We start from the raw sequence: 57,671 nt of genomic DNA on the forward strand, positions 1-57,671 counted from the left end.
CCATCAACATAAATGGTCCCTTTGTCCGTTACAATTTTCATTGCCGCATCACCCCAAATTGGATAATTATCTGGTCGATTCCAAGATGTATCGAGACTCATAAAGACCCCGTTAGTAAAATGAATATGCAGTAGTGCAGAATCTTCAATGTCATCATAGTTATGTGAGTTTGTTCGAGCGTAAATCGACTCAATTTCAAAATCAAAAAGCCATTTTGAAAGGTCGACTAAATGGATTGTATGATCGAGTAGGGCCCCTCCACCAGAAAGTTCTTTATCGATAAACCAACCACCCGGATTTTTTCCGTGATTGGTGGCAACAATCGCCAATATTTCGCCTAATTCTCCTGCCTCATAAATTCTTTTTAAATCTTGAATGGTTTGGGCATAACGAACGGGATGGGCTACGAATAATTTCACACCATTTTCTTCACACGTTAAAATCATACGTTTAGCATCTTCAGCTTTTAAAGCGAGTGGATTTTCAACAATGACGTGTCTTTTATGATAGGCACAAGCTAAAGTATAGTCATAGTGTAGACTGTTTTCTGAACAAATCAGGGCGGTATCCATCGGTGAAGTTAAAATTTTTTCTAAACTAGGGAAAAAAGGGATACCAAGTTCTTTTGCAAATGTTGTAATGTTTTAAAATCAATATTATCAAAATCTCGCCGTGCTTTCAGTGAATGCTGTGAATGACTTATCGACTTTGATTGATTAACGAATGAATCAATATATAAATAATCGTAATCACTAAAAAACCAACTTGTTTCTGTTAAAGAAGCGAGTTGGTTTTTGGTTTAGCGGTATTTTTGACGGAACTGATGGGGCGTAATTTGCTCCAATTTTCGGAAAGTAGTGATAAAGTAATTCACATTATGAAAGCCAACTTGTTGAGCAACTTCAGCTAAAGGCAACTGACGGTTTTGTAAGAGTAAGACTTTGGCTTGGCGGATACGATAATTGGTTAAATATTGACTAGGTGTCATTTGTAAAGCTTGTTTGAAGATTCGGGTAATATATTGTGTGGAGTAACCGAGACTTTCAGAAAAATCGGCATCATTTAACGGCTGGGTAAAATTTTCTTCAATATAGCGTTGTAGCGGTGCAACGATTGTTTGATAAATTAAGTCATCGTTTGTTTGACTTAATGTATTTTTTTTGAGTAGCATCAGGAATTGGTAAATCGTACCCGAAACGTCGTATTGATAACCAGGTGTTGCTCGGATAATTTGTTCTGAAAGGGAAAGGATAAAGGCATCGATTTCTGCGATGTTTTCGGTCACTAAAAGAATTGAATCAAGTTGTAAAAGGGTTAAAATCTCTTGTGCTAAAACACCACCAAAAGTAAAGTATGCGGTGTGCCATGTTGGAAGTGTTTGTTGGTATTGATGGGTAATTTGCTGATTCATAAATAAGCCCGTTCCAGTCGGTAGTAGAATTTTTTGACCGTCGAGTGTGATTTCACCTGCACCGGATTTGGTGTGGATCCAGTGAATGTATGGATAGCCTTCCGGACGTACAATATCTTCTTGTTCGCAATCGTAACCGATGCTATCAACAAATAATGGTAATCGTTTATCAGGATGGTCGAATAAATAGCGCATCAGAAAACCTCGTTTCAAATCGTATAATTTTTCGCTCAAATAATGAGATTGTTCTTTTAGTATAGGGCGTCTTATAATAGATGTAAAGATAAAATAATGAAGGAAAAGGGGACTTTTACTCATGGAAAATAGAAAAAGGATCAATGATCAGTGGTTTTTTCATTCGTCATATGAGAAGAATTTAGAAGCGAGTACCGATTTTTCAAATTTTGAAGCGATTCAGTTACCACACAATACGGTGAATTTACCGTACCAGTATTTTGACGAGAAAAGTTATCAAAAAGAAACGTGTTATTTTAGAAAAATTACGATTGATCCAATGGTGCGAAACTTCCTCCGTTTTGAAGGAGTAATGGCGGTTGCTGAAGTTTATTTGAATGGTGAACATGTCTTTACGCACAAAGGCGGCTATACACCGTTTGAAGTTGAACTGCCAAATACGCAAGAAGAGCATCTTTTATCTGTTGTCGTTGATGGTTCTGAACGAGAGGATGTACCACCTTTTGGAGGAGCAATTGATTACTTAACATACAGTGGAATTTATCGTGATGTTTTTTTAATTGAACGTCATGGCATGTTTATTGAAGAGCCCTTCTTTAAAATTCAAAATCAAAAAGAAAATATTTATACAGCAGAATTGGCTTTTAATGTTCAAGAATCAGGAACACTGCAAATCTTATTAACCGGCGAAGATTTGGCGATTGAAGGGATACTTGAAGCAACCATGGGTGCCAATACGTTTATTTTCCCTGAAATGACCGTTAATGAATGGTCACCAGAAAAACCTAATTTGTATGATTTAGTCATTTTAGAAGAGGAAGATATTTTGTATCAACAAAAAGTCGGCTTCCGTCGTGCTGAATTTACGAAAGACGGGTTTTATTTGAATGGTGAAAATTATCCGATTATTGGACTGAATCGCCATCAAGATTACCCTTATGTCGGTTATGCAATGCCTGAGGAATGGCAAGTTGAAGATGTGAATGTTTTGAAGTATCAGTTGGGGTTAAATCTGGTACGGACTTCTCATTACCCACAAAGTCCAGCCTTTATTGCAGCCTGTGATGAAATCGGCTTGTTGGTTTTTGAAGAAATTCCTGGTTGGCAACACATTGGCGAAGGGGAATGGCAAGATGTCTTATTACAAAACGTCCGCGAAATGATTGTCCGTGATCGGAATCATCCAAGTGTTATTTTATGGGGTGTACGTGTCAATGAATCTGATGACCACCATGAGCTTTATACAAAAACGAATGCTTTATGTCGCGAACTTGATCCGACTCGTCAAACCGGTGGCGTGCGTTATTTAGAACGTAGTGAATTTTTAGAAGATGTGTATACCATGAATGATTTTTCATACGATGGCGGTGATATGGAGCGTTTAAAACGCGAAATTGAAGTTGAAACGTATGACGATGTACAAGTTGAGCGTAAAGGTTTACGAACGGTCGAACAAGTCGCTGGCGAACAAGTGCCTTATTTAGTTACCGAATATGCCGGTCATATGTATCCAACTAAACGTTTTGATCAAGAAGAACGTCTAGTCGAGCATGCGATGCGTCATGCGGTAGTTCTAAACGCAGCTTATGAAAATCCAAATATTAGCGGTGCGATTGGTTGGTGTGCGTTTGATTACCATACGCATGAAAACTTTGGTAGTGGCGATCGGATTTGTTACCATGGTGTGATGGATAATTTCCGCGAGAGTAAATTTGCGGCTAGTGTTTACGCGAGTCAACAAAGCCCAGAACAAAATCCAATTATGGTGCCACTAACCAATTGGACACGTGGGGATCGAGGCATGGCACAAAGTATGCCAATTTATGTGTTTACGAACTGTGATGAAATTGAAGTTCGCTATAATGGCAAATCACGTGGGTTTTATCAAAGAGAAGAAGATGGAAAGTTCAGTCATCTACCTTACCCACCAATTGTTTTAAGAGAATTTAACTTCTTATGGGGTGAACCTTTTGGACCATTGGATGTGATTGGTTATTTAAATGGCGAAGCCGTTGTAACGAAAGAATACACGAATGAGCCGGTAATCCATGATTTAGTCGTTGAAACAAGTCATGAGACATTAATTAAATCGGATCGTTGGGCAGCAGCTAAAATTACGATGAAAATCGTTGATCAAAAAGGTAACTTACTGCCATTCCTAATGGGTAGTGTTCGTTTAGAAAATGAAGGCGGCGAAATCTTAGGAGGCAATGACGTCCCTGTGATTGGGGGCTCCGCTGTTTGTTGGGTACGTACTTTACCAGAGACAAATGAAATTAAATTAGTCGCAACATACGGGCAATTTAAAAAAGAAGTAATGATTCAAGTCGAAGGTTAGGAAAAGAGAATAAAAAGAGCGCAATCCAACGCTGTCCTTGATTAGACGAGTGCTGGATTGTGCTTTTTGTTTAATTGACGGAGTCCTCAATTTGTTGCTTTAAATCTTTGAGAATCAATTTTTTATGATCGGTTAGTTCAAAAATGTCGATATTCGAATAAGTATCAGGTAGGTGCTGAATCAAAGGTTGAATAGCCCAAAGACCAGCGTCATACTTCGAAAGAATTTTTGATTCACTTAAATATGCTAGAACACGAAAACTATTGAGGACGCTATAGATAGGATCTTCTTCAAAGTGGGCGATACAATCGTGATAATCAGCTAAGATTGCACTTAGATAATCTTCTTTAGCAATTGGATGAAAAAGCGTTTTAACAGGTGGTCCATCAAAGCAAATCCCTGCGTGATAAATAATCGTTAGGTGTGCAGCCAAGTCGATATCGGTTTGACCTAGGCGGGATAACCATTTAGTCGGTTCATTCGTGTAGCGGGAACGCCAAAATTCACTGTAATGAAATTCAAAAGGATAGGGATGCTGCTGCTCATTTAGTTGATTGGTTGTTAAGATGCTTAACTCAATCGGAAAAGGCGCATTTGAGCATTGCAGTAATAGTTTGCTTAAGGCGATTTTTTTCTCAAATTGAAGGGAGTCCTTTATCAAAATCAAAAGATCGATATCACTTTTTTGAGGATTGAAGCCCCAAGAGCAAGCGATCCATGAAGATAGCAGCCTAAATAAGACTCACTTAAAAGTATTTTGATGTCATGATTGAGTGTAGCAAGAACCTTTCGTACAGGTAATGGCAATTTTTGAAATTTTTCATCCATATCAGGTGGCTCCTTTCATTGACTTGTCACCACTTTTTGCTTACTATCAATTTATCTGTAAACGGTAACGAAATCAATGATAAAAGAGGTGTCGCGATGCTTATCCGAGAAATACAAATAAAAGATAACGAAGCAATCAAAAAAATTATCCAAAATTCATTAGAATCATTAGGCTTAGCCATCCCGGGTTCGGCTTATTTTGATCCACAGTTGTCACATCTCCAGCAGTACTATTCTGGCTTAGCACAGGCTAATTATTGGATTGTGGAACACGAAGGCCAAGTTGTTGGAGGCGTAGGGATCGCGCCTTTCAATGAGCAAGCCAAAATTTGTGAGTTACAAAAATTGTATTTAAGTCCGCAAGCTCAAGGTTTAGGCTTAGCTAATCAATTAATGGAAACGGCACTCGCTTTTGCTCAAAAGCATTATAATTACTGTTATTTAGAAACGATGCATGAATTAGTGGCCGCTTGTCGACTATATGAAAAATTTGATTTTACTTTGTTAGCAGAGCCACTCGAAGGTTCAGAACATTCCGCGATGGATGCTTGGTACTTAAAGCACTTAAATAACTGAAGAATAACTGTCATGTTAAAAAGTAGACGGCTGTTGATTCCTCTCAATAGTCATGGATGAGGCTATATTTATTGGGTTATCAAAAGAGTCACCACAATTAGTGATTTTAGGACCGTTATTTTTCCACTAATCCTAAAAGGGTGTCAGCGTTTTTGATTTCAAACTCATTTTTTTATGGCTTCAAAGGTGAAAATCGAATGATTCGTTGAAGGTTTCTGGTTATATTGATAATCTGGAGAACAAGTAATGGCGGTAAAACCAATTTTTTCGAGCAAATTTTTGAATTCTGATAAACCGTACCATCGCATACAAAACTTTTGTAATTCACTTGCAACTAATTTGCCATCACGCCATTTTTCATACGTTAAATAAGACAAAGTTGTTTGTTTGACCCAATCAATTGCAATGGATTTACTTTCAAGTAAAATTCCTTCATTCGCTGATATTGAAAAAGTAGAGGTATCGACTGTTCCAGCTTGCCAATCTATTGGCAATGCAAGGTCGACGATTAATCGCCCTCCTTTTTCAAGATGATGATAAAAATTCAATAGGGTTTGTTGGGCGTCATCCAAAGATTCTATTAGACAAAACGAACCTGTGGGAACGACAATCGCTTCATAAGTTTGGTTGAATGAAAAATTCACAAAGTCAGCCTTATAGAGTTGAGGTGTTAAGTGACGTTCCTGACAGTGTTTTTGACAAGAATCGAGCATTGCAGAAGAAGCATCGAAACCATCCACATCGAACCCTTGTTCAAGTAAGGGGATTAGAAAACGTCCAGATCCGACTGCGGCTTCTAGTATTTTTCCTTTCGTGTGAGACAACCGTTCGAGATAATATTCGATGTCTCCGTTAATGGAGTATCCAATAGGTTTCGTAAAATCATAAACCTCGGTACACAAGGGACCATAAGAATCAAACATTTTTTTCCTCCAGTTATTTTATTTGTGAGTGTTATTCTTATGTTTTTTTAATCGGAATATAAATATCCATTACTAATTGTGCTGAGCCATGGCAACGTTCATCGTAAAATTCAAAATTAAGCTTATTTTCATCAAATAGATATCCACTTTTTGGAAACCATTCTAAAAAAATATAACGCCACGTTTCTTTAACCATTTCCGCCAAGGGATCTTCCTGATAAGAAGTGGCAGTTTCGGTGTTGTCGATTGGTGGGGTGGTAAAAATGACATATTCCGCAGAGGGAATGTTGCAAGTCATCATTTCTTTTGTAGTTTTGGAATAATCTGGAACAATAACACCAAATAAATAAGTAACCGTTTTACTTTTTGGTGTAGCAATGCAAATTCCAACCTCTCCGTGCGTAGGAGGGTCAAGTAAATCATACATTTTTTGTTCTAAATTTTCTCCAGTATATGTTTCCCAATAGGCAGCAATATCTTTGGTAGACGCACGAGAACTAGCTGTTTCAATCCCAAAACCAGCAACTAAAAAGGAAGATTTATAACGAAAATCGATCTTCACTTCTTCTGGGTTAAAACGAACGAAGTCGCAATAGTCTTCAGATTCAAGCGCGGTGTAACGATTTAAATAGATTGAAGGACTGTAACCAAAAGTTTTACGAAAAGCTTTTGAGAAACCACTCGCTGTTTGAAAGCCGTAGTCTAAAGCGACATCGATGATTTTTTCGCGATGTAGCAAATCTTGTCTAGCAGCTACTAAGCGCATCATTCGGACATAATCCATCAACGGTGTTTTTTGATAATGACTAAAAATTCTGCAAAAATGTGAAGTTGAATATCCAAGGTAATCTGCAATTTGTTGCGCAGCCAAATTGGATTTTAAATGTTGTTTGATAAAATCAATGCTACGCAAAATATTTGCTTGATGTTCCAAAGAGCAACCTCCTTAGTCAACTATTTTCTTTTTATTATAACAAGTTTTTGTCAAAGAGCTGTTCCAATTTCATCAAGCTTTCGTATACGAATGCTTGGATTCTACTTGCTAGTTAAAAAATAGCCGATATGCTAAGAAAGCATACGGCTATTTTTTCAGTTATTCAACAGTCACGGATTTTGCTAAATTCCGTGGTTTATCAACGTCGTATCCGCGCTCAAAGCTAGCATAGTATGCAAGCAATTGGAGCGGGAGAATTGCGATGAGGCTCATTAAATAATCGGGTGCATCCGGTAAGATGAATCGATCAGTCGTTTGAGCGAGTGACTTCTTAGTCAAGACAATTGTTTTGGCACCACGGCTGCGGACTTCTTCTAAGTTTCCGCGGGTATGCGAGGCAGTGGCATCATCGGTGATTAAGCCAATAACTGGTGTTCCTGTTTCAATTAAAGCAATCGTGCCATGCTTTAATTCACCAGCGGCAAAGCCTTCTGCTTGGATATAAGAGATTTCTTTTAATTTTAAAGCAGCTTCTAAAGCAACGGCGTAATCAATTCCACGACCGATGAAAAAAGCATTGCGTGTCGTCGGTAAGAAATCATTGACGATTTGATGTATGATTTCTTTTTCTTCGACAATTTGAGTCATTTGTTCTTCAACTAGACTGAGGGCTTGCGAGAGATTTTTAGGAAGTTGTTCGACGAGTCCTTTTTGTCGCGCAACAGCATCGGCCAAAATCGTTAATAATGTAATTTGGGCAGTGTAAGCTTTAGTAGAAGCAACTGCAATTTCCGGTCCAGCCTCTAACAGTAGCGCATCATTCGCTTCGCGTGCCAAGGTCGATCCTGGGACATTGGTAATTGTCAAAGAGGGCAAGTTTTGTTGATTGATTTTCACTAAAACTTGGCGACTATCGGCGGTTTCGCCACTTTGACTCAAGAAAATAAAGAACGGTTTAGCAGTCAGTAAAGGCATATGGTAGCCAAACTCACTAGCAACATGAACTTCTACTGGAATATTTGTCCATCTTTCAAGCGTTGTTTTGGCAGCGAGCCCCGCGTGATAGCTCGTGCCACAAGCCACAATATATAAACGATCGCTTGCTGCAATTTTTTGAATTAACGTATCAGAAATTAAACTTTCACCTGATGGCGCCAAGTATTTTTGTTGCAAGCGACGCATAACAAGTGGTTGTTCTTCAATTTCTTTTAACATGTAAAAGGGATAAGTCCCTTTATCAATGCTGTCGTTATCAATTTGGGCACGAAACGGCGCACGTTGAATGGTCTTTCCATCAAGCGTTTCGATTTGAATAGAATCAGTGGTTAAAGTGACGAATTCACCGTCTTGTAATTCAATCAATTCGTTCGTCTGATGAATCATTGCTAAAGCATCACTACCAACTAAATGAAAGTTTGTACCACAACCAATTAGCAAGGGGCTTTTATGTTTCGCCGCATAAAAGTGTGTAGGGTCAGTAGGATCAATTAAAGCAAAGGCATAGGATCCTTTAATTTCTGTTAAAACTTTTTTGAAAGCAGCCTTGACATCCAATCCTTCTGTCTCGATAAAGTGCTCAATAACATTGACGATGACTTCGGTATCGGTTTCCCCAATTAGTTTGGTCTCTTTGAGGTAGGTAGCTTTTAATTCTTGATAATTCTCAATCACGCCATTATGAACAAGCACCACTTTTCCGTGTTCAGAACGGTGAGGGTGCGCATTGGCTTCGCTAGGGATTCCATGAGTCGCCCAACGCGTATGCCCAATCCCCACAGTGCCATTCATCGTAGGCGTTATTTTTTGTGTTAACGTCTTAATCGGACCTTGGGCTTTGACTAAGCTCCTTTCTTCTTGATTGGCGAGATAGATTCCAGCTGAATCGTATCCACGGTATTCTAACCGTTCTAAGCCTTTCAAAAGTACTTCGCAAACATTCTCATTTGCAATCATTCCGACAATTCCACACATAATTTGTCTTCCTACTTTCTTATTCAATTTTTTAAGTTTAAGTAGGTTTCTATCTGCTGATAAAAGCTTTGTGTCCCTTTTGCAAGGGGGCTTTGTCTTTTATCTATAGAGTGCAGTCCCTGAAGCCACCCGCCGAATATTTCGATAAGCTTCTTCCTCGTCCTCTGTTTTTACAGAGCTGGCGCTATTCCTTTTTTGTACTGATTTTTCCTTTCGTCATTTTAGTAGAAACCTAAAAAAAAGCATAACTTTTCAAACAAAATTTGTCAATTATTTTTTTGTAAAAAAAATTAAATTAACAGATGTTATTTATAGAAGAGGGGTGTGACTTAAGTCACACCCCCTCTAAGTTTATCTAATTTAATCTCCCATCATTTGACGGTGTTGACCACGCATTTGTCTCATGGGCATGTTTGTGTTGTTTCCATGACAAGAGGTGCGTCCATCATTCATCCATTGACGCATATCATCGGCTTCTTCTTGTGTTAAGTCACCTTGCTGGACGTATTCATTTAAACGCTCATCGTGTCTTTGTTCCCATCTTGTATGATTGTCATAAGTTGCCGTCGTATCGGATGCAGCAAAAACAGAAGCTGACGTAAAACCAGCGGCTAAGACAATAACAGTTGCTAGTGCGATTTTAAATTTTTTGTTCATAATAAAACACTCCTTATTTTTTATAAAGAAGTTTCCTTCTTTGATTATCTTTATTATAGATAAGAAGTGTGGCAAAGATGTGTCAAAAATTTTCTAATGTTGTGACATCGAGTCGCTCGAGTTTTGAAAAATCAAAAATAAAACGAGCACCGGCTGTCGGAGTGTTTTTGACAGTTGCTAAAATAGCGTGTCGTTGGGCAATTTGACGAGCAATGGCTAGTCCAAGACCAGTACCAGTCTTATTTTTTTCGCCATAGGTTTTATGGAAGCGATCAAAAATATAAGGTAAGTCTTCCTCTTTTATGCCAGGTCCTTGATCGGTAATTGTTAGTTTATTTGCGGATAATTTGACTGTGATGGCGCTGCGGGTTGGTGAAAATTTAATCGCATTATCTAAAACAATTAAGAACATTTGTCTCAAGCGACCATAGTCTCCTAAGAAAAGTAGGGGAGTATTATCGATGTTGACTTTGAAAGTAAGTTGTTTTTCTTTGGCCAATTGTCGGCCACTTCTTAGCGTGTCATTTAAAATATCTTGTAATGAAATCGGAACTTTTTCAATTTTGAAATCAAGGTTTTGTAAACGCGAGAGTTCAAGTAAATCATCAACCAAACGCTCTAAAAACAGTGATTCTAGGAACATTTGATGATGGTATTCTTTGATTTTTTTGGGGTCAGTGATTACGCCATCGTTTAGCGCTTCTAAAGAACCACGTAAGACTGTTACTGGTGTCCGTAATTCATGAGAAATATTTGCAACATAATCTTGTCGCATTTGTTCGAGTTTCTGGCTTTCCTGACTAGCAAACTCAAGTCTATTCGCTAGTGTATCAAGCGTGTTGGCAAGTTCACCAATCTCATCTTTTTGTTTAATCTGTGTTTGTGCCGTGTAATCACCTTGAATGAGTTTTAAAGCAGTCGTCTTCATTTGTGCTAACGGTTTTGTAAATGAATAGGACAAAAAGAAGGCGAAAAGTAAGGCGATTAACAGTGCGATGAGTAGGCTAATGAAAAAAATATTAAAACCTTGTTGAACGGCATCATTGAAACCACTAATGGGAGCTTGTAATAAGATGCTCGCCCAAATGTTTTGTTGGTCATCGGTGATAGGCACCCCAATAGTTAAGGTTTGCTGATCAAGCGTGTGATCAAAGCCTTCTTGTGAAATCGTCTCACCTTTAAAAACCAAGGGTAAAACTTCTGAAGCTAGTTCAGGTAGAGGAGAAGGACTGGGTATCATCGAATTGTCATTCATGTGATTCATCGCTCCTCGACGGTTACCGGTAGCGAGAATCTGTTCGTCGGAATTAACTAACCAAACGTGGTTACCACCGACTTCTTCAATGAAGCGTAAATAGGCATTACTATTATTCATCATTTGTTGATGATGGGATTGATCTTCTTGTTCGGAAAAAGTTGCAGCTAATGCTTGAGCTTCTCGCATTCGTTCTTCACGTTGAACATCAATCGTATAATTTTTAAAAAGAAAGAAAAAAACAGAACCAATGACTAAAGCAAATAAGAGCAGTGAACTGACGAAATAACTTGCGAGTTTGAGAGAAATACGATTAATTTTCATCGTCAAGGACCTCGAACTTGTAACCAACGCCCCAAATCGTTTTAATTTCCCATGTTGGATGAGGAACTTGATTCAACTTACTACGCAAGCGTTTGATATGACTATCGACGGTCCGTGTATCACCAAAATAATCGAATCCCCATAATAAGTTGAGGAGCTCATCGCGTGAGTAAGCTTTCTGTCGATTGCTAGCTAATGTCCAAAGTAAATCGATTTCTTTTTTGGTTAATAAAATCGGCTCGTTCGCAATGGCGACCGTGTAATTTTCTAAATTAATCGTTAAATCATTAAAGGTTAATTGCTGTTGATTCATTGGATCTTGTTGGACACGACGCATAACGGCTTTGATACGTGCCATGACTTCTCCGGGGGAAAAAGGTTTGACAATATAATCATCGGCGCCAATTTCGAGACCCATAATTCGTTCAAAATCTTCTCCGCGTGCGGTAATCATTAGAATTGGGACGTTTGATGTTTGACGTATTTCACGGCAGACGGCAAAACCATCTTTTTTTGGCATCATGACGTCGAGTAAAATGATATCGGGCTGTGCTGTTTGAAAAAGTTCGAGCGCCGCTTCACCATCATAAGCGATTAACACGTCATAGTGATTCTTTTTTGCATAATCGGCTAAGATCGAAGTGATTTGCTGATTATCATCAACAATTAATAATTTGGACATTCAATCCCTCCTTAAGGAAATAATAGCAAAATTTCGTGTCTTTTTGATGGCAATATCAAGATAGTCTATAAAGAAGCGTAAGAAAGTTCACGATTTTTAACATTTAGTTTGCTAAGATAACGTCATAAGTGAAAACGTTTTATTTTGATGTAGAAGCCACTTCAAAATCTGCGAATTCACTAAATTGTTTTTGCATGAAACGCGCGCTATCTAGTTTTGGATAAATCATTTGTTGCTCACCGGATTGCGGACCGGTGGAGAGTATCGGATCAATTTTTTGTTGTTTCCGATAATCTTTGGGCGATAAGTGGTAGGTTGCTTTGAAGGCTTTATTTAAATAACGCACATCGGAAAAACCAGTCATTTCACTAATGGCTAAAATACTGTGTTCGGTATTGTTCAGCAAGTAGTAGGCTTTTTCGCTGCGAATCAAATTTAAATAATTTTGGAAAGATAAACCGAAATTTTGTTGAAAAAAATGCGATAAATAATTAACGGATAGCTCTTCTTGTTCAGCGATATCGTTTAATAGTAGTTTTTCATGATAGTGCTGATAGATGTATTGGCTAATCCGACGAATGCGTTCTTGTCGCACAAGATGAGCGCTTTGTTTATTTTCCGGAATCAGTTCAAAATTAGCACATTGCATAACTTCTGCTAAGGCTAGCGAAGCGTAACCGTGACATTGCAAGGCGAAGTAGGTTTGTTCCTCAAAAAAAGCCTGACACGTTTTGAAAAAATAAAAACGTAGCGCAGAAAAATGTGGATTTTCCGTTTGAGAAAGGACTTTTTGAGCGAAAGAGAGTTCATTTATTTGCGGGAAAAAAGCATCAAATTCTTTCGTGTTTAATTGTAAAATCAGTAATTTGGCCGTCTCTTTAGCTATTAGTTCATGGAGTTGACAAGAGTTGATTAAAATCAACTGATCTTTTTCAACTTTCAACTGTTCGTTGTCAATCGTCAAAATTAGTTGACCCTCAATAACGTAAATCCATTCCAAATCGGTATGGAGATGGGGGCGACGATAGTTCATATCAATTAAAAAGGCATGCACGCCTCTTGCTTGATTGTGTTCAATTAATTCAAATTCATTCGACATCAAAAACGCTCCTTTCCACATCAATATAACGAATGTTGAAGGAGTTATCAAATAAAAAATAGGAGGAAACAAAAATGGCATATTTTGAAAATGTAGGAAAAATTAATTATGAAGGGGTAAAATCAGACAATCCGTTTGCTTTTCGTCATTACAACGCCGAAGAAATCGTGTTAGGCAAAACAATGAAAGAGCATCTACGCTTTGCAGTCGCATATTGGCACACAATGACACAAGACGGTTCTGATCCATTTGGAAAAGCGACCAATATTCGTAATTGGTGGGGAGAAACACCAATGGAAACAGCTAAGAACCGTGTCGAAGCCTTCTTTGAAATTTTAGAAAAATTAGGCGTTGAATATTTCTGTTTCCATGATATTGATATTGCTCCCGAAGGCGATTCATTAGAAGAGTTTTTCCAAAATATCGATGAAATTACGGATTTAATTAAAGAAAAAATGGATGAAACAGGAATTAAATTGCTTTGGAACACAGCAAACATGTTCTCACATCCGCGTTTTGTCAATGGTGCAGCTTCTTCAAACAATGCTGATGTTTTTGCGTATTCGGCAGCCCAAGTTAAAAAAGGTTTAGATGTCAGCAAAAAACTTGGTGGCGAAAACTATGTATTCTGGGGTGGTCGTGAAGGCTACGAGTCATTATTAAATACAGATATGGCCTTCGAACAAGACAATATCGCGCGCTTATTTAAAATGGCAATTGCTTATGGTGAAAAAATTGGTCACAAACCACAATTTTTAATTGAACCAAAACCAAAAGAACCATCAACTCACCAATATGATTTTGATGCCGCAACTTCAATGGCCTTTATTCAAAAATATGGCTTAGAAGGCGACTTTAAATTGAACTTAGAAGCCAACCATGCAACGCTTGCTGGTCATACATTTGAACATGAATTAAATGTGGCCCGTTCATATGATGCGTTAGGCTCAATCGATGCCAACCAAGGCGATCCATTATTAGGCTGGGATACCGATGAATTCCCGACAAATGTTCTTGATACAACATTAGCGATGTACGAAATTTTAGAAAATGGTGGTATTGCACCTGGTGGTATCAACTTTGACTCAAAAGTTCGTCGTTCATCATTTGAAATGGATGATTTATTCTTAGCTCATATAGCAGGAATGGACACTTATGCACGTGGCCTAAAAGCTGCAGCAGCTTTAAAAGAAGACCGTTTCTTTGATGAATTAAAAGAAAAACGCTATGCAAGTTATCAAGAAGGCATTGGTGCGAAGATTGTAGCAGGAGAAGAAGACTTAGAAAGTTTAACAGCATACGCACTTGAAAATGATGACATTACATTAGAATCAAGTCATTTAGAATTTGTAAAATCTCGTTTAAATGACTACTTATTCTAAAGATAAGGAGTAAGAAAATGGCATATGTTTTAGGACTTGATTTAGGAACAAGTGCATTAAAAGGCTTATTAATCGACGAGAAAGGGACAATAATCGGCAGTGCAACTGCCGATTACCCTTTAATTCATCCGGCATCTGGCTATAGTGAGCAAGACCCCAACGAATGGTTAAAGGCTTGCGAGCAAGTTTTTGAAAGCTTACAGACGACGGTCGCAGATTTTGGTGAGCAATTGGCAGGAATTAGTTTTTCTGGCCAAATGCATAGTCTTGTTGTCTTGGATGAAGAGCAACGAGTATTACGGAATGCGATTTTATGGAATGACGTGCGGACAACCACGCAATGTGAAACGATTATGGCTGACTTTGGCGAGGAATTATTAGCAATTACTAAAAATATTGCGCTTGAAGGATTTACCTTACCAAAAATCTTGTGGATTCAAGAAAACGAACCCGAGCTTTGGGGAAAAGTTCGTCATATTTTATTACCGAAAGACTACTTAGGTTACTGGCTAACCGGTACAATGCATATGGATTATTCGGATGCAGCGGGTACCTTGATGTTAGATGTGGCGGAGAAACAATGGTCACAAGCGGTATTAGAACAATTTGCGATTCCAAGTAACTATTTACCAAAATTAATTGATTCAAGTGGCCAAACAGGGATTTTACAACCCAATTTAGCTGAAAAGTATGGTATACAGCAAGAAGTCAAAATCTTTGCTGGTGGAGCAGATAATGCTTGTGCCGCAATTGGTGCTGGAATTTTAAGTGTAGAAACCGGAATGGTCAGCATTGGAACCTCGGGGGTCTTTTTATCTTATGAAGATCAACAATTGCCAACGTATCAAGGGAAACTTCATTTGTTTAACCATGGGATTAAAGATCGTTACTATTCAATGGGTGTGACGTTGGCGGCTGGTCATAGTTTAAGTTGGTTTAAAGATACTTTTGCTGCAGACTTAAGTTTTGAGGAACTTTTGGCTGGAATTGATGCGATTGAACCAGGCGCAGAAAGACTATTGTTTACGCCGTACATTGTTGGCGAGCGGACTCCACATGTTGATAGTCAAATTCGTGGTAGCTTTATTGGGATCGACACGAATCATACATTGACACATTTTGCGAAAGCAGTTTTAGAAGGCATTACTTTTTCTTTAAAAGACAGTCAACAATTGATGGAAACCATTGCTGGTAAAACGTTTGAAAAAATCGTTTCTGTTGGTGGTGGGGCGAAGAATCCAGATTGGTTGCAAATGCAAGCGGATATTTTCAATAGCGAAATCGTTTGTCTAACAGCGGAAGAAGGCCCGGGATTAGGGGCTGCCATGTTAGCGGCGACAGGTCTAGGCTGGTTTGAAGATTTGCAAGCTTGCTCGGAAACTTTTGTTAGCTATCGACCAGGTGCGCTACCAAATCCGCAAAATGTTGAAAAATATCAAAAACTGTATCCAATTTATCAAAAAGTTTATGGCGCAACAAAGGTGATAAGTGAAGCGTTTTGTGACGAGTAATAAGTAAAGAAACGCTTGAAAGTGTACTTTACTTTCAAAAAGTTTCAGACTTATTACCGAGACACAGCTTCAAGTATCCCGTTCGACAAAGGTGATAAGTGAAGCGTTTTGTGACGAGTAATAAGTAAAGAAACGCTTGAAAGTGTACTTTACTTTCAAAAAGTTACTTCTTAATTTCGTAACGTTTAAAATTCGGTTTAACAAATCGAAAGCTTGAACGTTATGTATAAAGAGGTAACTTTTTTTAGTGCTGAATGGTAGCGCATTCGTGTTATAATGGCTACAAAAAGCATATGAAATGAGGGGAATAGATGATTTATAAAACAAGAGAGGTACGTGTGAATAATCAAACGGCAATTTTGACCAGTTATCTTATTAGTAACACCGCTGAAATCGATATCAATCGGAAGCGACCAGCAGTTATTATATGTCCCGGTGGTGGTTATGAGTTTACATCAGATCGTGAAGCAGAACCGATTGCTTTAAAGATGATGAATATGGGATTCCATGCCTTTGTTTTACATTACAATGTCAAACCACATGTCTATCCACAAGCGTTGCTAGAATTAGCAACGGCGGTACAAATTGTTCGGGAAAATCATCAAGTGTGGGGGATTGATCCATCGAAAATAATCGTTGCAGGTTTTTCAGCAGGCGGCCACTTAGCAGCCAGTTTAGGTGTTTTTTGGCAAGGGTCGTTACTCGTCGAAAAAATGAAGGGCGAAAAAGAAAGTTGGCAGCCGAATGGTTTGCTACTGGCCTATCCAGTAATTTCAAGTGGCGAGTTTATACATGAAGGTTCATTTAAGGCACTCTTAGCTGAAAATTATCCCCAAATGAAAGATGAGTTGTCATTGGAAATGCAAGTGAATGCGGACACACCACCGACTTTCTTATGGCATACATTCGAAGACGACGTGGTTCCCATGGAAAATAGCATGCTATTTGCGAGTCATTTGCGTCGAAACGAGATTCCATTTGAACTACATCTCTTTCCCAAAGGTGGGCATGGTCTAAGTTTAGCAACAGCTGAAACCTCACGAGATTTTTATGGGATAAATGAACAAGTGGCGGTTTGGCCAGAACTATTCGAGCGATGGGTTCAGAATAATTTCTGAACTCAAAACAAGCTTTTTTAAAGAGGCAAGATCAAGGGTTAAGTTGATTTTTTAAATAGGTAAATAAAACAAGCGGGACTGTGACGAATGCCACAGTCCCGCTTGCTAGTTAGATGGTAGTAATATTTTTATTCTTTTATTGATTGCGTTGAATCGTTGTTTCCTAGTCGATATGTGAAGCTAAGATGGATTGTAGTTTTTGTTTTGGTTGAACACCCATTAGGCGCTCAACAGGTAAACCGTCTTTGAAAACCATTAGTGTTGGAATACTTTGGATTCCAAAGTGGACTGCCAATGAACCTTCTTCATCAACGTTTACTTTGTTAATTTGAACTTTATCTGCAGGCATTTCTTTCGATAATTCATCTAAAATTGGGTTTTGCATACGGCAAGGACCACACCAAGGTGCCCAAAAATCGACAAGATGTACGCCTTTAGCAATTTGGCTTTGAAAAGTTCCAGTTGTTAAGTTATTCATATTTTTTTCGCTCCTTACTCTTTTTCGCCAGGCCAAGCAGAAGTGCCGCCTAAAACGTTTGTGACATCATAGCCTTGTGCACTTAGGAATTCACTTGCATGGGCAGAACGGCCACCTGATTGACAAATTACGTAATACTCTTGATCTTTATCTAATTCTGAGAAGTTTTCAGCTAACGTGCTTAGTGGGTAGTTTTTTGCAGTTGGAACGTGTCCAGCTGCAAATTCATCGACTTCGCGAACGTCAATAATGGATAATTTTTTACGTTTTGCTTCTTGGTAAAATTCAGGCATTCCTGTAGATTTATACATATTCTAATTCCTCCGGTAATACGGTGTGATAAAAGGCAAACGCACCGTCTAAGTTTTTCACTTTGAATCCTGCTTGTTTAAGCATTCTTTCGCCAATGTAGCTTCTTAAACCACTATGACAAGTAATAATATATTCAGTATTCGGATCTAATTCATGAGCGCGGCAACGTAAATCGTTCAATGGGATATTGACACTGTCTTTAAATTGGCCTTGTTTGCGTTCGCTATCGTTACGAACGTCTAAAATCACTTGGCCATTTTCAGTTGCTTCTTTAACATCATACCATTGCATCATGTCGGTTAAGCCTTCCATGTAGTTTAAAGCAACATAACCAAGCATATTTACAGGGTCTTTAGCCGAACCAAATGGTGGTGCATAAGTAAACTCTAATTCAGGTAAGTCTTCAACAGTTAGGTTTCCTTTGATTGCTGTTGCTAAAATATCGATACGTTTGTCGACACCTTTTTGTCCAACACCTTGAGCACCGTAAATTTCACCTGTTTCAGGGTTGAAAACAAGTTTCATGAAGACATCAGTCGCTCCAGGGTAATAACCAGCATGGTCTTTTCCAGAAGTGTGAACGACAGCGACTGGTTTACCTAATTGGCGAGCAACACGTTCAGAAAGTCCAGTTGATGCTGCACTTAGATTGAAAGTACGAACAATTGCTGTTCCAATACTACCTTTATTTGTACGTTTCATGCCTGAAATCACATCAGCCACTTGGCGTCCTTGGCGGTTAGCAGGAGAAGCAAGTGAGATTAAGGCATCTTCACCTGAAATTTGGTTTTTAACAACAATCGCATCACCGACAGCATAAATATCTTTTTGGCTTGTTTCGTAACGCTCATCAACTAAAATACCACCACGTAAGCCTAGTTCGATTCCAGCAGTTTGTGCTAAAGTATTTTCTGGTGTGACACCAACCGATAGAATGGTTAAATCAGATTCTAATTCGCTACCATCTTCTAAAATAATTGTTTTTCCAGCATTTTTAAAACCGTTCGCTGATTGAGAAGTAATTACTTTTACGCCATTGCTTTCAAGTTCGTTTTTAACAAAAGCAGCCATTTCTTCATCTAATGGTGGTAAAACATGAGGTGCTTTTTCAACAATTGTTACTTCTAAACCACGAGCATGTAAGTTTTCAGCCATTTCAAGACCGATAAATCCTGCACCGATTACCACTGCTTTTTTCGGTGCTTGATTTTCAACAACGTCCATAATTTGGTTTAAGTCAGGAACATTACGTAAGCTAAAGGCATTCGTTGCTTCTGATAAACCATCAATTGGAGGAACAAAAGGTTTTGCTCCTGGTGACAAGATGAGGTGGTCATAGCTTTCAGTTACTGTATTACCTTCGTGTCGAACAGTGACTGTTTTTGCTTTTGGATCGATTGAAAGAACTTCATGATTCGGACGAACATCTAAACTAAAACGTGCTTGTAATGCTTCCGGTGTTTGAACAAGTAATTTACTTTTATCTGCAATTTCACCTGAAACATAATAAGGTAACCCACAGTTTGCAAACGAAACGTATGGTCCTTTTTCAAAAACAATAATTTGAGCATCTTCATTTAAACGACGTAAGCGTGTTGCAGCTGACATTCCACCAGCGACGCCTCCAACAATAATAACTTTCATTTATTTTCCTCCTCTAATTTTTCCCGCCCATTGGCTCATACCGCCACGAACGTTAATTGGTTGATAACCCATTTTTTTTAATTGCTTTGCAGCATTTTTACTACGCATACCGGATTGGCAAATGACATAAACTTCTTTGTCGCTTGCATTTGAATAGGTAGTGATTTTATTTAATGGAACATTTTTCGCTTTCGCGATATGCCCTCCACGGTATTCTGAGGGTGTTCTGACATCAAGTAACGTGATATTGCTTGTTAATAGACCCTCAAGCTCTTTAGTAGAGATCGAAGGGATCTTTTGAAATAATCCAAACATGGTTTTGCTCCTTTTCGATTAAATACCTTACGGGGTATATTAAACCGTGTTTGATTCCTTTTGTCAAGTTGATTGATTTGCGAATTGAATGTTAAAAGTAATTGACGAAATATACCCTAGTAAGGTATATTTCTTAATTGAAGGGAGCTTGATATTTAGATGGCACGAAAAATTTTAATCATTGGTGGGGTAGCCGGTGGCGCGACAGCAGCGACACGTCTACGTCGTTTAAGTGAAACAGACAATATTATTTTATTTGAAAAAGGGGAATATATTTCATTTGCGAACTGTGGATTACCTTACCATGTAGGTGGCGTAATCAAAGAGCGCGACAATTTATTGTTGCAAACAGTAGAAGGAATGGAAAAACAATATAATTTAGACATTCGTAATTTCTCAGAAGTAACAAGTATTGATCCAGTTGAAAAAACGGTGACTGTTTATCATCACCAAACAAAACAAACTTATGTCGAAAGTTTTGATGAGTTGATTCTTTCAACGGGGGCAAAAGCAATTGTTCCAGCAATCGATGGATTGGATCAAGCAAATAATGTTTTCAGTTTACGAAATATTCCGGATATGGATCAGATTCAAGCATACATTAAAGCAAATAATGTCCAAACGGCAACAGTTATTGGTGGCGGATTTATTGGTCTTGAGATGATGGAAAATTTAGTAGAACTTGGGATTCAAGTTCAATTAGTTGAAATGGCGCCTCAAGTGATGCCAAACGTTGATTTTGAAATGGCTCAACAAATTCACCAACAAATTAATTTACACGGCGTAAACTTAATTTTAAACGATGGACTGAAAGAGTTTCAAGAAGCTGGCCGTCGCTTAGTTTTAACAAGTGGTCGCGTATTACGCTCAGATATGACATTACTTTCAATTGGTGTAACGCCAGAAAACACCTTAGCTAAGGAAGCTGGTTTAACACTTGGTTTTCGTGGTGGTGTCAAAGTCGATAAAAATTTCCAAACAAGTGCAGACTCCATTTATGCAATTGGTGATATGATTGAAATTCCTGATTTTGTCACACAAGAAGCAACACATGTACCACTTGCTTGGCCAGCTAACCGTCAAGGACGCTTAGTGGCAGATGTTTTAAATGGCGGAGAAATTGATTATCCAGGAACAATGGGAACATCGGTTGCTAAAGTTTTCGAATTAACGATTGCGGCAACTGGGAATAGTGAACGTCTTTTAAAACAAAAAGGTATTGCTTATCACGCCATTCATTTACATCCAAATTCGCATGCCGGTTATTATCCAGGTGCGAGCCAAATTCATATGAAGTTATTATTTGGTAATGATGAGAAGATTTTAGGTGTGCAAGCAGTTGGAATTGATGGGGTTGAAAAGCGTGTAGACGTGATAGCGACAGCGATGCGTTTTGGCGCCAAAGCTTCTGATTTAGCAAGTGTTGAGTTGGCATATGCACCACCTTATTCAAGTGCGAAAGACCCAGTCAATATGTTAGGTTATACTGCAGATAATATCATTAACGGAAAAGTTCAGATCATTCAATGGCATGAAGTCGATGCCCTTTTAGAAAATGGTGCCTTTTTCTTAGATATTCGTGAATCGTTTGAACAAGCAGCCGGTCTGTTGCCAAATACTTCTTCAATTCCGTTGAATGAGTTACGTCAAAGAGTCGATGAATTGCCAAAAGATCAAACAATTTATGTTTATTGTCAAGTTGGACAACGTGGTTATAATGCGGCACGTGTGTTAATGAGTCATGGTTTTGATGTACGCAACTTAGATGGTGGCTACAAAACTTATAAACAAGCAAAATATGAATTGAAAAATATTGCGCTTGCTGCACCAACCAAAGAAGTTCCAGCTAGTGTTGCAGCTGCTGTTTCTAATTTAGCAATAGTTGAAGTCGATGCTCGTGGATTGCAATGTCCAGGTCCAATTTTAAAAGTGAAACAAGAAATTGACCGCATGGAAAATGGGCAACAATTATCCATTCAAGTTAGTGACTTTGGTTTTAGTGCTGATATCGCTGCTTGGTGTAAAAATACTGGAAATACTTTAGTTTCAACAGATATTCAAGGTAGTCAAGTGGTAGCGTTAATTACAAAAGGCCAAGCAGTAGCGACAGACCAACAACTACCCGATTTATCTAAAGCGCAAGAAGGCGTGCTTCACGAAACGAAAGATGGCGCAACAATGGTGGTCTTTAGTGGTGACATGGATAAAGTCTTAGCTTCAATGATTATTGCTTCAGGTGCCGCTGCGATGGGTAAAAACGTGACGATCTTCTTTACTTTCTGGGGACTAAGTGCTCTGAAAAAACGTGCAATCAAAAAACGTGGTATGGCGAAAATGTTTGATATGATGTTACCTAAAGGGGCACAATCAATGCCGATTTCTTCAATGAATATGGGTGGCATGGGTGCGAAAATGATGAAACACATTATGAAAGAAAAAAATGTTGATTCATTAGAAACCATGATTGGTAAAGCAAGCGACTTAGGTGTTAAATTCGTTGCATGTACGATGAGTATGGATATTATGGGAATTGAAAAAGCCGAATTATATGATTTTGTTGAATATGGTGGCGTTGCAACGTATCTAGGTGACAGTGAAGCCTCAAACTTGAATTTATTCATCTAAATACGGTATGGTAAGGTCAGAAAGTATGGGTGAAGAAATGGAAGCAGAAAACAAAAAAATTATGAACCGCCTTCGTCGAGCAGAAGGCCAATTAAGAGGCATTCAAAAAATGATTGAAGACGAGCAAGAGTGCCTTGATATTATTACGCAATTAAGCGCGGTTCGCTCGGGAATCGATCGAGTGATGGGGATTATTATGGCTGAAAATTTAAAAAATTGTTTTATTGATCCAGATAAAGACCCAGAAGAACAAGCCAAAAAAGTCGAACAAGCGATTAATATGATTATTAAAAAATAAGTAAAGGGGTTTGATGAAAGTGAAAGTTGTTTTTCATATTGATGATGTCAACCGTTGGCCACGAGTCAAAGGAAATGTCCAAAATTTATTGAAAGAAACACAAGAGATAGCGGTAATTATTTTGGCGAATAGCGATGCGGTCCAAGGGTATTTAAGTGAAGAGAACCAAGCCTTCATTCAAACGACCCCTATTGTGTTTCACGCTTGCCGTAATGCTTTACGCGGACAGAAAATTTCTGAAGACAAATTACCGGATACAGTGAAAGTTGTACCGGCGGGGGTTCTTGATTTAATCGAATTGCAAACGCAAGGTTATAGTTATATTAAAGTTTAGTGAAATGATTGGGAAACCTATCTTTCTCTTTTGAGTGTGATATGATTGAAACATTATACTTAAGGGAGAAGGATTTTATGAAAGTGCCAATATTGTATGAGGACAATCATCTCTTATTGGTCGAAAAACCACGAAATATTCCTGTTCAAGAAGACAGTAGTCGTGATTTGGATTTATTAACCGGTTTAAAACAAATGATAAAAGTTCGTGATGATAAACCAGGCAACGTTTATTTAGGCTTGGTGCATCGGTTAGATCGTCCAGTTGGTGGTGCCATGGTTTTTGCTAAAACGTCAAAAGCCGCATCACGTCTATCCGATATGATGCGTCGTCAAGTGATTGAGCGCCAATATTGGGCAGTCGTTCACGGTGTCCCAAAACAAAAAAAGGACCAGTTAACCGATTATCTATATAAAAATACGCAAAAAAATCAAGTAGCAGTTGTTTCAAGTAAACATCCAGGTGCAAAAAAAGCCATTTTGAATTATCAAGTATTGGCTAGTCGAGAGGGCTTTAGCTTACTTGCCGTTCAATTAGAAACGGGGAGACCACATCAAATTCGAGTCCAGCTATCAGCCATGGGACATCCAATTTATGGCGATCAAAAATATGGTCAAAAGACCAGTAAAGTTGGGCAACAAATTGCTTTATGGGCACAATCATTAAGCTTGGAACACCCAATCAAAAAAGAACCAATACACGTGGAGGCAAAATTGCCGTCTGAATATCCCTGGAATATATGGGAACAGACGGAATAATCAAACAAGGGATCGCGATATAGTCGCGGTCCCTTGTTTGGTTAAAAATGTTGAAATGTCAGTCAACCTAAGTCTTTCTCTTCGATTAGTTAAATAACAATTGAACCCTCTCGACGTCTGGTGATAACTGATAAGTATAATAAAAATTTTGAGAAGATAGACGCTTATAAGTCTGTTTACTCAAGCTATTCTTGTTGATTGCGTAGTATAAAGTGATTTCATCGGTTTGTTGAGCAGCGATATTTTGGGTTATTTCACCGTTATTTACTTCAAGCATTGTTGGTAGAGAAACACCATTAGAGTATGTATCATTTACCGTAAGCATAGCCATCATTAACGCTTCAATATTTTGTTCGCTATCCGATTTATTATTCACGCTTAGAGTGACTGAAATAAGGGTATACGATAGTCCGTTATCTTTTGATTGTGCATAAAAATTAGGCGCGAATTGCGAGACTTCTGTAGATGCTATAAAATGTGCATCCTTTACATAGAATTCTAAACTAGTATTTTTAGGAACTTTCAAAGGTACATTCATTTGATGAATCGTTTCTTTGGGTAGGCGATAAATATTATTAACGGTTATAACAGATTTGAAAAATAATATGGATAAGAGGAAGAGGCTAAGTATTGATAGCATGACAATTCTTTTCTTTTTTTTATCGAGCATTTTTATCAACTCCGTATTGTCTAAGTACCTTACCAGTTTTCATTTCAATTATTTCATCGGCCAAGAAGTCCAATTCCTCTTTATCATGAGATGCCACAATAATTAAGGCACCTTTTTCTTTTCGATTCGTTAATAAATCCAAGACTTTTTGAGTAGACTCCTCGTCTAAACCATTAAGTGGCTCATCTAATAAAATAATTTTGGGATTTTCCATGACGGCACTAATAATTCCGATTTTTTGCTTCATACCTAGTGAATAATTTTTAACTTTTTTATTATCATTTGGATCTAAATCAAAGTAATTCATTAAGTCTATTATCGTATGTTGATCGATTTCATCTTTGATAGAAGCGAGTGTCATTAAATTTTTTATACCAGAATAATTTGTGATTAATCCAGGGTTCTCAATTAGAATACCTAAACTATCTGGAAAAGAGAGATCTTTACCCAGTTCCAGATTATCAATCGTAATTTTCCCTGATGTAGGCAAGACTAAACCACATATCAGACGAAGTAACATGGTTTTTCCGGCGCCATTTTTCCCTCGAAGTCCGTAAATTTTCCCACTTTCTAAATGAAGCGAAACATTGGTAATAATAGGTAGTTTCTTTATATTTTTTGAGACATCATCTATAATAATTTTCATTTTTTCCCCTTTCATTCATACCGTGTAATCCCATTTTTTGATTTTATTCCATCCAATCACATAAAAAAAACAAAGACAAAATATAGAGATGAGTAGACCAGTATAACTGTTTATTTGAGTAGTGGATAGTGAAGACGTCATAACATTATTTCTTAAAAGCATTAAGTAATTCCCTAGAAAAATAGGTGAAGTGAAAAAAGCTGAAATAACTAGATAAGCAATGATACAAAGAAAACTTTGAAGTTCACCCCAAAAGTAAGTAACTAATAATTCAAGTAGAGCTAAAGTACTGCAAATTAACCAAGGGATAAACACAACATTAGTAAAAATCGAAACATTCGAAAAAGAAGAGCTTGCGCCTATAAAATACTCTGAAAAACTTTGTGTTGGCGTAAGAGAAAAAAAGTTCCCGCTTATCAAAACACATAATATTGAAGTAAGTAAAATAACGGAAAAGTGGATAAAAACAGTGGAGAATGTTAATAATACTTTAAATGACCAAAAGGAGACTCGTTTTTTAAATGAAAAAAACAGCAAATAATTCAATGTTCCTGTTGCAGGCCGAATGGTGATATTTATAGAATAAAAGATAAAAATAAATAAGCTTAACCACAAAAGAGGAATTCTAAAAACATCTAGCATCCCTATATTTTCAATAGGCTGAATCCCTAGAAATAAGAAAACGAGGCTATCACCTAAAGAAATTTTATTTAGGTGAGGTGTTTTTACCAGCTGAAAGAAACTAATTCCTGTGAATAATGCTGTGATCAAATAATAATACCAAATTGAAAGTATTCGAGATTGAAAAAACCGATATCTATTCATGAAAATCCTTTCGAGTAATTATTTTTAAGTGTGCGAATCCATAGAACATAACTAAGCAGAAAATGAAAGTGAGTATTTGTTTATAAGCAAACCTTGTTTGATCTATGAAAGAGTGATAAGAAAAAAAAGAATAAAGCTGCATTAATCCTAAAAAGAGTAGGCTGAAGAAAAAACAGAGCATAAATGAGTCTGTATACCAATAAATCAATAGAAAGATTGAACCTATAAATAATAGAGAAATCCAGATGGTAAACAGAGTGAGTGTAGCAACTATAACAAAAGAAATATCTAGTAATGTTCCTGTTTTAAAAAAGAAGAAACTATTCATACTATCCCAATTCATTGACGTCGTGACAAAAGGAAATGAAAGGATAAATACGAGAAATCCTATTAATAGCGTCCATAAAAGACTCGAAGTAACAATGATAAATGATTGTTGATACCATAATGTCTGTCTTTTTTTAAAACTTAAGACATGGTGAGAATTAAAGTTTTGAAAGAACAAAAAACATAATGTTATCACGTACGGAAAGGTAACGATGAAACCATGAATATAAGGTTCACCGATCAATATGAAGCTATCAGCTAATGAAAATTCAAGTAACTCACGTTGTGATCGATTAATAATAAAAAAAATACTAGTCGCTAAACTACCCAATAGATAGACAATTAATAAAGAGAAAAATATCCAAAAACGTTGAACGTTCTTAAGATAAAAAGAAAGAGTTTTTAATTGATTCACTAATCTGTTCCTCTCATTCCGAAGTGTAAATAGCTAAATAGAGACAGTATTAGAAATGAGCACATTTCTAATACAAGAAGCGGGAGACTAATCTTTGCTTGAAAAGGGTAAAGAAATTCTTGTGGGCTTAAAAAGGATAGATCTGCCAAATCTAGAATCATTGTTCCAAAAAGAATGATTAGGAAAGGAAATGAAAAAATAATAAAAGAATAATCTGTAAAAAAGGTGACAATTAAACTTAGAGTGGCATAAATTCCAGCGAAAATAAAAATGATAATAAAAAAGAGTCCGACATATAAAAAAGGAGTGGAGTAGAATAAGTGTGACAACGTGCTAATATCTGTTATTCCAGCATGAGCGGTCTCAGGATACGGCCCTATAATTGGAAAAAGGGTCATAAAAAAAAGAAAATTTAAAATTAAGGGAATAATGACAGCTAATCCACCTGAAAAAAAGGTTGCTATCCATTTTGCAAAATAGTAATTTTTCTTTTTTGTTCGTGTAAAAACACTTTTTAGGTAACCATTTTTCTCATCTAACATGTAAGAATTACCGTGTGGAAATGCAGCTAAAAGTGGTAAGATCAAAAAAAACAAAAATCCGTTAAATAACATACCTGATTCACCTATCCAGGCGCTCCATAAGTAGTCAGGTGCATCCATTGCTTGCTCTTCAAAGTAGCCTACCATTTGCTTCATATTTCCGACATCATTTGTATGCAAGTAGAGCCAAATTTGATGACCTGAAATTAGCATTCCGACAATCAGAGAAATCAGCATTTTTTTATTGAATAGTGCTCGTTTTATTTCTAAGGAAATCATTTTCTTCATTGATTAATTCTCCTTAATATCAAGTTTAACTTTTGTTAAGTATTGTGGGTCCATTGCCACAACACCATTCAAATCAGGTAAAATATATAAATTATCTTTAAGGGAATCATACTCACTATCGAGTAGAACGTATCCTAGGTAGATTTTTTTTCTTTCTTGTGGCTTTAAAGTTAGCTTAAAGCTTTCTTTTTTTTCAATATCTTTTGTTGTACTAGTAAGAGAAATATCTGTGACATTGAACAATTCCTGTTCTTTTTCGGTAAAGAGAGATATATTCGCCAATTCAATCGTATAATCGCTATCCTTCGTGTTTGTTATAGTCACACCAATTTCTAAGTAAGAATGATTGTCAAGAAAGGTATTATCCCCATCTACTTCAACATCTGATAAAACATAGTATTTAGGATCAACATGATTAAGATGATTAATTTTTTTGGAAATGATAGAGGACTCAACTAAGAAAGTGAAATCTTCATTTTCAAGAATTTGGTTTTCTGAAATGGTCTTTGTCCGATTTGAGGTTGTACTGAGCGTTTTAGATTCACTTTCATGCTTTAATTGCTCAGAGAAATCTGTACCCATTTTCGGTAGAATGTCGGATTTGTAAACAATTATACCGAAAATAAAAAAAATAATAATCATGAACATAGTTATGGCTAATAGATTTTTTTTCATTTATAGCACCTATACTTTCTTAAAACAATCGTTGATTGATTCGTATCTATGTTATTTTGTTAAACGCTGTCGGGACTCCATAAGAAACTAATCCAAGTTTTTGAATGAGACCCTGGTGAGATTAGAAAAGCCGCATGTGAATAGCTTGGTTTTGATTTCCCATTGGCATCGACTGTTTCTCGTACATAATTGCTGATATATTTAGCGCTTCCAACACCTAAATAAGTATATCCACTTGCTACTTGATTCGTATAAAAAGTAGAACCGCCATAGCTCCCTACAGGTCGTAAGTACACGTATAGAGTAGATTGATCATTATATGCGTACATTGATGTAAGGTCAGTTTTTGATCGAGGAGAAGTTACAGAGTCTCCACCATCACCAGTACTGTATCGAGCGAAGCGAGTATCTGTATGATTATTAGCGGATGCATAATTTGTCGATGTTATCCCTAATCCAATCATAATTGCAAATCCAAGAAATACCTTTAAAACAAGAGGATTATTTTTTTTCATATGTTTATCTATCCCTTCCAACTACTTTTTTTAAAAATTTAACTACAAATAAAAATCGATCAACTTGAGGTAGATACTACTCCTTTATAAATATGTAGTCAACGTTTTTTATAATCGATTTATTTTTTTGTTGTTTAATAAACTAAAAAATTATTGCGTTGTTAAAATTTGAGGAGTATAGTTAATTTAAAATTTGCTAACATATTACAGAGGAGATTAGTAAATGAAAAAAGAAAAAGTATTCATGATTATTTTATCTATCCTAGGTATTTCAACAATCATTTTGAATTCGCCCATCCCTACTGTTTTTGCGAATAATCACACAGATACTCGTTTTGATCGATACTACAATGGAGACGGTAGTGATTTGCCTACTCCTATTAGATCTAAAACGGATGCGTCATCAATGTATTCGTATAATGATCAATCCAATGGTAGTTATACAGTTACAGCATATGCCGCAACTGCTTCCGGAACTATGTATGGTTCAAAAGGATGGGGTGGGGCTTACACATTGGCTAAGGGGCAAGCTAAGTATATCTCCAATTATGTTTATGAAAACGGTTATCGATACGGTGGATTATTTGTAGGTCCAAATTGTTCACACGTTAAAATGTTATGGAGTCCAGACAGTATTTGATTAAGTAACAAATAAAATGAGATATGTTAGTAAATTTTTAATCATGCAGATATAGGAGAAATTTATGCGAAAAAAACTATTCACTTATATATTTGGCCTAGTAAGCATTCTATTAGTAGGGTTGGTTTATTTTTTCAACAATAACAATAATTTTATGCCCAAACCCAAAAATGAATATGAATCGAATCAAATTTCAAGCTTAAAAAACACCCCTGATAATTTGAAGTTCGATACGAGTGATATGAATATCATTGAAATGAAACAGAATTATGAGAATGCAGAACTATCCATTAAAGTAATAGAGGCAACGCTTTCGAAAAAACTTTTTAATATCCCGAAAGTAAGTAAAGAAGAGTATCTATATGACAATATTGAAATGGATGAAAATAATACACTATTAGGAGATAATTTTTATTTAACCATTGAATTAGAATTAAAAAACAATTCAACTGAACCATTTGTTTTCTTTAGAAATTCAGCAACAATTTTAAGTAATCAAAAAGAAAAATTTCCAACTCAAGAGGCCATGTTGTCAAATCCATTTTCGAAGGATGGAACGATTTTGTTAGATTCAGGAGTGGACAAGACAATTTTTTTAGCGTTTGTTGTTGATGAAAAATCTTTGAAATCGGTTAACAATGAAATTTTTTTCATGGTTGACTCAAAAGGTCAAATATTTGGTGAATCGAATCAGTTATATAAAGTAAAAATAGTCACTAGGTGGTTGGAAGAATGAGAGATGTATTTAAAGTTGAGTTAAGAAGAGGTTTTTATTCAAAAGAATTTATTGCTTCGCTGATATTGGGTGGTGGACTAGCCTTGTGGCACTTTATTGAATATATGCCTCTTGGGAAAATGTTACTCAGTCATTCGGAAACAAATATTTTTAAATCCCCCAGTATTTTATTTGGCATTTGGATGGGTGGAAACCCCTCTAGCGTTCAAAGTTATTATTATTTTATAATCATTCCATTATTGGCAGCATTACCTTATGGTGCTTCGATGTACCGAGACCTTAAATCTAAATACGTGAATACGATATACATTCGAATGGAAAAATCCAATTATCTTTTTATTAAATGGTGTGTATTATTTTTAACGGGAGGATCTGCCGCAGTTTTTCCAGCTATCTTTAATCTTTTTTTGTATATGAATGTTTTCCCCATGAGTCCGATACAAATAGGTGATTCGATGTTTCCTATCTTGGATACAGGAATTTTTTCTCAATTATTTGTTGAGCATCCCCTTCTTTTTAATCTTTTTTATTTTGTCCTAATTTTTATTATCGGGGGATTGTATGCCACTTTTTGCTTATCCATTGCTTTTATTGCCGAGTATGAGTTTATTGTATTATTCTCCCCATTTATTATGAATTTCTTTTTAATAACAGTTTTAAGTATCTTTAATTTTGAGGCTTTTGGCCCAACGAATTTTATCAAGCCTTATTCAGAAGGGCTTGATATTGGAGTAACTTTTCTGAAATCATCGATTGTAACACTTATAATGATTCTGTTTTCCTTTTATCCAGTGATGTCAGCATATAGAAAGAAAAAAGGATGAGGTTAATGAAATTAGTGACTCGACGATTTTTAAATAGAGTAATTGATAAACCGCTATTGTTTCTTGGGACGATAATAGTGTCGTTATTCGCAAATTATTTGATGTCATTATATAAAATTGGACAATTTCAGTTTAATCAATTAAATTACTCAATTGCTGATGGATATGTGAACTTGTTTAAAGCCAATCAAATGGGGATTTTTATTGTTCTCCCGTTTACTATTTTTTTTGCGATTATAATTGAATCTGATTTTCAAGTAAATACTTTGATTCGTATGGAAAATAGAAAACAATTATTTGTCCATCAGTTGATTTTTGGTATGTTATTTTCGATTATTTTAGCAGTGGTAGTTAGCGTCGCTAATTATCTGACATATGTTCGTTACACATCAAGTATTGTTAATTGGCAAGAAAAAAATAGCGTTTTCATGGCTATAACAGGAATGGCAAAAGAATGGAATATCCTGACGATCCAAATTATTTTCATTTTGTGTTTTGTTAATTTTCTAATGATTAATTTTACGGTACTACTTTTTTCTCGGTGGATATTTCACCGTTCAATATACGGCATAGTTATTATCATTGCGTTAATTATTTGGGACTTAAAGCAACCGCCACACGTACAATTTTTATATCGTGTTTTTGGAATTGATTATTCCAAATTCACAGTACCGTATATTCTTTTTATTCAAATATTGCTAACGATCATTTTTTTATCATTGAGCGTATTAACTATCGTGCGAACGGATCAAATAAAAAGGTGTGATTTTTATGACCTATAGACAAACAATAAATTTAATTTATTCTGAAATAAAACGAAGTATGGTCATTAAGTTCTATAGCTTTTTTCCAATTCTATTTTTAGCTATTTTGAATTTTTCAGAATTTTTATTTAAGAACCCAGAGTTAGGCAGTCCATCGATGTATGATCACTTAGCTTACTTTTTTAGGGGACTACCGTCATTCCAATATGTAGATAGTCGCTCGATCTTTACCATTCCACACAGCTTGATTCTTTTGGTATTTTATATTTTATTCAATGCTTTAAGTTACGTTAATAAAGAGAGTAAAGCTTCAAACTTCAATATCATTATTCGTTATACTAAAAAAGAATATTGGATGATTAGTCAATTAGTAACTAGTTGTTATTTGGTTTTTTTTCAAGTGTATTTATTTTACATAGTTACATTTTTATTGAATCGTTTCGTGAGTAAAAGTTCTGTCATTCATATAGATTACTTGAACGGTAGAATCTTTGACTTTTCGTTATTGAATAATTTTACGGCTGATTTCAAACTGTATCTTTACATCTTTATTCCGCTATTATTATGTGTCATTGGTGTCGTAGGAATAGGCCTTAATTTCTTAATTGGGTTTAATTTAACGATAGTAGCGATTTTATTGTTATTAATTAGTTCTGTTTATTTTAAGAGTGTATTTTTGATAGGTAACTTGTTGATGATTTATCGGACAAGCTGGTTAAATCAAGGAGGAATTTCTGTTTTTACAGACTCATTATATTATTTATTTATGATAACCCCTGTAATAATTTTTCTTGTATTTGGGTCTAAAAAATGGGAGATTTTCAGTTAGGAGAAAAAAATGAATATTGAAATTCAAAATGTGACGAAGGAAATCAAAGGCCATTTAATTTTGAATGCCATCAATTTAGAATTGCATAGTGGTAAAATTTATGGTTTACGCGGGAAGAATGGGGCAGGAAAAACGGTCCTTATGAAGCTTCTATGCGGACTTACGTTCCCAACTGCGGGGAGAATTATAATTGATAATGAAGAATTAGGTAAAGACTTTTCATTTCCCAGAAGCATAGGAGCTCTAATCGAAACTCCAGGTTTTATTGAAAATTATTCTGCCTGGAAAAACCTACAATCACTAGCGGCTATTAAAAATATTGCGAAAAAAAAAGAGATGGAGCAGTTGATGCTTACCTTTGGATTAGATCCTAAAGATAAAAAAAAGGTGAAGAAATATTCTTTAGGGATGAGACAGAAACTAGGCATTATTATGGCTATATTTGAAAATCCAGAGTTAATCATTCTGGATGAACCTCTAAATGCATTAGATGAGCAAACGAAAAAAATTGTTCTTGAGCTTTTAAAAATGTATAGTAAACAAGGAAGTTTGATATTAATTGCCTCACATGATAAAGAGGAATTAGACTTCTTAGCTGATGAAATTATAGAAATTAGTGGTGGTGAAATTATCAATACAGCGGTCTCTAAAGAGGTGGTTAAATGAAAAAGACAGTAATCAGCGTTATCATTTTGATTCTTTCAGTTAGTTTTTATAATATTTGGCATATTAATAAAAACTATATAGAGCCTGTTGTTGAAGTATTTGAGAAAGATCATTGGGTTCAATTTGATCACAATGCGAGTACAGAAATAAAAGTGATTGATTTTGATTTGTTGACGGAAGAAGAAGCTAATCAATTAGTAGCAGACTATAATGATGATATAAAGAACTATCAAATTGAAAATACTCAAATGAAAGTTGCCGTTGTGACAATTGAAAAAAGAAATGAAGAACATGCAAAAAATAGCATTAATCAAGCAATGCTAGTGACAGGGAATTTTAGTAATGGCCTTCATTTGCCTCTTACGATGTTATTAAATGAAGGAGAACCAGAAACTGAAAAACTCGTATATCTAATAACGGATAATTTAATGTCCAAGGAACATTGGAAAGATATTAATAATTTGGATTTTTCATTAGTCGTTGCCTACTCTCCTCAAGAGATTCAAATAAAGCTAAGTTAGTTGTTTAAATCGAAATCCTTCTTCATTGGAAGCGCCTAAGCATGTAAGTGTGTAGATGCCGCAAAGAAATCATCTATAAAACTTGTTTTATATGCTCTGTGTCAAATGATATAGCTGACTAATATTTTGTTAAAATGAATTATTATCTAGGCAGCGAAGAAAACTATCAAGTCATTTTAGATGAGTTTGAAAGAACGCCGTTGATTACATATACGATGTATCAGAAAGAACAAACGAAAAAATATAAACAAAATCCATTCATTACTGACAACTGGACTTATAACGAGCTGGCAGATACTTACACTTGTCCCAATAATAGAGAAGTGAAATTTAGAAATTATTCTACTCGTACAGATAAGTATGGGGTCAAAAGACAACTTAAAATATATGAATGTGAGTCTTGTTTTGATTGTCCTGTAAGAAATTTGTGGACACGCTCAACAAGTGCTAAAAACCGAGTTATTCAAAGAAATGGTAACTGGGAATATTTCAAAGCTCACGCAAGGGAGCTCTTAACAAGGGATGTCCCGGGGGATATTTACCGAAAAAGAAAAATAGACGTGGAATCAGCCTTCGGAAACTTGAAGGCTAATTTGGCGCTCAATCGATTCTCTGTAAGAGGAAAAGATAAGATTACACAAGAGTTAGGGTTTGTGTTAATGCTCTTAAATTTAAGAAAATTTAGAAAGAGCCGAAAGGATATCAAAAAACAAGTATTCTGAAATGAGTTACCTCATTTCAGAATACTTGTTTTTCTTTAAAAAGAGACTTTTGGGTCAGCCTCCTCTATTTTTATTTATATACAACCTGTTTAGTTTTCTTCGATAAAATCAATTACTTGTCGGTAAATATCCAGTGTCTCTTCGCTGACTTGACGGTCAAAATCATGTTCACTTCCTATAATAGTCAGGAATTTATTTTGCGGGATGAAGTTGGCGGCAGTTGCCGACAAATCATAGGGGATATCGGAATCATCGGTACTATGAATTAAAATTGTCGGTGGCAATTGTTGTAAATTCTCTTCGGTTAGGGAGTACGTTGGAATATCGCGTAACGAAGGTAAAATTCGCGGTAACCAATTACCAAATTGTCGTCCAGATAAATAAATGGGATAGCGCTTAGTCATTTCTCCTGCAACAATCGGTTGGGCTTCGATGAGCGCTTCCAAATCCATCGGTTCAACGCGTGGGAACTTTAAGTACGCAGGGCTTGGTTGGCGGAAATTCGGTACTTCTAAGGTATAATAACTGTAAAATAGAATCATGTTTTTAGGTTTGAAGCCTTCTTTAGTTAACAAATAGGCTAAATAACCACCAGCTGATCGTCCCATTAAATGGTAGTCACTTGAAAATCTCCAATCTGGCAATTGTAAAATAATTGATTCAAGTGTTTTTTTCAACGTTTTTAAGATAAGAGGCAATTTGACTTCTGGCGCCAGTAAATAGTCGAGTGTAATGACTGGATGGCCGGTATCGGTTAATAAAGTTAAGTAAGCTTCTGGCAGATCGTCACGCTGGCCAAAAACGAGTCCACCACCATGTAAATAAATAATTGGATTTTTTGAAATATTTTCAGATGTATAAATAGTTGCTTCAATTGTTGGTATTGTATCGGTTAAAATTTGTGAAATCTTCTTTTTAAACATAGGACTCCTCCTGATTTTAAGTTATTGAATCTATTCTAACCCTTCATTTTTATTATTTTACGTCACAAAGTTACAAAACGAAAGAGTTATTTGTAACTAATGAACAATGACGAACGGCCATGAACCGCTTACAATGAAATAGAAGGTTAAGAGAGGATTTGTGAAACAGTACAACTGTAAAAGGTACTTTCACAAATAAAATCAAACAACCAAAGATGAACAGAAAGAAGGAGACGTGACTATGGGTTACAAAAATAACCGTATGGGTTACCAAGATGAAATTTTAACATCAAGAGCAATTATTAAAAAGGACAATTATGCAATTTTACCGCATGATGGCTTAGTAAAAAATACAATCCCTGGATTCGTCAACGTAGAAATTTCAATTTTAGGATCACCAAGATTAGGTGCGAACTTTGTTGATTATATTGCAACATTTTTAGAAGGCGGGGCACATGAAACAGGTTTTGGTGGCGATGGTGTAGAAACAATGATTTATGTTGTTGAAGGCAAATTAACAGTCACTGATGGCAAAGAAGAGCACACACTAGAAACAGGCGGTTATGCGTATTATCCAGCTGGTGTAAAAATGTTCATGAAAAATGCTCAAAAAGAAAATACAGAAGTTTTCCTATATAAAAAACGTTACGAACCATTAGAAGGACACGAACCTTATGCAGTCATTGGTAACGTTAAAGATTTAACGCCAATTGAATATGAAGGTATGAAGGATGTATTGTATTACGAATTTTTACCAGCAGATTTAGCATTTGATATGAACTTACACATTTTGACATTCAAGCCAGGAGCGAGTCATGCTTATGTTGAGACACACTTCCAAGAACACGGTGCTTACTTATTAAGTGGTAAAGGAATGTACAACTTAGATAACGAATGGTTCGCAGTCGAAAAAGGCGATTACATTTTCATGAGCTCATATGTGCAACAAGCAGCTTATGCAGTCGGTCGTGAAGAAGAGTTAGCTTATGTTTAATCAAAAGATTGTAATCGAGACCCTCAGATTTAAGGAGCGAATAAAAAATGCATGAGACAGAAATTACAGTGGTTCAACCTGAAAAGTTACACGAATTAATCAAAAATAAATTAATCAAAGCGGGTTTGTCAGACGTTTACGCGGAAGAAACGGCCCGTCACTTAGTTTTTGCAGATGCTAGTGGCATTCATTCTCATGGAGCGGTACGAGTAGACTATTATGCTGAGCGCATTGCTAAAGGTGGCGTGACTTTAAATCCGGAAATTACTTTTGAAAAAACAGGTCCTTCAACAGGAATTGTGCATGGTGATAACGGCATGGGGCAATACGTTTGTAACCAAGCATTAAATTACGCATTAGAAATGGTTGAAGAATCAGGCTTAGCTTTTGTAGGTATTTCACGTACCGGTCATAGTGGTGCACTTTCTTATTACGTGAAAAAAGCAGCGCAAAAAGGCTATGTGGCTTTATCTATGTGTCAATCCGATCCAATGGTGGTTCCTTTTGGTAGAAAAGAAAACAATACCGTATTGGAAACAAATCGTTGCTATTTTAACCGTTGGGTGGGTTGTGATTTGGATTTATCGCACAGTCTTAACGCCCATCTATCCGATTATTAGTGACTACTTTGGTGGTGCGAGCAATGCACAATTAGGAAATATTTCAAGTTTTTACTTTTTGGGTTATGTATTAATGCAGATTCCCTCAGGTTTGCTTGTTGATAAATTAGGGAAAAAGATGATTCTTATCCCAGGGTTTATTATTTTTGGTTTAGGAACATCGTTAGTTGCTTTATCAACGACCTTGCCAGTTTTGTTTACAGGTAGCATCTTAGCCGGTCTTGGTTGTGGGACGTTTTATGGTGTCGCCTACTCATTGACAGCCGAATATGTACCAAGTAACAGGCGAAGTCTAGCGACAGCAATTGTTAACAGTGGAACGGCTGTAGGTAGTGGATTAGGTCTTATTTCATCAAGTTACTTTGTTGGGAAAGGAATTTTACCTTGGCAATCACTCATCTGGATAACAGTAGCTTTAATTGCAATTATGGTAGTAGTTTTTATAAAGTTTATTAAGAATGATAAAGTGAAGCCAGTAGAAAAAGTAATTGAAGTAAAAACTAAAGAAGCAAAAAGTAATGACTCCTTGCTCAAACAGTTATTCCGTCCACAAATGGTTGCAGCGTATGTGTTGTACTTCTCTACTTTATACACGTATTATTTAATTGATACCTGGTTACCGAATTTCTTAGAAACGGAACGAGGATTCGAAGGAACAGCGATTGGTTTAGTATCGTCACTGGTATTCTTTGCAGCGATTCCGGGTGCGTTAGTTTTTAGTCGTTTAGCAGATATGATCCCTCAAAAAAAAGTACCAATTATTATTGGCTTGGAATTAATGGCAGCAGCGATGCTATTGTTTATGATTGAAACGACATCACAATCATTTGTGATTATTGGGATTATTTTATATGGTTTCTTCGGTAAATTAGCTGTTGAACCAATTATTATTTCTTGGCTCAGTCAATTTGCATCTAGAAAGAGTATTGCAACTACGTATGGTGTCTTTAACTTCTTTGGGATGACTGCTTCGGTAATCGTTCCTTCATTAACCGGGAAAATTACCGATATGACAGGCTCGATGATCTATGCATTCTACTTAGCCATTGGGATTATCTTAGTCGGCACAACCGTCTTCTTTTTAGTTAATAAATTTGCGCCAAAGATTGAAGAGGCGTAAAAAAACTCCTTATGAAAAAAACAAGTTTTCTGGAATTAATAACTCCAGGGGACTTGTTTTTTTGTTTATATTTCTAGAGATTACATTGACAAGAAGGCGGATTCATAGTACTCTTATAACGTGGTAGTAACCAGTTATCAGTTGAGGAAATGAGGTGGGAAAAATGGAAAAAGGATTAAGTAAACAACCGTTGTATAATCAATTAGTCGATTTATTAAAAGAAAAAATCGAGATGGAAATGGAACCAAATGATATGTTACCATCTGAACGAGAATTGACTAGCCGTTATGGCTTAAGCCGGACAACCGTTCGTTTAGCTTTACAAGAATTAGAAAAACAAGGCTATATTTATCGTCAACACGGCAAAGGGACCTTTGTTTCAGATTTAAGCAAACAAGTAACCAACTTGGCGGGAAGTTATAGTTTTACGGAGCAGATGCTTTCATTAGGAAAATTACCAGAAACAAAAATATTAGAATTTGTGATTATTGAAGCAAATAAATATTTAGCGAGTCAGTTATCCGTGACTTTGGGAGAAAAATTAATTAAATTAAAACGCTTACGTTCGGCAGATGGTCAACCAATGATGGTCGAGCGTTCGTATTTACCTTTAAAAAAATTCTTAGCTCTAACAAAAGAAATGTTAGAAGAAAAACCATTATACGATTTATTTTCGCAAGATTTTGGACAACAAATTCGTGTAGCCAATGAAGAATTTTTTGCGAGTATTTCAAAAGCAAAAGATGCGAGACAATTAGCAATTGCTGAAGGTGCACCAGTATTAAACTTAGTTCGAACAACTTATAATTCTGAAAATGAAATTATTGAGTTTACATTAAGTGTGGCTCGTGCCGATCAATTCCGTTACAAGATTACCCATGTACGGACTGCTGAAAATTAACGAAAGGTGCGAAAGTAAAAAATGATTGTAACAGTAACGATGAATCCTTCTATTGATATTTCTTATCCATTAGAAACATTAAAAATTGACACGGTAAATCGTGTCCCTCTTGTCAGTAAAACTGCGGGAGGAAAAGGTTTAAATGTCACACGTGTCATCCACGAATTAGAGGGTGAAGTATTAGCGACCGGTCTTTTAGGCGGACACCACGGAGCATTTATTGCGGAGCAACTAGATAATGAGGGAATCCAACATCAATTTTCTAAAATTGCCGGAGAAACACGTAATTCGATTGCCATTTTACATGATAATGGCAAACAAACAGAAATTCTAGAAGCAGGACCAACTGTTTCTGCTCAAGAACTAGCCGATTTTGAAGGCCAATTAAATGAATTACTGAAAAAAGCATCATTAGTGACATTGTCTGGTAGTTTAGCTAAAGGGATACCAGTCGATTATTACCGTCATTTACTAACACTTGCAAAAAAATACGGCGTTAAAACGCTACTAGATACTTCTGGTGCGAGCCTTAAAGCAAGTTTAGAAAGCGCAGATAAACCCTTTTTAATTAAACCAAATACAGAGGAAATTGCTGAATTAATCGGTCAAGAATTAGTGATTGATGATGTAGAAAATGTGAAAGCAATTCTTTCAAGTGCGATTTTTGAAGGAGTTGAGTGGATTGTTGTTTCTCTGGGTTCAAAAGGGGCCATCGTTAAACATGATGCTACTTTTTATCGAGTGGAAATACCAAAAATTGAGGTGGTAAATCCAGTTGGCTCGGGCGACTCGACAATTGCAGGTTTAGCCTTTGCTTTAGATGCCAATCTATCCGATGAAGAAATTCTGCAATATGGTATGGTTACCGGCATGTTAAACGCGATGGAAACAAAAACAGGTCATATAAACGTCGCGAATTTAGCGGCACTTAAAGATCAAATCAAAGTATCTCCAATGTAATAACTAAAAGTACTTAAGCTAGCGATTCGGCAACTTTTGAAGACGAGATAGATAATCTTGTTTTTAAGAAGTTGATGGAAGCGGCTTAAGTGCTTTTTTAGTTTGAGATTTATAATTTTTGGTGTGGGTGAATTATACATCCCAAATGTGGAGTTGTTGCTATCATTTTAAATGGGAAATTCATATTAAAAAAAATAGACAAAGTTGCATGAAAAGTATTAAATTAGAAAAAACCATGAAAACAATCTAATAAGATATTGATTGTTTTCATGGTTTTTATATTATTCTAACTCTTTATTCCCACTCTGTTTTAAGGGTATGGCATATAAGCGAAAATGCTGTAATATCAAGGATTTTGGAAACGTATAAAATCGAATAAATTATATTTAAAAAAATAAAAAGTGCAATAAAAGTGCAGTATTTGCACCTAAGCAGACCTGATTAAATTCGAAATGGAATTCTAAACTCAATATTCATTTAAATGATAGACGTTCATAATGAGCGTCTATTTTTTATGCTTTGAAAGGTTGTGATACTAACAAATTTTTAAATGAATAAAGTAAGCCAAAAATATTTTATGTGAGAAAGGAACGATACACTTATGGAATTAAAATATGTCATTCCCAATATGGAAAAAACATTTGGTCAATTAGAATATGCTGGTGAAGGGAATATTGAACAACGTCGAGTCAATGGCAGACCAACTATTCTCTCTCGTAGCTACAATTTATACTCAACGATTCAACGAGCAGATGATATTGTTGTCATTCTTCCCTCCGAAGCTGGCGAGAAACATTTTGAATCCGACGAAAAAGTCAGACTCATCAACCCACGTATTACCGCAGAAGGTTATAAAATTGGCAATAGAGGATTTACCAATTACATTATGCACGCAGACGATATGGTGAAAGCTTAAGAAAGGAAAGGTGAAAAAATATGAGATTAGCAGAAGGTATTGTGATTGAAAAAGACCAGACATTTGGCACATTGAAATTTTCCGCTTTACGTCGTGAGGTTCGTATTCAAAATGAAGATGGTTCGGTTTCCGAAGAAATTAAAGAACGTACCTATGACTTAAAATCAAAAGGACAAGGACGCATGATACAAGTCAGTATCCCCGCTTCTGTTCCTTTGAAAGAATTTGACTACAACGCAGAAGTGGAATTAATCAATCCTGTGGCAGATACCGTAGCGACGGCTACTTTTCGAGGGGCAGACGTTGATTGGTACGTGAAAGCAGACGATCTTGTATTAAAAGGACAGACAAAACCTCATCAGAAATATAAAAAAGAAGCGTCCGAAAGTGAAAAATAGGTGTTGCTTATGACAAACACACCATTGATTTTGAAAGAAATTCCGAAAGATGAAGCCATTTCTTTTATTCGGCAATACCATTATTCAAAGATACTCCCTAGATTGTGTAAATACTTTCTAGGGATTTTTTCAGAAGAAAAATTATTAGGCGTTGTGGAATTAGGCTGGGGTACGCAACCCCTACAAACCATACGCAAACTCTTTCCCGACAGTTCCCTTCAAACCACAGATTATTTAGAAATTGGAAAGATGTGTTTTCTTCCAGAAATGAATCAAACCAATTATTTTGGCAGTCAAGCTCTTTCAGCTCTAATTAAGTGGTTGAAAGAACATACGGACTGTCATTTTTTATATACATTGGCAGATGGAATTGAGGGAAAATGTGGCTATGTCTATCAAGCGTCCAACTTCTTTTACTGCGGGTATTTCAAGACAAGTGTCTATCGTGATAAACAGTCATGGGAAAAGATACACCCTCGAAGTGCTCGCCTTTTATTAGAGGAAAATGCTCGTTTTGAACAGGTAGAGAAAAAGCATTGGCTTTCCCAGGCATTTTGCGAATACAAAGGGATTGAGAAAATCAATGGACGCATGTTTCGCTATCTCTATCCGTTGACAAAAGAAGCGAAAAAACTGTTAGGACACACGCTCTATCGACGTCATTATTATCCGAAAGAAAAAGATTTACGCTTTGAAAAGCGAATCGCTTATCGGAAATATGAAGCCATTTCTCAACCAACTTTTGATAAACAGGCTCGTATCTACAATACACAATTATTTTGATAGATGGAAAGGAGGATTTTTATGCCATTGCTTCATGACAGAGGAAAGCGAATCAAAGCCAACGATAAGGACTTGGTCTATCATTTTGTGCTGATTTCATTGCTGATAGTTTTTCTAGTCGTTCTACTCCCTTTTCATTGGAGAACGTTACAATCGGTGAATTGGCAAACAGTTCAGTTAGATACATTTTTCTATCAACTGCATACGCCATACTTTTGGAGCAGTATTCTCACTGCTTTTTTTGTATGCGGACTCATCAGCTGGCTCTATTATCACTATCGCATAGATTCTATAAAACAGTTAGAGCACCGTCAAAAGTTAGCTCGTATGATTTTAGAAAATCATTGGTATGAAGCCGAAGAAACTCAATCAGAGGGATTCTTTAAAGATTTACCCAGCAAGAAAACCAAACAACGAATCCGCCATTTTCCTAAAATATATTATCGAATGAAAGATGGACTAATCCATATTCATGTAGAAATCACCTTAGGGAAATATCAAGATCAGCTTTTGCACCTAGAAAACAAACTAGAAACAGGATTGTATTGTGAATTAGTGGAAAAAACGTTGAAAGATTCTTATGTAGAGTATGTCCTACTTTATGATACTATTGGCAATCGAATTGGCATTGAAGACGTGGTAGCTCAAGATGGACGTGTCAAATTGATGGAATCGGTCTATTGGGAGTTCGATTCTCTCCCTCACATGTTAATTGCTGGGGGCACTGGTAGTGGAAAATCCTATTTTATTCTCACATTGATTGAATCTCTCCTGCATACAAATGCAAAGCTTTATATTCTTGACCCTAAAAATGCTGATTTGGCAGACTTAGGGGCGGTCATGAATAATGTCTATTACCGTAAAGAAGATATGTTGGCATGTATCAATCAATTTTACGAAGATATGATTGATCGCAGTGAAACCATGAAACAACACCCTAACTATAAAACAGGAGAAAATTATGCTTATCTTGGTTTGTCTGCCAATTTTCTTATTTTTGATGAATATGTGGCAATGATGGATATGCTAGGTCGTGAAAGTACCACCGTTATTCATAAACTCAAACAAATTGTAATGTTAGGACGACAAGCAGGCTTCTTTTTAATTCTTGCCTGTCAACGTCCAGACGCAAAATATTTTAGTGATGGGATTCGGGACAACTTTAACTTCCGTGTGGCTTTGGGTCGTATGTCTGAAATGGGCTTTGGTATGATGTTCGGAAGCGATACACAAAAACAATTTTTCTTAAAACCCATCAAGGGAAGAGGTTACGTGGATACAGGAAAAAGTGTGATTAGTGAGTTTTATACACCCCTTGTACCAAAAAGGTACGATTTCTTAGGAGAAATAGGAAAAGTCATTCAAAAAAAGCAATCTGAGCCTGTACCGCACGAAGTGAAAGGTACAGGTTCAGACTTGCTTTGATTGGTGTGGCGTTAGCCACGCCAATCCTTTAGCCCCCTCTATCTAACAGGGGGGCACAAATACAACTGAAAACAGGCAATTCTCATCAACCAATGTTGATGGTACAAAGGATTGCGGAAAATATGAAAGGTGTAAACTCAAGGGTCATAGTTTACATCTTTTTTAGATTGGAGGTTTGCGAATGGAAAACGAAAAAATTTGGATTAAGGAATTGAAAGAAAAGCGACTGGCTTATGGCGTTTCTCAAAATAAACTGGCGGTTGCTTCTCATATTACCAGACCTTACCTATCGGATATTGAAACAGGCAAGGCAGTCCCTACTCAACAGGTGAAAGAAGATTTACTGAACGCTTTGGAACGCTTCAATCCCGATAACCCATTGGAGATGTTATTCGACTATGTACGGATTCGATTCCCTACCAATGATGTGGCTCAAATTATCGGTGAGGTTTTACGTTTGAATATGGATTATATGCTACACGAAGACTTTGGCTATTATTCTTATCCCGAACACTATCGTTTCGGTGATATTGTTGTCCTAGTCTCTCATGATGTAAGTAAAGGTGTTTTATTAGAACTGAAAGGAAAAGGCTGTCGGCAATTTGAAAACTTTCTATTGGCTCAACATCGGAGCTGGTATGATTTCTTTCAAGATTGCATGGAACATAAAGGTATTTTCAAACGCTTGGATTTAGCTATCAACGATAAAACAGGGATTTTGAATATTCCAGATTTGGCAAAGAAATGTAAACAGGAAGAATGCATTTCCGTCTTTCGAAGCTTTAAAAATTATCGCAGTGGTGAATTGGTTCACCGTGATGAAAAACCATACATGGGAAACACACTTTATATTGGCTCATTAAAAAGTGAAGTCTATTTCTGTATATATGAGAAAGATTATGAGCAATACGTGAAAAATGATATTGCCTTAGAAGACGCAGAAATAAAGAATCGCTTTGAAATTCGTTTGAAAAACGACAGAGCCACTCAAGCCATGAAAGATTTGTTGGAACATCAAAATGCAGAAAAAACAGCGTTTGAGATTATCAATCGTTATATTCGCTTTGCCGATAAGGACGAAACCAAGCGACGGAGTGATTGGCAAACCAATGAACGCTGGGAATGGTTTATCGGCAAAAATCGTGGAGCATTACGCCTAACCATACAGCCAGAACCTTATTCTTTTGAACGAACATTGAACTGGTTACATCATCAAGTCGCCCCTACATTAAAAGTCGCAAGCATTTTAGATATTCTCAACGGTACAACCATTATTTCCACCATGATTCATGAAGCCAAACTGACAGAAAAACATGAGAAATTAATTGAACAACAACATCTAGGCATGGAGGATTTGATTACATGAGCCTCTTAACAGAAGAATTAAAGAAGTTAGGGTTTCAAGCGTATATACAAAATACAGGGAAATATACGTCTCTCATTATTGAGGGAAAACGGCAAGCTGGTGATACCATCTATACCTATGATTTTTACAAAGTGAGCTTCTATAAGAATTATACCAGTCGAATAACTGTTTATGGAGAGCATTTAACTCCTTTTCAATTATTAAAGCGTGTAAAAAGCTATATCTACTATCGAGAAAAATATCTTAAGGAAAGGAGGACAATCACATGAATTTTGGGCAGAATTTGTACAACTGGTTCTTGGATAATGCACAGTCATTGGTATTGTTAGCGATTGTCGTCATTGGACTGTTTTTAGGTTTTAAACGAGAATTTTCAAAACTTATTGGCTTTTTGATTATTGCTTTAATCGCCGTCGGACTTGTGTTCAATGCAGCTGGCGTGAAAGATGTGTTATTAAACTTATTTAACCGAATCATTGGTGCTTAACAGATATTTTTCATGATAAAATAGGAAGTATATATTTTGTTATGAAAGGATCCATGAATATGTTTACAAATGATCAATTTAAATCTCTTTTAATTAAAACATTAGAAAGAAAGAGCTCTTCAAATTATTATGAAGGAGGTAACGAGATTGTTTCTAAAATGAAAATATCAGAGGTAACTTTAGATGAGACTAACGAGTTTACTTATTATAAAGGATACAAAAGGGATTGGAATACGCTTTGCACCTATCTTAAAATAAGAGCTCCTTTTGATGATTTAGACTTTTTTGAAAGTCATAAAGATTTGCTTACCCAGACAGCAAGCTCCATATATGATAAACAAGGTGATAATGTATTAGTGGATACTATTTTAGTACCACTTCCAGAGAATTACGAAGTAATTAACTTTAGTCAGTTGAAAATTAGTGATGTGGTTTCACAAGCTATTGAAGACGCTGAGTCTTTTATGAGTAATGGTGAATATCAACGTGCCTTTGACAGAGTTCACACTGCTTTTCATGGATATTTAATTGAAATACTAAAAAAATATGAAATTACAGTTCCTAGAGACGAAAATCTATCTAAATTATATAGTAGGATACAACAATTAATTGAAAAAGAAATTCAACCTACTGAACTTGCTGATATAGTGAAGACAACGATAAGGTCATCAAATGGAATGATTAGCTCTCTTAATGAAGCAAGAAATAGGCATTCACTTGCACACCCTAATACAAATATTATTGGAAAGAGAGAAGCAAAACTAATAATAGGTATTTCAAGTACAGTTACAGATTATATTAGCGGATACCTTGATAAGTAGCGTCATTAACTGATTGCTACTTTTTTTATGACTATTTTTATAAAAAGGATGTGATAAGAATTGGAAATGAAAGTCTATGTGGCAAATTTAGGACGGTATAATGAAGGTGAATTAGTCGGAGCATGGTTTACTCCACCAATTGATGAGGAAGAAATGGCAGAAAGAATCGGTTTAAATGAGGACTACGAAGAATATGCAATACATGATTTTGAGCTTCCTTTTGATGTGGACGAATACACGCCGATTAGTGAAATCAACCGTCTATGTGAAGCCATTCAAGAAATCGAAGGTACACCTATTTATAATGAACTCAAAGAAATTCAAGGCATGTGGTTTAGTAGCTTGGAAGAATTACTGGAAAACAAAGAGGATATTCATTGTTATAGTGATTGTGATTCGATGGAAGATGTCGCCCGTTATTACGTGGAAGAAACAGGACAGCTTGGTGAAGTCCCTTCCAATTTACAAAATTATATTGACTACCAATCTTTGGGACGTGATATGGAAATAGAGGGTAATTACCTAGTTACCTCTCATGGGGTATTTGAATATTGTCAGTAAGTTTAACAATCCGTGTTATAATTAAATTAATAAATAGCACGGAGAGGTATAAATTATGGTAAATGTATTTGAAAATCTTAAACTATTAAAACTAGACATGAAAGATAAAGGCTGGGTGATAGATTCCTTTTACTTTCGTTACAAACAGCAAAATTATATTGTACTTGTTAAGCTATTTGAAAAAGAGGAAAAAGTTCCAGAATATGCTCTGTTAAAACTAGAATTTTTAAAGGAAAACGATTTTTCAGATATGCTAGCTGTCTATGCTAATTCGGTAAAATTATATACAGACACGAAAACAATAAGAGAATATTTTGGTATCGAATACAGTAGTAACTTGGGAGATGTTTTATTTCAATTTAGCCAAACTCTTGCTCGATTTATTCCGACAGAAGTTAGTGAGAAGAAAAATGAAGACCAAAAAGAAGCCATGTGTTTCTCATTAAGTCAAAGTGATTCAGAAGATCCCAGAAAAAAATATTGTTTTTCAGTTAGAAGAAATCCTTTAAAGGGAAATGGTGAGCTGGGAAAACGAAGTCCTTTTAATGACAATAAAACGAGATTGTATAGACCCAGCTTATATGAACGATTAGGGTCAGATACCAATTTAAGTTTCAGATATTCAATGAATCCAGATGATGAAGAAACTGATGAAGGTATTATTGCAAAATGGACAAAAAATAAAATTGAATAGTTAAAGCATTGAAAGAGCAATCACCTATTTTGATTGTTCTTTTTCTATTTTTACGGAAAGGACGTGAAGACATGAAAAAAATAAGAAGTTACACCAGTATTTGGTCAGTAGAAAAAGTGATTTATGCGATTAATGATTTACAACTCCCTTTCCCAATTACCTTTACGCAAATGACATGGTTTATCGTTTCTTTGTTTGTCGTCATACTCTTTGGCAGTTTACCACCACTTTCTCTGATTGACGGAGCACTACTCAAATACTTAGGGATTCCCATTGTTCTCACTGGGTTCATGTGCCAAAAGACCTTTGACGGAAAGAAACCCTATGGATTTCTAAAGTCTATCATTACCTATGCTCTACGCCCTAAAGTAACCTACGCTGGCAAACAAATACGATTAAAAAAAGAAACAATGAATGAATCGATTACGATTGTAAGGAGTGAACAACTAGATGGCATATCCGATTAAATATATGGAAGATAATCTCGTATTTAATCATGATGGCGAAGTATTCGCTTATTATGAATTAATTCCCTATAATTACAGTTTTTTAAGTTCCGATGAAAAAATTCAAGTTCATGATAATTTCTGTCAATTGATTGCCCAAAATCGTGATGGCAAGATTCATGCTCTGCAACTAGCAACCGAATCAAGTATTCGAGCCACACAGGAACAATCGAAAAAAGAAATCACTGGACGATTAAAAGAGATAGCTTACGAAAAAATAGATGAACAGACCGAAGCGTTAATTTCTATGATTGGTGACAATCAAGTAGACTATCGCTTTTTTATTGGTTTTAAACTCTACCTCAATGAACAGGAAGTATCCGTAAAAAATGTTGGGAAAGAAATTCAAAAAGCATTTGCGGAATTCTTTCATGGTGTGAATCACAAATTAATGGGCGATTTTGTTTCTATGCCTATGGCGGAAATCGAACGCTTTTCTAAGATGGAACAGTTGTTAGAAAGTAAATTATCCAGACGCTTTCAGATTCGTAAATTGGAGAAAGATGATTTTGGTTATATTATTGAACATCTTTACGGGCAAACAGGTGTCCCTTTTGATGACTACGACTACCATTTACCGAAACGATACGAAGATAAAAAAGTGTTGGTAAAGAAATACGATATTCTCAAACCCACTCGCTGTTTAATCGAAGAAAATCAACGCTATTTACGGATTGAACAGGAAGATACCACTACTTATGTGGCGTATTTTACAATTAATAGTATTGTTGGTGAATTGGATTTCCCTAATAGTGAAATTTTTTATTACCAGCAACAGCAGTTTACTTTCCCCGTTGATACCAGTATGAATGTTGAAATTGTCGCCAATAAAAAAGCCTTATCTACCGTTCGCAATAAAAAGAAAGAACTGAAAGATTTAGATAGCCACGCATGGGAAAGCGACAACGAAACCAGTACTAATGTGGTGGACGCTTTAGAATCTGTCGATGAATTAGAAAGTAATTTAGACCAAACCAAAGAATCTATGTACAAACTAAGCTATGTGGTACGGGTATCAGCAAAGAATTTGGACGAGCTGAAACAACGTTGTGATGAAGTAAAAGATTTTTATGATGATCTGTCTATCAAATTAGTACGACCTTTTGGCGATATGCTAGGCTTGCATAATGAATTTATTCCCTCAAGCAAGCGATATATCAATGACTATATTCAATATGTCACGTCGGATTTTTTGGCTGGTCTTGGTTTCGGTGCTACACAAATGATTGGTGAAAATTCTGGTATTTACGTCGGTTACAATCTCGATACAGGCAGAAATATTTATCTCCAACCTAGCCTTGCAAGTCAAGGAATTAAAGGCTCTGTAACAAATGCATTAGCGTCCGCTTTTATTGGTTCATTAGGTGGCGGAAAATCATTCTCTAACAATATGCTGGTCTATTATTCAGTACTCTTTGGCGGACAGGCAACCATTGTTGACCCAAAAGCTGAACGTGGTGAATGGAAAGAAACCTTACCTGATATTGCCCATGAAATCAATATTGTTAATCTCACGAGTGAGAACGACAATAAAGGGTTACTTGACCCTTATGTGATTTTAAAACTCCCGAAAGATTCAGAAAGCCTTGCCATTGATATTCTCACGTTCTTAACAGGTATTTCCAGCCGAGATAGCGAGAAGTTTCCTGTCCTGCGTAAAGCTATTCGGAGTGTAACTCAAAGCAAACAACGAGGGTTGTTATTGGTGATTGATGAATTGCGAAAAGAAGATACGCCCATCAGCAATAGTATTGCTGACCATATCGAAAGCTTTGTCGATTATGATTTTGCCCATCTGTTATTCAGTGATGGCAGTGTCACCCAATCCATTAGCTTGGAAAAACAACTCAATATTATTCAAGTGGCAGATTTGGTCTTACCCGATTCCAATAGCTCTTTTGAAGAATACACTACCATGGAATTATTAAGTGTGGCAATGCTGATTGTCATTAGTACCTTTGCTTTAGACTTTATCCACTCTGACCGTTCCATTTTTAAAATTGTTGACCTTGATGAGGCTTGGAGTTTTTTACAAGTGGCACAAGGAAAAGCTCTATCTATGCGATTGGTTCGAGCAGGACGTGCCATGAATGCAGGGGTCTATTTCGTTACTCAAAACGCGGACGATTTACTAGATGAAAAGATGAAGAATAATATTGGCTTGAAATTTGCCTTTCGTTCCACTGACCTAGTGGAAATCAAAAAGACCTTAGAATTTTTTGGTGTGGACAAGGAAGATGAAAACAATCAGAAACGCTTACGTGAATTAGAAAATGGACAATGTTTAGTTTCAGACATCTATGGTCGTGTAGGGGTTATGCAGTTTCACCCGATTTTTGAAGAGTTGCTTCATGCCTTTGATACCAGACCGCCTGTGCGAAATGAGGTGGAAGAATGACACAAAAACAAAAGAAATTTCTTCACTATAGTTGGATAACGCTCCTTTGTGTGGGCGTTATTTTACTTTTATTAGGCACGCTGGGCAATGCAGTACAAGCGACAGGCTTAGTTGATGAAACCATTGATACAAGCAATGAATACTCCAAGTATGGTTTGAATCAATATCAGCTTGATTATTATGTGGACAATAGCTGGGGCTGGCTTCCATGGAATTGGAGTGATGGCATAGGACAATCGGTGATGTATGGATTGTATGCCATTACTAATTTTATTTGGACAATTTCTCTTTATCTATCGAACGCCACAGGTTATTTGGTGAAAGAAGCCTATGCCTTAGATTTCATTAGTCAAACATCCCAAGCAATTGGCGAAAACATGCAGACGATTGCAGGCATTACACCGAATGGCTTTTCCAGTTCAGGGTTTTATGTCGGTTTCCTCCTTCTTTTTATTCTCATTGTTGGAATCTATGTTGCCTATACAGGATTGGTTAAGCGAGAAACGACGAAAGTGATACGAGCTGTTTTAAACTTTGTCGTGGTGTTTATTCTATCGGCTTCCTTTATTGCGTATGCACCCGATTATATTGCGAAAATCAATGATTTTTCCAAAGATGTCAGTACCGCCAGTCTGAATATTGGGACAAAAATTGTTCTTCCTAACACGGATAGTCAAGGGAAAGACAGTGTGGACATGATACGTGACAGCTTATTCTCTGTTCAAGTAAAGCAACCATGGCTATTGCTTCAATATGGCTCCACTGATGTAGAAGCGTTAGGGGAAGAACGTGTGGAAAGTTTATTGTCTACCAGTCCAGATACAAACAATGGTGAAGATAGAGAAAATGTAGTGATTGAAGAAATTGAAGATCATGACAATACCTATTTAACCCTACCGAAGACGATTTCCAGATTAGGAACAGTCTTCTTTTTGTTTGTATTCAATATTGGTATCTCGATTTTTGTTTTCCTTCTAACAGGAATCATGATTTTTTCGCAAGTGCTATTTATTATTTTCGCTATGTTTTTGCCAATCAGTTTCCTATTAAGTATGTTGCCGAGTTTTGATGGCATGGGCAGGCATGCCATTACCAAGTTATTTAATGTGATTATGACAAGGGCTGGTATTACCTTGATTATTACCGTTGCCTTTAGTATTTCCACTATGCTTTATTCGCTGTCAGCAAGTTCTCCCTTTTTCATGATTATGTTTTTACAAATTGTGACCTTTGCAGGGATTTATTTTAAACTGGGCGATTTAATGAGCCTATTCACTTTACAAAGCAACGACTCTCAAAACATGGGCAGACAAGTGTTTCGCAGACCTCGTCAAATGATGAATCGACAAACCAGAAGATTTCAACGCAGTATGAGTAAGATTTTTCGTGGAAAAGCAGGGTCAACGAAGCAAAAGACAATGACAACAAAGCAGAATCAAACCAATAAAGCTAACCATACTCGTCAAAATGAACGGACTACACCAAAGAAAGAAACAGCACTTTCCAATGTGAAAAAGCAACAAGGCGGTATCGGGCAACGATTAGGTGAAAAGACAGCCCATGTATTGGACACGAAAAATCGTCTAGTCAATAAAAGAAAGCAGGCAAAACAACAGATACAGGCGACACCAACCCATGTCAAATATGCCCTTCATCAAGGAAAAGAGAATGTCACTCATAATGTAACAGACTTTAAACAATCTATGGCAGATACCAAAGCTCAACGCAAACAACAGCGTATGAACCAGCAGGAGCAAAAACGAAAGAACATTGCTCAAAAGCGTTTGGAGCTGGATAAAGCAAAAGAAAAAAGACGAAAAGAAAACCCATCATCTCCTGTTCAGAATAACCAGCAGCATGTTCGCAAGCGTCAGCAAACCGTCACGCCTGTTTTGTCACAAAACACTAAACGTGAAAATCATCAGCGACCATTGAAAAAAGAGCAAAAACAAAAGACACCACCGAAGCAATTCAATCAGAGGAAGCTAAATAAAAGAACGGATAAGCGAGGACAACAAACATGAAGCTAAAAATAACAGTGATTTGTAGTGTGGTCTTCTCTCTCTTCTTTTTTCTCTTATTATTCCTAGTCATTTTCTTTGCAGATGATACGGACAGTGGCGAAAACAACAAGGATTCTTCTATTCCACAAGGCGGTGTGACCGTTTCACCAGAAGTGTTGGCACACCGTCCGTTGATTGAAAAATATGGTAAGGAATATGGGATTGAAGACTATGTTTCTTATATCTTAGCCATTATGCAAGTGGAATCGGGCGGTACAGCAGAAGATGTTATGCAAAGTTCCGAATCTTTGGGTTTACCGCCCAACAGTTTGAGTACCGAAGAGTCCATCAAACAAGGGGTTAAATATTTCAGTGAATTATTAACCAGTGCAGAACAACAAGGAGTGGATATAGATTCTGTTATCCAATCTTATAATTATGGCGGTGGCTTTTTAAATTATGTGAGGAGTCATGGGAAAAAATATACCTATGAATTAGCCGAACAGTTTTCTAAAGAGAAGTCGGGTGGTCAAAAAGCAGACTATCCCAATCCTATAGCCATACCTGTGAATGGTGGTTGGCGATATAACTATGGAAATCAGTTTTATGTTCAGTTGGTTTCACAATACCTAACCGACACTTCCCCAACAGAATTTGATGATGAAACCGTGCAAGTCATTATGGACGAAGCCTTGAAATACGAAGGGTTTCCCTATGTCTTTGGAGGGGCGTCGCCTACCACCTCTTTTGATTGTAGTGGCTTAATACAATGGGTGTATGACAAAGCTGGCATTTCTCTCCCTCGTGTCGCCCAAGATCAGTATGACGCTACGCAAGAAATCTCTATGGAAGAAGCCCAAGCAGGCGACCTTATCTTCTTTCATTCAACCTATAATGCAGGCACATATGTGACTCATGTGGCGATATATTTAGAGGGAAATCGCTTTTATCATGCAGGCGACCCAATCGGTTATGGCGACTTAAGCAGTCGTTATTGGCAAGACCATCTGATTGGGGCTAGACGTGTTATTCATAACTAAGAAAGGAATGAATCAAATGATTATAAAAATCGAGCGAAAAGAAAAGAAGGAGAAACCAAAGAAATCTAAAAAACCGAGCAAGCAAAGAAAAGTTCCGATGATTAAAGTTGGCACGCATAAGAAATTAACCTTTGTTTTATGGGTTTTATTGATTGGTAGTGTCGGATTTGGAATCTATAAAAATTTTACTGCCATTGACACTCATACTGTCCGTGAAACAGAAATCATTAAACAGCAGATTGTCGATACCAACCAAGTAGAAAGTTTTGTGAAATCCTTTGCGAAAGACTACTTTTCGTGGCAACAATCCCAAGAAGCCATTGATAAACGAAATGAAAAATTGACCCATTATTTGACGGAAGAATTGCAGGTATTAAATGAAGAAATGATTCGTAAGGATATTCCTACTAGTTCTAGTGTGAACGATATACAGGTGTGGCAGGTTTCTCAAGTGAATGAGAACACCTTTGAGGTACTGTTTTCTGTTGAACAAGTTATTACCGAAGACAAAGACAAGGAAACTATATCGTCTAGCTTTCATGTGGTTGTCCATATAGATGAATCAGATAATATGGTTATTATCAAAAATCCGACAATGAGTAAGAAACCTCAAAAATCGGACTACCAACCCAAACAGCTAGAAAGTGACCATACAGTAGATACAGAAACGATGGACGAAATCACTAGCTTTTTAGAAACGTTCTTCCAGCTCTATCCTACCGCCACAGAAAAAGAATTGACTTACTATGTAAGTAATCATGTGTTACCTATGATTAACAAGGAATATGTTTTCGAGGAATTGGTGAATCCTATCTTTACCAGAAAAGATAACCAAGTAATCGTGAATGTCGCTGTGAAATATTTAGATCAAGAAACAAAGGCAACCCAAATCTCGCAATTTGAGTTGATATTAGAAAAACAAGATAATTGGAAGATTGTAAAATAACAAATATTGGTACATGATTACAGATACTTTGTAATCATGTACTCTTTTTGATAAAAAATTGGAGATTCCTTTACAAATATGCTCTTACGTACTATTATTTAAGTGACTATTTAAAAGGAGTTAATAAATATGCGGCAAGGTATTCTTAAATAAACTGTCAATTTGATAGCGGGAACAAATAATTAGATGTCCTTTTTTAGGAGGGCTTAGTTTTTTATGCCCTTTTGGGTTTTTGAATGGAGGAAAATCACATGAAAATTATTAATATTGGAGTTTTAGCTCATGTTGATGCAGGAAAAACTACCTTAACAGAAAGCTTATTATATAACAGTGGAGCGATTACAGAATTAGGAAGCGTGGACAAAGGTACAACGAGGACGGATAATACGCTTTTAGAACGTCAGAGAGGAATTACAGTTCAGACAGGAATAACCTCTTTTCAGTGGGAAAATACGAAGGTGAACATCATAGACACGCCAGGACATATGGATTTCTTAGCAGAAGTATATCGTTCATTATCAGTTTTAGATGGGGCAATTCTACTGATTTCTGCAAAAGATGGCGTACAAGCACAAACTCGTATATTATTTCATGCACTTAGGAAAATGGGGATTCCCACAATCTTTTTTATCAATAAGATTGACCAAAATGGAATTGATTTATCAACGGTTTATCAGGATATTAAAGAGAAACTTTCTGCCGAAATTGTAATCAAACAGAAGGTAGAACTGTATCCTAATATGTGTGTGACGAACTTTACCGAATCTGAACAATGGGATACGGTAATAGAGGGAAACGATGACCTTTTAGAGAAATATATGTCCGGTAAATCATTAGAAGCATTGGAACTCGAACAAGAGGAAAGCATAAGATTTCAGAATTGTTCTCTGTTCCCTCTTTATCATGGAAGTGCAAAAAGTAATATAGGGATTGATAACCTTATAGAAGTTATTACTAATAAATTTTATTCATCAACACATCGAGGTCCGTCTGAACTTTGCGGAAATGTTTTCAAAATTGAATATACAAAAAAAAGACAACGTCTTGCATATATACGCCTTTATAGTGGAGTACTACATTTACGAGATTCGGTTAGAGTATCAGAAAAAGAAAAAATAAAAGTTACAGAAATGTATACTTCAATAAATGGTGAATTATGTAAGATTGATAGAGCTTATTCTGGAGAAATTGTTATTTTGCAAAATGAGTTTTTGAAGTTAAATAGTGTTCTTGGAGATACAAAACTATTGCCACAGAGAAAAAAGATTGAAAATCCGCACCCTCTACTACAAACAACTGTTGAACCGAGTAAACCTGAACAGAGAGAAATGTTGCTTGATGCCCTTTTGGAAATCTCAGATAGTGATCCGCTTCTACGATATTACGTGGATTCTACGACACATGAAATTATACTTTCTTTCTTAGGGAAAGTACAAATGGAAGTGATTAGTGCACTGTTGCAAGAAAAGTATCATGTGGAGATAGAACTAAAAGAGCCTACAGTCATTTATATGGAGAGACCGTTAAAAAATGCAGAATATACCATTCACATCGAAGTGCCGCCAAATCCTTTCTGGGCTTCCATTGGTTTATCTGTATCACCGCTTCCGTTGGGAAGTGGAATGCAGTATGAGAGCTCGGTTTCTCTTGGATACTTAAATCAATCATTTCAAAATGCAGTTATGGAGGGGATACGCTATGGCTGTGAACAAGGATTGTATGGTTGGAATGTGACGGACTGTAAAATCTGTTTTAAGTATGGCTTATACTATAGCCCTGTTAGTACCCCAGCAGATTTTCGGATGCTTGCTCCTATTGTATTGGAACAAGTCTTAAAAAAAGCTGGAACAGAATTGTTAGAGCCATATCTTAGTTTTAAAATTTATGCGCCACAGGAATATCTTTCACGAGCATACAACGATGCTCCTAAATATTGTGCGAACATCGTAGACACTCAATTGAAAAATAATGAGGTCATTCTTAGTGGAGAAATCCCTGCTCGGTGTATTCAAGAATATCGTAGTGATTTAACTTTCTTTACAAATGGACGTAGTGTTTGTTTAACAGAGTTAAAAGGGTACCATGTTACTACCGGTGAACCTGTTTGCCAGCCCCGTCGTCCAAATAGTCGGATAGATAAAGTACGATATATGTTCAATAAAATAACTTAGTGTATTTTATGTTGTTATATAAATATGGTTTCTTGTTAAATAAGATGAAATATTTTTTAATAAAGATTTGAATTAAAGTGTAAAGGAGGAGATAGTTATTATAAACTACAAGTGGATATTGTGTCCTGTATGTGGAAATAAAACACGATTAAAGATAAGGGAAGATACTGAATTAAAAAATTCCCCCTCTATTGTCCGAAATGCAGACAAGAAAATTTAATTGAAATAAAGCAGTTCAAAGTAACTGTGATTACAGAGCCAGACGCAAAGACGCAGAGCCGATAAAATGAGATTAATACAATCTCATTTTATCGGCTCTTTCCGTTATGTATGGATTCTTTTAATTAGTCTTCGATGTTTCTTGCTTCGTTGATACCGCTGGCTAAAGATTCCATTAAGGATAGTTCTTTGTCTGTAAAGCTATCCATGTATTTTTCTATCTGTAGCCTTCGAGTGCTTTTTATCAAATTATCTGTAGGTAAGAAAAATTCATCAATAGACACATGGAGTAATGATACAAGATCATAAAGCACCTGTGTACTTGGGTGTTGCCCTTTATTTTCTATATTTGTTAAATAACGTGGGTCAATTTCAATGATTGTTCCTACTTGTTCACGGGTGAGACCACGTTTTATTCGAGCCTCTTTAATCGCTAGACCAACGGCTCTAAAATCGTATTTATCTTCTTTTTTACGCATAATAAACCACCTCTATACATTTTACTGTTCCTATCCAAGTGGAAACAGGTATAGAAAAACGTGTTATGTAGTTTGTGAGTTCTTTTAAGAGCGCTATTATGCTTATGAATGTGATAAATCCAATCTCAAATAGAAAGGTCGCTGATTTTATTTACCCATACAACTATATAAAATTTAGTTATGCTGCTAAAAAGTAGATAAAATTGGCGACTGAATGGAGGTCACAGTCGCCATGAAAAAGATACGTCACTATCTAATTCTCTTAATTAGGTTCTTATCAAAAAAACTTACCCACCTACACTAGATAAATATGACCATCAATGTGGTTTTACAAATCGTATAGACAGAACAATTGAAGCACATGAAC

58 protein-coding genes and 2 pseudogenes (1 of these 60 running past the window's edge) are annotated in these 57,671 nt (G+C 36.3%); 38 read left to right on the plus strand and 22 right to left on the minus strand.

Annotated features, from left to right (window positions below; translation table 11 throughout):
* On the minus strand, positions 1-641 hold the 5' portion of the coding sequence (locus tag ACFO3L_RS06805) for a Gfo/Idh/MocA family protein (RefSeq protein ID WP_379965458.1). Its footprint begins 220 nt before the window's first position; only the first 641 of its 861 coding nucleotides appear in the window; the start codon lies at positions 639-641; its stop codon lies off the left edge, out of view.
* A 158-nt stretch (positions 642-799) separates the two neighbouring features.
* The gene (locus tag ACFO3L_RS06810) at positions 800-1,606 is read right to left on the minus strand and encodes a helix-turn-helix transcriptional regulator (protein ID WP_379965127.1); all 807 of its coding nucleotides are present in this window, start codon (positions 1,604-1,606) and stop codon (positions 800-802) included.
* Positions 1,607-1,727: 121 nt separating this feature from the next.
* Between ACFO3L_RS06810 and ACFO3L_RS06815 the strand changes: the two genes are divergently transcribed.
* Positions 1,728-3,944: a glycoside hydrolase family 2 protein gene (locus tag ACFO3L_RS06815; protein WP_379965129.1), complete on the plus strand. Its 2,217-nt coding sequence runs from the start codon at positions 1,728-1,730 to the stop codon at positions 3,942-3,944.
* A gap of 70 nt (positions 3,945-4,014) precedes the next feature.
* On the opposite strand, the gene ACFO3L_RS06820 is transcribed toward ACFO3L_RS06815, so the two are convergent.
* Positions 4,015-4,611, minus strand: coding sequence for an aminoglycoside adenylyltransferase domain-containing protein (locus ACFO3L_RS06820; protein WP_379965131.1), 597 nt, complete (start codon positions 4,609-4,611; stop codon positions 4,015-4,017).
* 257 nt (positions 4,612-4,868) lie between these two features.
* Here ACFO3L_RS06820 and ACFO3L_RS06825 point away from each other — a divergent pair, with 257 nt between their 5' ends.
* Positions 4,869-5,348, plus strand: a complete 480-nt coding sequence (locus ACFO3L_RS06825; protein ID WP_379965133.1) for a GNAT family N-acetyltransferase — start codon at positions 4,869-4,871, stop codon at positions 5,346-5,348.
* Positions 5,349-5,512: 164 nt separating this feature from the next.
* On the opposite strand, the gene ACFO3L_RS06830 is transcribed toward ACFO3L_RS06825, so the two are convergent.
* From ACFO3L_RS06830 to ACFO3L_RS06860, 7 genes are all read right to left on the minus strand, one after another.
* The gene (locus ACFO3L_RS06830; RefSeq protein WP_379965135.1) at positions 5,513-6,271 is read right to left on the minus strand and encodes a class I SAM-dependent methyltransferase; all 759 of its coding nucleotides are present in this window, start codon (positions 6,269-6,271) and stop codon (positions 5,513-5,515) included.
* 37 nt (positions 6,272-6,308) lie between these two features.
* Positions 6,309-7,205, minus strand: coding sequence for an AraC family transcriptional regulator (locus ACFO3L_RS06835; RefSeq protein ID WP_379965137.1), 897 nt, complete (start codon positions 7,203-7,205; stop codon positions 6,309-6,311).
* Between the two features lie 159 nt (positions 7,206-7,364).
* A complete protein-coding gene (gene glmS, locus ACFO3L_RS06840; RefSeq protein ID WP_379965139.1) occupies positions 7,365-9,176 on the minus strand; it encodes a glutamine--fructose-6-phosphate transaminase (isomerizing) in 1,812 nt (603 codons plus the stop codon).
* A 360-nt stretch (positions 9,177-9,536) separates the two neighbouring features.
* Positions 9,537-9,833 (minus strand): hypothetical protein, encoded by a 297-nt coding sequence (locus ACFO3L_RS06845; protein WP_379965141.1) that lies wholly within the window; start codon positions 9,831-9,833, stop codon positions 9,537-9,539.
* 82 nt (positions 9,834-9,915) lie between these two features.
* A complete protein-coding gene (locus ACFO3L_RS06850) occupies positions 9,916-11,412 on the minus strand; it encodes a sensor histidine kinase (protein WP_379965143.1) in 1,497 nt (498 codons plus the stop codon).
* Positions 11,402-12,094, minus strand: coding sequence for a response regulator transcription factor (locus ACFO3L_RS06855; protein ID WP_379965145.1), 693 nt, complete (start codon positions 12,092-12,094; stop codon positions 11,402-11,404). Before ACFO3L_RS06855 ends, ACFO3L_RS06850 begins: the two co-directional genes overlap by 11 nt.
* A 139-nt stretch (positions 12,095-12,233) precedes the next feature.
* Positions 12,234-13,193: an AraC family transcriptional regulator gene (locus ACFO3L_RS06860; protein WP_379965147.1), complete on the minus strand. Its 960-nt coding sequence runs from the start codon at positions 13,191-13,193 to the stop codon at positions 12,234-12,236.
* A 74-nt stretch (positions 13,194-13,267) separates the two neighbouring features.
* Between ACFO3L_RS06860 and xylA the strand changes: the two genes are divergently transcribed.
* The 3 genes from xylA to ACFO3L_RS06875 all read left to right on the plus strand — a co-directional run bounded on the left by xylA (position 13,268) and on the right by ACFO3L_RS06875 (position 17,204).
* Positions 13,268-14,575: a xylose isomerase gene (gene xylA, locus ACFO3L_RS06865; protein ID WP_379965149.1), complete on the plus strand. Its 1,308-nt coding sequence runs from the start codon at positions 13,268-13,270 to the stop codon at positions 14,573-14,575.
* Between the two features lie 17 nt (positions 14,576-14,592).
* Positions 14,593-16,086 (plus strand): xylulokinase, encoded by a 1,494-nt coding sequence (gene xylB, locus ACFO3L_RS06870; protein WP_379965151.1) that lies wholly within the window; start codon positions 14,593-14,595, stop codon positions 16,084-16,086.
* 311 nt (positions 16,087-16,397) lie between these two features.
* On the plus strand, positions 16,398-17,204 hold the full coding sequence (locus ACFO3L_RS06875) for an alpha/beta hydrolase (RefSeq protein WP_379965153.1): 807 nt from the start codon (positions 16,398-16,400) through the stop codon (positions 17,202-17,204).
* 163 nt (positions 17,205-17,367) lie between these two features.
* On the opposite strand, the gene trxA is transcribed toward ACFO3L_RS06875, so the two are convergent.
* The 4 genes from trxA to ACFO3L_RS06895 are packed head-to-tail and all read right to left on the minus strand — an operon-like array spanning position 17,368 to position 19,953.
* Positions 17,368-17,682, minus strand: a complete 315-nt coding sequence (trxA, locus tag ACFO3L_RS06880) for a thioredoxin (RefSeq protein WP_379965155.1) — start codon at positions 17,680-17,682, stop codon at positions 17,368-17,370.
* A gap of 14 nt (positions 17,683-17,696) precedes the next feature.
* Complete coding sequence (locus ACFO3L_RS06885; protein ID WP_379965157.1) at positions 17,697-17,993, minus strand: rhodanese-like domain-containing protein; 297 nt, start codon at positions 17,991-17,993, stop codon at positions 17,697-17,699.
* Positions 17,986-19,638: an FAD-dependent oxidoreductase gene (locus ACFO3L_RS06890; protein WP_379965159.1), complete on the minus strand. Its 1,653-nt coding sequence runs from the start codon at positions 19,636-19,638 to the stop codon at positions 17,986-17,988. Before ACFO3L_RS06890 ends, ACFO3L_RS06885 begins: the two co-directional genes overlap by 8 nt.
* Entirely contained in the window at positions 19,639-19,953 is a 315-nt protein-coding gene (locus ACFO3L_RS06895; RefSeq protein ID WP_379965161.1) for a rhodanese-like domain-containing protein, read from the minus strand.
* A gap of 159 nt (positions 19,954-20,112) precedes the next feature.
* Here ACFO3L_RS06895 and ACFO3L_RS06900 point away from each other — a divergent pair, with 159 nt between their 5' ends.
* From ACFO3L_RS06900 to ACFO3L_RS06915, 4 genes are all read left to right on the plus strand, one after another.
* Positions 20,113-22,578, plus strand: a complete 2,466-nt coding sequence (locus ACFO3L_RS06900; protein WP_379965163.1) for an FAD-dependent oxidoreductase — start codon at positions 20,113-20,115, stop codon at positions 22,576-22,578.
* Between the two features lie 37 nt (positions 22,579-22,615).
* Complete coding sequence (locus tag ACFO3L_RS06905) at positions 22,616-22,876, plus strand: metal-sensitive transcriptional regulator (RefSeq protein ID WP_379965461.1); 261 nt, start codon at positions 22,616-22,618, stop codon at positions 22,874-22,876.
* 19 nt (positions 22,877-22,895) lie between these two features.
* On the plus strand, positions 22,896-23,210 hold the full coding sequence (locus ACFO3L_RS06910) for a DsrE family protein (RefSeq protein WP_379965464.1): 315 nt from the start codon (positions 22,896-22,898) through the stop codon (positions 23,208-23,210).
* A 77-nt stretch (positions 23,211-23,287) separates the two neighbouring features.
* A complete protein-coding gene (locus ACFO3L_RS06915; protein ID WP_379965165.1) occupies positions 23,288-23,968 on the plus strand; it encodes an RluA family pseudouridine synthase in 681 nt (226 codons plus the stop codon).
* A gap of 85 nt (positions 23,969-24,053) precedes the next feature.
* Here ACFO3L_RS06915 and ACFO3L_RS06920 read toward each other — a convergent pair whose 3' ends face one another.
* The 6 genes from ACFO3L_RS06920 to ACFO3L_RS06945 all read right to left on the minus strand — a co-directional run bounded on the left by ACFO3L_RS06920 (position 24,054) and on the right by ACFO3L_RS06945 (position 28,820).
* Positions 24,054-24,638 (minus strand): hypothetical protein, encoded by a 585-nt coding sequence (locus tag ACFO3L_RS06920; RefSeq protein ID WP_379965167.1) that lies wholly within the window; start codon positions 24,636-24,638, stop codon positions 24,054-24,056.
* A complete protein-coding gene (locus ACFO3L_RS06925; protein ID WP_379965169.1) occupies positions 24,628-25,284 on the minus strand; it encodes an ABC transporter ATP-binding protein in 657 nt (218 codons plus the stop codon). Before ACFO3L_RS06925 ends, ACFO3L_RS06920 begins: the two co-directional genes overlap by 11 nt.
* A 15-nt stretch (positions 25,285-25,299) precedes the next feature.
* On the minus strand, positions 25,300-26,109 hold the full coding sequence (locus ACFO3L_RS06930) for a hypothetical protein (protein WP_379965171.1): 810 nt from the start codon (positions 26,107-26,109) through the stop codon (positions 25,300-25,302).
* 741 nt (positions 26,110-26,850) lie between these two features.
* Positions 26,851-27,681, minus strand: a complete 831-nt coding sequence (locus ACFO3L_RS06935; protein ID WP_379965173.1) for a hypothetical protein — start codon at positions 27,679-27,681, stop codon at positions 26,851-26,853.
* Positions 27,682-27,684: 3 nt separating this feature from the next.
* Positions 27,685-28,356: a hypothetical protein gene (locus tag ACFO3L_RS06940; RefSeq protein ID WP_379965175.1), complete on the minus strand. Its 672-nt coding sequence runs from the start codon at positions 28,354-28,356 to the stop codon at positions 27,685-27,687.
* Positions 28,357-28,415: 59 nt separating this feature from the next.
* Positions 28,416-28,820 (minus strand): DUF2712 domain-containing protein, encoded by a 405-nt coding sequence (locus tag ACFO3L_RS06945; RefSeq protein WP_379965178.1) that lies wholly within the window; start codon positions 28,818-28,820, stop codon positions 28,416-28,418.
* Positions 28,821-29,094: 274 nt separating this feature from the next.
* Between ACFO3L_RS06945 and ACFO3L_RS06950 the strand changes: the two genes are divergently transcribed.
* The 7 genes from ACFO3L_RS06950 (at position 29,095) to ACFO3L_RS06980 (ending at position 34,573) form a co-directional block, all read left to right on the plus strand.
* Positions 29,095-29,511 (plus strand): DUF2712 domain-containing protein, encoded by a 417-nt coding sequence (locus tag ACFO3L_RS06950; protein ID WP_379965181.1) that lies wholly within the window; start codon positions 29,095-29,097, stop codon positions 29,509-29,511.
* A 64-nt stretch (positions 29,512-29,575) separates the two neighbouring features.
* The gene (locus ACFO3L_RS06955) at positions 29,576-30,247 is read left to right on the plus strand and encodes a hypothetical protein (RefSeq protein ID WP_379965184.1); all 672 of its coding nucleotides are present in this window, start codon (positions 29,576-29,578) and stop codon (positions 30,245-30,247) included.
* The gene (locus tag ACFO3L_RS06960) at positions 30,244-31,071 is read left to right on the plus strand and encodes a hypothetical protein (protein ID WP_379965187.1); all 828 of its coding nucleotides are present in this window, start codon (positions 30,244-30,246) and stop codon (positions 31,069-31,071) included. Before ACFO3L_RS06955 ends, ACFO3L_RS06960 begins: the two co-directional genes overlap by 4 nt.
* A gap of 77 nt (positions 31,072-31,148) precedes the next feature.
* A complete protein-coding gene (locus tag ACFO3L_RS06965) occupies positions 31,149-31,853 on the plus strand; it encodes a hypothetical protein (protein WP_379965190.1) in 705 nt (234 codons plus the stop codon).
* A gap of 820 nt (positions 31,854-32,673) precedes the next feature.
* Positions 32,674-33,330 carry an ATP-binding cassette domain-containing protein gene (locus tag ACFO3L_RS06970; RefSeq protein WP_379965193.1) on the plus strand — a complete coding sequence of 219 codons (657 nt, stop codon included), beginning with the start codon at positions 32,674-32,676 and terminating at the stop codon, positions 33,328-33,330.
* Positions 33,327-33,851: a hypothetical protein gene (locus tag ACFO3L_RS06975; RefSeq protein WP_379965196.1), complete on the plus strand. Its 525-nt coding sequence runs from the start codon at positions 33,327-33,329 to the stop codon at positions 33,849-33,851. The genes ACFO3L_RS06970 and ACFO3L_RS06975 overlap by 4 nt, the downstream gene beginning before the upstream one ends.
* 134 nt (positions 33,852-33,985) lie before the next feature.
* Positions 33,986-34,573 (plus strand): transposase, encoded by a 588-nt coding sequence (locus ACFO3L_RS06980; RefSeq protein WP_379965199.1) that lies wholly within the window; start codon positions 33,986-33,988, stop codon positions 34,571-34,573.
* A gap of 89 nt (positions 34,574-34,662) precedes the next feature.
* Here the strand turns inward: ACFO3L_RS06980 and ACFO3L_RS06985 are convergent, their stop codons facing one another.
* Positions 34,663-35,496, minus strand: a complete 834-nt coding sequence (locus tag ACFO3L_RS06985) for an alpha/beta hydrolase fold domain-containing protein (protein WP_379965202.1) — start codon at positions 35,494-35,496, stop codon at positions 34,663-34,665.
* Positions 35,497-35,737: 241 nt separating this feature from the next.
* On the opposite strand from ACFO3L_RS06985, the gene allE reads away from it, so the two are divergent.
* The 22 genes and pseudogenes from allE to ACFO3L_RS07095 all read left to right on the plus strand — a co-directional run bounded on the left by allE (position 35,738) and on the right by ACFO3L_RS07095 (position 56,891).
* Positions 35,738-36,490, plus strand: coding sequence for a (S)-ureidoglycine aminohydrolase (allE, locus tag ACFO3L_RS06990; RefSeq protein WP_379965205.1), 753 nt, complete (start codon positions 35,738-35,740; stop codon positions 36,488-36,490).
* Between the two features lie 47 nt (positions 36,491-36,537).
* A pseudogene (locus ACFO3L_RS06995) lies at positions 36,538-37,011 on the plus strand (Ldh family oxidoreductase); the annotation flags it as partial.
* Complete coding sequence (locus tag ACFO3L_RS07000) at positions 36,995-38,230, plus strand: MFS transporter (protein ID WP_379965208.1); 1,236 nt, start codon at positions 36,995-36,997, stop codon at positions 38,228-38,230. The pseudogene ACFO3L_RS06995 and the gene ACFO3L_RS07000, both read left to right, overlap by 17 nt.
* Before the next feature lie 163 nt (positions 38,231-38,393).
* Entirely contained in the window at positions 38,394-39,131 is a 738-nt protein-coding gene (locus ACFO3L_RS07005; protein ID WP_379965211.1) for a GntR family transcriptional regulator, read from the plus strand.
* 21 nt (positions 39,132-39,152) lie between these two features.
* The gene (lacC, locus tag ACFO3L_RS07010; protein ID WP_379965214.1) at positions 39,153-40,091 is read left to right on the plus strand and encodes a tagatose-6-phosphate kinase; all 939 of its coding nucleotides are present in this window, start codon (positions 39,153-39,155) and stop codon (positions 40,089-40,091) included.
* 601 nt (positions 40,092-40,692) lie between these two features.
* Positions 40,693-41,007: a YdcP family protein gene (locus ACFO3L_RS07015; RefSeq protein ID WP_000421280.1), complete on the plus strand. Its 315-nt coding sequence runs from the start codon at positions 40,693-40,695 to the stop codon at positions 41,005-41,007.
* A 20-nt stretch (positions 41,008-41,027) separates the two neighbouring features.
* Positions 41,028-41,405, plus strand: coding sequence for a YdcP family protein (locus tag ACFO3L_RS07020; protein ID WP_001234189.1), 378 nt, complete (start codon positions 41,028-41,030; stop codon positions 41,403-41,405).
* A 9-nt stretch (positions 41,406-41,414) separates the two neighbouring features.
* Positions 41,415-42,188: a Mom family adenine methylcarbamoylation protein gene (locus ACFO3L_RS07025; protein WP_000185760.1), complete on the plus strand. Its 774-nt coding sequence runs from the start codon at positions 41,415-41,417 to the stop codon at positions 42,186-42,188.
* 21 nt (positions 42,189-42,209) lie between these two features.
* Complete coding sequence (locus tag ACFO3L_RS07030; RefSeq protein WP_379965217.1) at positions 42,210-43,613, plus strand: FtsK/SpoIIIE domain-containing protein; 1,404 nt, start codon at positions 42,210-42,212, stop codon at positions 43,611-43,613.
* 181 nt (positions 43,614-43,794) lie between these two features.
* Positions 43,795-44,979, plus strand: a complete 1,185-nt coding sequence (gene mobT, locus ACFO3L_RS07035; protein ID WP_379965220.1) for a MobT family relaxase — start codon at positions 43,795-43,797, stop codon at positions 44,977-44,979.
* A complete protein-coding gene (locus ACFO3L_RS07040) occupies positions 44,976-45,248 on the plus strand; it encodes a hypothetical protein (RefSeq protein ID WP_000055367.1) in 273 nt (90 codons plus the stop codon). The genes mobT and ACFO3L_RS07040 overlap by 4 nt, the downstream gene beginning before the upstream one ends.
* Positions 45,245-45,466, plus strand: coding sequence for a hypothetical protein (locus ACFO3L_RS07045; RefSeq protein WP_001009054.1), 222 nt, complete (start codon positions 45,245-45,247; stop codon positions 45,464-45,466). Before ACFO3L_RS07040 ends, ACFO3L_RS07045 begins: the two co-directional genes overlap by 4 nt.
* 59 nt (positions 45,467-45,525) lie before the next feature.
* Positions 45,526-46,287, plus strand: a complete 762-nt coding sequence (locus tag ACFO3L_RS07050) for an abortive infection family protein (protein ID WP_431522748.1) — start codon at positions 45,526-45,528, stop codon at positions 46,285-46,287.
* 66 nt (positions 46,288-46,353) lie between these two features.
* Positions 46,354-46,848: an antirestriction protein ArdA gene (locus ACFO3L_RS07055; RefSeq protein WP_000870467.1), complete on the plus strand. Its 495-nt coding sequence runs from the start codon at positions 46,354-46,356 to the stop codon at positions 46,846-46,848.
* Between the two features lie 55 nt (positions 46,849-46,903).
* The gene (locus ACFO3L_RS07060; protein WP_000248477.1) at positions 46,904-47,542 is read left to right on the plus strand and encodes a DUF6037 family protein; all 639 of its coding nucleotides are present in this window, start codon (positions 46,904-46,906) and stop codon (positions 47,540-47,542) included.
* Between the two features lie 71 nt (positions 47,543-47,613).
* Positions 47,614-48,009, plus strand: coding sequence for a conjugal transfer protein (locus tag ACFO3L_RS07065; RefSeq protein WP_000723887.1), 396 nt, complete (start codon positions 47,614-47,616; stop codon positions 48,007-48,009).
* On the plus strand, positions 47,993-50,446 hold the full coding sequence (gene tcpF, locus ACFO3L_RS07070; RefSeq protein ID WP_000331165.1) for a conjugal transfer ATPase TcpF: 2,454 nt from the start codon (positions 47,993-47,995) through the stop codon (positions 50,444-50,446). Before ACFO3L_RS07065 ends, tcpF begins: the two co-directional genes overlap by 17 nt.
* Positions 50,443-52,470 (plus strand): CD3337/EF1877 family mobilome membrane protein, encoded by a 2,028-nt coding sequence (locus ACFO3L_RS07075; protein ID WP_000192393.1) that lies wholly within the window; start codon positions 50,443-50,445, stop codon positions 52,468-52,470. The genes tcpF and ACFO3L_RS07075 overlap by 4 nt, the downstream gene beginning before the upstream one ends.
* Positions 52,467-53,489, plus strand: a complete 1,023-nt coding sequence (locus ACFO3L_RS07080; protein ID WP_000768373.1) for a bifunctional lytic transglycosylase/C40 family peptidase — start codon at positions 52,467-52,469, stop codon at positions 53,487-53,489. The genes ACFO3L_RS07075 and ACFO3L_RS07080 overlap by 4 nt, the downstream gene beginning before the upstream one ends.
* A gap of 16 nt (positions 53,490-53,505) precedes the next feature.
* Positions 53,506-54,435 carry a conjugal transfer protein gene (locus tag ACFO3L_RS07085; protein ID WP_000584387.1) on the plus strand — a complete coding sequence of 310 codons (930 nt, stop codon included), beginning with the start codon at positions 53,506-53,508 and terminating at the stop codon, positions 54,433-54,435.
* Positions 54,436-54,686: 251 nt separating this feature from the next.
* Complete coding sequence (gene tet(M) / locus ACFO3L_RS07090; RefSeq protein WP_379965233.1) at positions 54,687-56,606, plus strand: tetracycline resistance ribosomal protection protein Tet(M); 1,920 nt, start codon at positions 54,687-54,689, stop codon at positions 56,604-56,606.
* A gap of 100 nt (positions 56,607-56,706) precedes the next feature.
* Positions 56,707-56,891: pseudogene (locus tag ACFO3L_RS07095) on the plus strand (cysteine-rich KTR domain-containing protein).
* Positions 56,892-56,950: 59 nt separating this feature from the next.
* Here the strand turns inward: ACFO3L_RS07095 and ACFO3L_RS07100 are convergent.
* The gene (locus ACFO3L_RS07100; protein WP_379965236.1) at positions 56,951-57,304 is read right to left on the minus strand and encodes a helix-turn-helix domain-containing protein; all 354 of its coding nucleotides are present in this window, start codon (positions 57,302-57,304) and stop codon (positions 56,951-56,953) included.
* Positions 57,305-57,671 lie beyond the last annotated feature (367 nt).

Source organism: Enterococcus eurekensis (genome assembly GCF_042654605.1).
Taxonomy (GTDB): Bacteria; Bacillota; Bacilli; order Lactobacillales; family Enterococcaceae; genus Enterococcus_I; species Enterococcus_I eurekensis.

What these genes read in the sequence shown, in the direction of transcription:
- ACFO3L_RS06810 (WP_379965127.1), bottom strand. Translation starts at nt 1,606, where the DNA reads ATGCGCTATTTATTCGACCATCCTGATAAACGATTACCATTATTTGTT.
- ACFO3L_RS06815 (WP_379965129.1), top strand. Translation starts at nt 1,728, where the DNA reads ATGGAAAATAGAAAAAGGATCAATGATCAGTGGTTTTTTCATTCGTCA.
- ACFO3L_RS06825 (WP_379965133.1), top strand. Translation starts at nt 4,869, where the DNA reads ATGCTTATCCGAGAAATACAAATAAAAGATAACGAAGCAATCAAAAAA.
- ACFO3L_RS06830 (WP_379965135.1), bottom strand. Translation starts at nt 6,271, where the DNA reads ATGTTTGATTCTTATGGTCCCTTGTGTACCGAGGTTTATGATTTTACG.
- glmS (WP_379965139.1), bottom strand. Translation starts at nt 9,176, where the DNA reads ATGTGTGGAATTGTCGGAATGATTGCAAATGAGAATGTTTGCGAAGTA.
- ACFO3L_RS06845 (WP_379965141.1), bottom strand. Translation starts at nt 9,833, where the DNA reads ATGAACAAAAAATTTAAAATCGCACTAGCAACTGTTATTGTCTTAGCC.
- ACFO3L_RS06850 (WP_379965143.1), bottom strand. Translation starts at nt 11,412, where the DNA reads ATGAAAATTAATCGTATTTCTCTCAAACTCGCAAGTTATTTCGTCAGT.
- ACFO3L_RS06855 (WP_379965145.1), bottom strand. Translation starts at nt 12,094, where the DNA reads ATGTCCAAATTATTAATTGTTGATGATAATCAGCAAATCACTTCGATC.
- ACFO3L_RS06860 (WP_379965147.1), bottom strand. Translation starts at nt 13,193, where the DNA reads ATGTCGAATGAATTTGAATTAATTGAACACAATCAAGCAAGAGGCGTG.
- xylA (WP_379965149.1), top strand. Translation starts at nt 13,268, where the DNA reads ATGGCATATTTTGAAAATGTAGGAAAAATTAATTATGAAGGGGTAAAA.
- xylB (WP_379965151.1), top strand. Translation starts at nt 14,593, where the DNA reads ATGGCATATGTTTTAGGACTTGATTTAGGAACAAGTGCATTAAAAGGC.
- ACFO3L_RS06875 (WP_379965153.1), top strand. Translation starts at nt 16,398, where the DNA reads ATGATTTATAAAACAAGAGAGGTACGTGTGAATAATCAAACGGCAATT.
- trxA (WP_379965155.1), bottom strand. Translation starts at nt 17,682, where the DNA reads ATGAATAACTTAACAACTGGAACTTTTCAAAGCCAAATTGCTAAAGGC.
- ACFO3L_RS06885 (WP_379965157.1), bottom strand. Translation starts at nt 17,993, where the DNA reads ATGTATAAATCTACAGGAATGCCTGAATTTTACCAAGAAGCAAAACGT.
- ACFO3L_RS06890 (WP_379965159.1), bottom strand. Translation starts at nt 19,638, where the DNA reads ATGAAAGTTATTATTGTTGGAGGCGTCGCTGGTGGAATGTCAGCTGCA.
- ACFO3L_RS06895 (WP_379965161.1), bottom strand. Translation starts at nt 19,953, where the DNA reads ATGTTTGGATTATTTCAAAAGATCCCTTCGATCTCTACTAAAGAGCTT.
- ACFO3L_RS06900 (WP_379965163.1), top strand. Translation starts at nt 20,113, where the DNA reads ATGGCACGAAAAATTTTAATCATTGGTGGGGTAGCCGGTGGCGCGACA.
- ACFO3L_RS06905 (WP_379965461.1), top strand. Translation starts at nt 22,616, where the DNA reads ATGGAAGCAGAAAACAAAAAAATTATGAACCGCCTTCGTCGAGCAGAA.
- ACFO3L_RS06915 (WP_379965165.1), top strand. Translation starts at nt 23,288, where the DNA reads ATGAAAGTGCCAATATTGTATGAGGACAATCATCTCTTATTGGTCGAA.
- ACFO3L_RS06920 (WP_379965167.1), bottom strand. Translation starts at nt 24,638, where the DNA reads ATGCTCGATAAAAAAAAGAAAAGAATTGTCATGCTATCAATACTTAGC.
- ACFO3L_RS06925 (WP_379965169.1), bottom strand. Translation starts at nt 25,284, where the DNA reads ATGAAAATTATTATAGATGATGTCTCAAAAAATATAAAGAAACTACCT.
- ACFO3L_RS06930 (WP_379965171.1), bottom strand. Translation starts at nt 26,109, where the DNA reads ATGAATAGATATCGGTTTTTTCAATCTCGAATACTTTCAATTTGGTAT.
- ACFO3L_RS06935 (WP_379965173.1), bottom strand. Translation starts at nt 27,681, where the DNA reads ATGAAGAAAATGATTTCCTTAGAAATAAAACGAGCACTATTCAATAAA.
- ACFO3L_RS06940 (WP_379965175.1), bottom strand. Translation starts at nt 28,356, where the DNA reads ATGAAAAAAAATCTATTAGCCATAACTATGTTCATGATTATTATTTTT.
- ACFO3L_RS06945 (WP_379965178.1), bottom strand. Translation starts at nt 28,820, where the DNA reads ATGATTGGATTAGGGATAACATCGACAAATTATGCATCCGCTAATAAT.
- ACFO3L_RS06950 (WP_379965181.1), top strand. Translation starts at nt 29,095, where the DNA reads ATGAAAAAAGAAAAAGTATTCATGATTATTTTATCTATCCTAGGTATT.
- ACFO3L_RS06955 (WP_379965184.1), top strand. Translation starts at nt 29,576, where the DNA reads ATGCGAAAAAAACTATTCACTTATATATTTGGCCTAGTAAGCATTCTA.
- ACFO3L_RS06960 (WP_379965187.1), top strand. Translation starts at nt 30,244, where the DNA reads ATGAGAGATGTATTTAAAGTTGAGTTAAGAAGAGGTTTTTATTCAAAA.
- ACFO3L_RS06970 (WP_379965193.1), top strand. Translation starts at nt 32,674, where the DNA reads ATGAATATTGAAATTCAAAATGTGACGAAGGAAATCAAAGGCCATTTA.
- ACFO3L_RS06975 (WP_379965196.1), top strand. Translation starts at nt 33,327, where the DNA reads ATGAAAAAGACAGTAATCAGCGTTATCATTTTGATTCTTTCAGTTAGT.
- ACFO3L_RS06980 (WP_379965199.1), top strand. Translation starts at nt 33,986, where the DNA reads ATGAATTATTATCTAGGCAGCGAAGAAAACTATCAAGTCATTTTAGAT.
- ACFO3L_RS06985 (WP_379965202.1), bottom strand. Translation starts at nt 35,496, where the DNA reads ATGTTTAAAAAGAAGATTTCACAAATTTTAACCGATACAATACCAACA.
- allE (WP_379965205.1), top strand. Translation starts at nt 35,738, where the DNA reads ATGGGTTACAAAAATAACCGTATGGGTTACCAAGATGAAATTTTAACA.
- ACFO3L_RS07005 (WP_379965211.1), top strand. Translation starts at nt 38,394, where the DNA reads ATGGAAAAAGGATTAAGTAAACAACCGTTGTATAATCAATTAGTCGAT.
- lacC (WP_379965214.1), top strand. Translation starts at nt 39,153, where the DNA reads ATGATTGTAACAGTAACGATGAATCCTTCTATTGATATTTCTTATCCA.
- ACFO3L_RS07015 (WP_000421280.1), top strand. Translation starts at nt 40,693, where the DNA reads ATGGAATTAAAATATGTCATTCCCAATATGGAAAAAACATTTGGTCAA.
- ACFO3L_RS07020 (WP_001234189.1), top strand. Translation starts at nt 41,028, where the DNA reads ATGAGATTAGCAGAAGGTATTGTGATTGAAAAAGACCAGACATTTGGC.
- ACFO3L_RS07025 (WP_000185760.1), top strand. Translation starts at nt 41,415, where the DNA reads ATGACAAACACACCATTGATTTTGAAAGAAATTCCGAAAGATGAAGCC.
- ACFO3L_RS07030 (WP_379965217.1), top strand. Translation starts at nt 42,210, where the DNA reads ATGCCATTGCTTCATGACAGAGGAAAGCGAATCAAAGCCAACGATAAG.
- mobT (WP_379965220.1), top strand. Translation starts at nt 43,795, where the DNA reads ATGGAAAACGAAAAAATTTGGATTAAGGAATTGAAAGAAAAGCGACTG.
- ACFO3L_RS07040 (WP_000055367.1), top strand. Translation starts at nt 44,976, where the DNA reads ATGAGCCTCTTAACAGAAGAATTAAAGAAGTTAGGGTTTCAAGCGTAT.
- ACFO3L_RS07045 (WP_001009054.1), top strand. Translation starts at nt 45,245, where the DNA reads ATGAATTTTGGGCAGAATTTGTACAACTGGTTCTTGGATAATGCACAG.
- ACFO3L_RS07050 (WP_431522748.1), top strand. Translation starts at nt 45,526, where the DNA reads ATGTTTACAAATGATCAATTTAAATCTCTTTTAATTAAAACATTAGAA.
- ACFO3L_RS07055 (WP_000870467.1), top strand. Translation starts at nt 46,354, where the DNA reads ATGAAAGTCTATGTGGCAAATTTAGGACGGTATAATGAAGGTGAATTA.
- ACFO3L_RS07060 (WP_000248477.1), top strand. Translation starts at nt 46,904, where the DNA reads ATGGTAAATGTATTTGAAAATCTTAAACTATTAAAACTAGACATGAAA.
- ACFO3L_RS07065 (WP_000723887.1), top strand. Translation starts at nt 47,614, where the DNA reads ATGAAAAAAATAAGAAGTTACACCAGTATTTGGTCAGTAGAAAAAGTG.
- tcpF (WP_000331165.1), top strand. Translation starts at nt 47,993, where the DNA reads ATGGCATATCCGATTAAATATATGGAAGATAATCTCGTATTTAATCAT.
- ACFO3L_RS07075 (WP_000192393.1), top strand. Translation starts at nt 50,443, where the DNA reads ATGACACAAAAACAAAAGAAATTTCTTCACTATAGTTGGATAACGCTC.
- ACFO3L_RS07080 (WP_000768373.1), top strand. Translation starts at nt 52,467, where the DNA reads ATGAAGCTAAAAATAACAGTGATTTGTAGTGTGGTCTTCTCTCTCTTC.
- ACFO3L_RS07085 (WP_000584387.1), top strand. Translation starts at nt 53,506, where the DNA reads ATGATTATAAAAATCGAGCGAAAAGAAAAGAAGGAGAAACCAAAGAAA.
- ACFO3L_RS07100 (WP_379965236.1), bottom strand. Translation starts at nt 57,304, where the DNA reads ATGCGTAAAAAAGAAGATAAATACGATTTTAGAGCCGTTGGTCTAGCG.